The organism is Pseudomonas sp. NPDC087342, assembly GCF_044744265.1.
Taxonomy (GTDB): domain Bacteria; phylum Pseudomonadota; class Gammaproteobacteria; order Pseudomonadales; family Pseudomonadaceae; genus Aquipseudomonas; species Aquipseudomonas nunensis.
Genome location: NZ_JBIUXZ010000018.1, coordinates 1 through 56,912, shown reverse-complemented (window position 1 = coordinate 56,912; position 56,912 = coordinate 1). Strand labels below are relative to the sequence as shown.

Below are 56,912 nucleotides of genomic sequence, written 5' to 3'. Positions count from 1 at the left end.
CTCGGCAAAGATGTCGTCGCAGTCGAAGGCGATGTGATGCACCCCGGAGCCGCGATAACTCGACAGCGCGTGTGAGATCGCGGTGTTGCGGTTCTCGGAAATGTTCAGCGGCAAACGGATCGAACTGTCACGGCTGCGCAGCGCCCGGCTCTTCACCAGGCCGTAAGGATCGGGCAGCACCACCTCGTCGTCCGCCTCGAAATCCAGCAGGCTTTTATAGAACAGCACCCAACTGTCGAGACTGTCCGCCGGCAGCGCCATGGCCATGTGGTCGATGCGTTTCAAGCCGCCGCTGGCGGTCGCCGCCGGTTGCAGATTGAAATCGGTGCCGTAGACATCGGCATTCTGGTCCACCAGATAAATCAGGCTGCCGTCCGGTGCGCGCACCGCCGCCAGCTCCAGTTCGTTGGGGCCGACCAGTCCGCGATAAGGCTGGCCCTTGTAGGCCACGGCGCGTGCGAGTGCACTGGCGCTGTCGTTGACCCGAACGGCGGTGGCGCACAGCGACGGACCGTGGGCTTCGAAAAAGCTGTGGGCGAAAGAGTACGGTTCGGAGTTGAGGATCAGGTTGATATCGCCCTGGCGCAGCAGGCTGACGCTCTTCGAGCGATGCTGCCCGGCCTTGACGAAACCCAGCCGCTCCAGCCAATGCGAGAGCTTGGCACCGAGGCTTTCATCCACCGCGAACTCCAAAAACTCGATGCCGTTGTATTCACTGGCCTTGGGCGTTTCGAACAGGATGTCGACATTGGCCACAGGCTTGGCTTCCTGCGCCAGACGCTGGCGGGTTTTCTCCTCCAGGTACAGCAACGAGCGCAAACCGTCGGCGGCATTGGCCCGTGGCGGCGCGGCGCGGAAACCGTCGTTGAAGATCTCCAGCGACAGCGGCCCGGTGTAGCCACTCTTGATGATCGGCGCGAGGAAACCCGCCAGATCGAATTCGCCTTGGCCCGGGAAGCAGCGGAAATGCCGACTCCACTCCAGCACGTCCATAGCGAGGATCGGTGCGTCGGCCATTTGCACGAAGAAGATTTTGTCGCCGGGAATCTCGGCGATGGCGCTCGGATCGCCCTTCAGCGACAGCGTGTGAAAACTGTCCAGCAGCACACCGAGGCTCGGATGATCCGCCTGGCGCACGATGTTCCACACCTGTTGATAAGTATTGACGTGACGGCCCCAGGCCAGCGCTTCGTAACCGATACGCAAACCGCGAATGCTGGCGCGTTCGGCCAGCAGGTGCAGATCATCGATCAGGATTCGTTCATCACCGAGGGAATCGGCTGACGCGTTGCTGCACACCAGCACCAGGTCGGTGCCGAGCTCCTGCATCAAGTCGAACTTGCGCTCGGCCCGTTCCAGGTTACGCGGCAGACGATCGCGGCGGCAGCCTTCGAAATCGCGGAAGGGTTGAAACAGCGTGATGGCGATCCCGAGATCGGCGCACATCTGTCTAATTTCCCGGGGGCTGCCGTCGTAGTAGAGAAGGTCATTCTCGAAAATCTCCACCCCGTCAAACCCGGCGGCGGCGATGGCTTCGAGTTTTTCCGGCAGGGTACCGCTCAAGGAAACGGTGGCAATGGAACGTTGCATATCTCGACTCCCGGTGGTGGAGATCATCTTGTCAGGGGGCATTGCACACGTCCTTTGTAGGAGCGAGGCTTGCCCGCGATGGCGAATTTGAGGAAGCCATCGCGGGCAAGCCTTGCTCCTACAGGGATCGCATTTTCTTGGAGTAAATTATTGGCTCCAAGCTCCCACACAGCAATTCAAAGTGTACTAGCCAGTTAGTTTTATGTGCGATTATCGAACACAATGACCCTTGGCGAATTGACGATTTTTTGTCCACTGCCCAACATCCACTGCACATTGAGTCCGGTCATCAACCGCCGAGGCTCGGTTACCAAAGACCTAGAACACCACATAAAAATAATCGGGTGGCCTACATGACTCCTTCTCAAAGCTCTCCCATGGAGCGTTCCTCCATGACTCCTGCCTCCGGTGGCATCGGCGACAAAATCCGCGGCGCCATGGCCGTCGGCAAAACCCGTTGGGGCATGCTGGCACTGGTGTTTTTTGCCACCACCCTGAACTACATCGACCGCGCCGCACTCGGCGTCATGCAGCCCATCCTGGCCAAGGAAATGAGCTGGACGGCGATGGATTACGCCAACATCAACTTCTGGTTTCAGGTCGGCTACGCCATCGGCTTCGTGCTGCAAGGCCGGTTGATCGACCGGGTCGGCGTCAAGCGCGTGTTCTTTTGCGCGGTGCTGCTGTGGAGCCTGGCCACCGGCGCCCACGGCCTGGCGACGTCGGCTGCAGGCTTCATGGTCTGTCGATTTATTCTCGGTTTGACCGAAGCCGCGAACTACCCGGCCTGTGTGAAAACCACCCGGTTGTGGTTCCCGGCCGGCGAGCGGGCCGTGGCCACCGGCATTTTCAATGCCGGCACCAACGTCGGCGCGATGTTCACGCCAATGCTGTTGCCACTGATCCTCCACGCATGGGGCTGGCAGGCAGCGTTCCTGTGCATGTCGGCACTGGGCGGGATCTGGTTGCTGTTCTGGGCCTTGAAGTACTTCAACCCGGAAGACCATCCGAGCGTCAAACAATCGGAACTGGACTACATCCAGAAGGAAGTCGAGCCGGAACAATCCCGCGTATCGTTCTCCACCATCCTGCGCATGCGGGGCACCTGGGCATTCGCCCTCGCCTACTCAATGACCGCGCCGGTATTCTGGTTCTACCTTTATTGGCTGCCACCGTTCCTCAATCAGCAATACAACCTGGGCATCAACGTGACCCAGATGGGCATCCCGCTGATCATCATTTACCTGACGGCAGACTTCGGCAGTGTCGGCGGCGGGATCCTGTCCTCATTCCTGATCGGTCGCGGGATCAACCCGATCAAGGCGCGGCTGATGTCCATGTTCCTGTTCGCCTGCTGCATCATCGGCGTGATCATGGCGGCCGGATCGAGCAACCTGTGGGTCGCGGTGGCCGCCATTTCCCTGGCCATCGGTGCGCACCAGGCCTGGACCGCGAACATCTGGAGCCTGGTGATGGACTACACGCCTAAACACATGATGAGCACCGTGTTTGGTTTCGGTGGGATGTGTGCGGCGATTGGCGGGATGTTCATGACGCAGTTGGTCGGGCACATCCTGACGGCCACCAATAACAACTACACCGTGCTGTTCACCATGATCCCGGCGATGTACTTCATCGCGCTGATCTGGATGTACTTCATGGCACCGCGCAAGATTCCTACCGTCACTGACTAAAACACCACCCTCCCTGTGGGAGCGAGCCTGCTCGCGAAAGCTATCGATCAGTCAAAGTAAATGTCGACTGACACAACGCCTTCGCGAGCAGGCTCGCTCCCACAGTTCGTTCAGCGTCGGCTCTGCTGCCAAGCCGCCGCCAGCCCGCTGCAACAAATCACCGCAATCCCGACCACCGTGGTCAGCGTCGGCGTGTGGGAAAACAGCAACCAGCCGAGCAGCCCGGCAAACACAATCTGACAGTAACCAAACGGCGCCAGCAGCGCCGGGGCGGCGTAGCGGAAGGCCTGGGTCAGGAACAAATGCGCGGTCATCCCGCAGCTCCCCAACGCCAGCATCAACAACCCATGACCGAGAGTCGGCACCTGCCAGAAGAACGGCACCAGCGCGCTCATCACCAGGGTGTTGCACAACCCGGCGAAGAAGTTGCTGGTGGTCGGGCTGTCGATCTGGCTGAGCTTGCGGGTGAGCAACTGATAGAAACAGAAAAACATCGCCGAGCAGAACGGCAACAAAATCGCCGGGGTGAACAGTTCGCCGCCAGGGTGGACGATGATCAGCACGCCGATAAAACCGCAAATCACTGCGATCCATTGGCCACGAGTGACGTGTTCCTTGAGCAACGGTACCGACAACGCGGTGACCAACACCGGCGCAAGAAAGTTGACCGCCGTGGCTTCGGCCAAGGGGATGTACAACAAACCGGTGGTGAAAAACAGACTGGTGCCCAGCAGGCACAACGCCCGCGCCAACTGCAGCAAAGGTCGCTTGGTGCGTAGGACGCGCAACCCCGACTGCGGTAGAAAAATCCCGGCCATCAACAAGGTGTGCACCAGGTAACGGGCCCAGACCACCATGATGATCGGGTAGAAACCGGAGAGGTATTTGGACAGCGCGTCATGGCTGGAAAACAGGAACGTCGCGGCAACGATCAGCAATATCCCTTTGAAGGGTTTGTTTACACCGGAGAGGGGGGTGCTGATGGTCATGGAAATCCTTTGGAATTTTAATTCCAACAATTTAGAACCTGGTTCCAGATTCTTACACAGGCGAACGAAAAAAGTGTGCGAACAACGCCCTGCTTCCGTCTCTGGGACAAATACCCGGCGCCTGACGGAATTTGCCGCGCGATTGACGCTCAATACAACGCTGTAGTTTTCTGGTTAACGTTGAAATATGGACGACCGGACTGGCGCCGCACCTACACACCAACAACACTCATCACCACGTACACATCGAGGATTCCCACATGCTATGGAAAAAAGGCCGACGCAGCGACAACGTGGTCGATGCCCGAGGTGATGATGCCGGCGGTGGCGGCGGCGGGATGCGCTTCGGCGGCGGCAAGGGCCTGAGCCTGACGGCGATCCTGTTGATTGTCGGGATCGGCTGGATCACCGGCCAGGACCCGATGCAGATCCTCGGACAACTGACCGGGCAAATGACCGAGCAATCGGCACCGGCCACGAACCAGACCCGCAAGGCGCCACCGGCGAATGATCAGCAAGCCGAGTTCGTGCGCTCGATCCTCGGTGATACCGAGGACACCTGGGGCCAGATTTTCCAACAGGCCGGCAAGCAGTACAAAAACCCGACCCTGGTGCTGTTCAGCAACCGGGTGAACTCGGCGTGCGGCCTGGCCACTTCCGCGACCGGCCCGTTCTACTGCCCGGCCGACCAGAAGGTCTACCTGGACATGGCGTTCTTCCAGGAAATGTCGCAGCGTTTTTCCGCCGCCGGCGACTTCGCCCAGGCCTACGTGATCGCTCACGAAGTCGGACACCATGTTCAGACCTTGCTCGGCGTTTCCGCGAAAATTCAGACCGCTCGCCAGCAAGGTCGGCAGATGGAAGGCGATGGTGGTTTACTGGTGCGTCAGGAACTCCAGGCCGATTGCCTGGCCGGGGTCTGGGCCAACAATGCGCAGAAGCGTCTGAACTGGCTGGAACCCGGTGACATCGAGGAAGCCCTGAACGCCGCCAACGCGATTGGCGATGACCGTTTGCAGCAGCAAGGTCAGGGCCGCGTTGTACCGGACTCCTTTACCCATGGCACGTCAGCGCAAAGGGTGCGCTGGTTCAAAACCGGTTTCGCCCAGGGCCAGGTCGGCCAGTGCGATACCTTTGCGGCGAAAAATCTGTAAATGCATAAATGGTTGTTGGTGTTGTTGATCGCCTGCGCGAGTGCCCAGGCTGACGAGCACGGGGTTAAAGAGATCAGCCCCGGGCGCCTATTGTTGAAAGAAGGTGAGATGGCGGTGGGCATGGGCCCGGCGCCGGCGAAAATCGAGCGGGTGCTGATCATCATCCATGGGCGATTGCGCAACGCCGAGACCTACCGTCGCAGCGCCGAGAAGGCGGCTGAAGCGGCTGGGCAAAGCGCGAACACGCTGGTGATCGCCCCGCAGTTTCTCAATGAAACCGACATCACCCGCCATCCCGTGGCGGACAGTGTGTTGCGCTGGAAGGGGAATGACTGGATGGCCGGCGGGGTATCCACCGCGCCATTTGCCCTGAGTTCGTTCGCCGCCCTCGACCAAATCATCGACCGGCTCAGCGACCGCCGGCAATTTCCGGACGTGAAGCAAATCGTCATCGCCGGTCACTCCGGTGGCGGCCAGGTGGTGCAGCGCTACGCACTGCTGGCCCACGACCAACCGGCGCTCACGGCGGCCGGGGTGAAAATCCGCTATGTGGTGGCCAACCCGTCGTCCTACGCCTACTTCAACGAGCAGCGGCCGGTAGCGTTCGACCATGCGCGCTGCACCGGTTTCAATCGCTGGAAGTATGGTCTGACAGACCTGCCCATCTATGCCAGTGGGCAAACGGCGCCGCAGATTGAGAGCGTTTACATCAAGCGTGATGTGACTTATCTGCTGGGGCAGCAGGACACCGACCCGCAGCACCCGGCGCTGGACAAGGGTTGCGAAGCGGAAGCCCAAGGGGCGTATCGCCTGGCTCGCGGGCATAACTTTTTTGATTATTTGCTGCGGCGAAATCCACAAGGGGTGAATCAGCGCCTGATCGAAGTGCCTGGGGTCGGGCATAACGGGGATGGGATGTTTACGTCGCCTGAGGGGCAGAAGGTGTTGTTCAGTCAGTGAGTTTTTGTGTTGCCTGACAGGGCCTCTTCGCGGGCAAGCCTCGCTCCTACAATTGGAAATGCATTCCCCTGTAGGAGCGAGGCTTGCCCGCGAAGACAATTAACCAGACACCAAACCACTCAAGCGAAAAGCATCCGCCGCAACTCAACACAATCCGCCGCATGCCAATCCGCCAACTCCGGCCACGGGTTATCCGGCAAATTCACCAACACCGTCCGCGCCCCTGCCGCCCGACCGCAATCCAGGTCAAAGCGGTAATCACCGACCATCACCATCTCGCTCGCCGGCACATTCCAGGCTTCGGCCAATTTCAATAAACCACCGGGATGCGGCTTGGGCGGCGCTTCGTCACGACCCAACACATCCTCCACCGCAAAGCAGTCCGCCAGGCCGATGGCTTCCAGGGTCACATGCGCCAGTTCGCGAGCATTGCGCGTGAGGATGCCGAGGCGATAACCGCGCCCGGCCAGTTCGCGCACCAGCTCCACCGCACCGGGTGCCGGTTTCGAGCCCAGCGCCAGGTCCCGTTCATGCTCCAGCAACCACGCATGTTTGGCGGCGGCTTCTGCGGCAGGCAGCGCGGCGAGGTGGGTCAGGATGTCGTCTTCGGCCGGGATCGCCAGCGCCACGCGGATCGCCGCGAAGTCATGCACGGCCACCGTCAGGGTGCCGTCCATGTCGAACACCCAGTGCCGCACCTCGGCCAGGCTCATGCCCAATCCTTGCGATGGCGAATCAGGCCTTCCTGAGTGACCGACGCCACCAGTTGCCCGGCACGGTTAAACACACTGCCGCGAGAGAAACCACGAGAGTTACCGGCCCACGGACTGTCCATCGCATAGAGCAGCCAGTCATCGGCGCGCAGGTCGGAATGGAACCACAACGCGTGGTCGAGGCTGGCGACCTGCATGTCTTTCTGCCACACCGATTTGCCGTGAGGCAGCAACGAGGTAGTCAGCAGCCCGAAGTCCGAGGCGTAAGCCAACAGGTACTTGTGCAGCGCTGGCGAATCGGCCAAGGCACCGTCGGCACGAAACCAGACGTACTTGATCGGGTCAGCGGCTTGGGGGTTGTAGGGATCTTTCTCGGTCACCGGGCGGACTTCGATCGGTTTCGGGCAGAGCAATTTTTCGCGCATGTGCTCCGGGATCAAATGCGCGCGTTGTTGAGTCAGTTCCAATTCCGAAGGCAGGTTTTCCGGGCCGACCACTTGCGGCATTTCGGTCTGATGCTGGAAGCCTTCTTCGTCGTACTGGAAGGACGCGCTGCAGGTGAAAATCGGGTTGCCCTTCTGGATCGCCGTCACCCGGCGAGTGCTGAAACTGCCGCCATCGCGCACCCGGTCCACCTGATACACAACCGGCAACTTGGCATCGCCCGGGCGCAGGAAATAACCGTGCATCGAGTGCACATGGCGCGCCTCTTCAACGGTCTGACTGGCCGCCGACAGGGACTGACCGAGCACCTGGCCGCCGAACAACTGACGGAAACCCAGGTCCTGGCTGCGGCCACGGAACAGGTTTTCTTCAATCGGTTCCAGGGTCAGCAGGTCTACCAGATCTTCCAATACTTGGCTCATTCAGGCTCTCCTCACACAAAGCAATGCCGCGCAGTCTTGGCTGCGGCGGTCGATTCAGTTAATGGCCCAGGCCAACATGGCGACCATTGTAAACGTCCGCGCCGGCTTATCCATGCAAGGTTTGCAGCCATTGTTCACGGGTGATGCGGTACAGGACATGGTGACGCAGCGGATGCTCGGGTGCGAGCTTCGGGTGGTCGAAGTCATCGGCTGAATCATGCTGCATGCCGATGGCCTGCATGACTTTCTCCGACGGCAGATTGGCTTGCGCGGTGAACGCGACGACCTCTTTCAGCGCCAACCGGTCAAAGCCGCAGCGCAGAGCGGTCCACGCCGCTTCACTGGCGTAACCCAGGCCCCAGTGCTCGCGGGCCAGGCGCCAGCCGATTTCGGTGGCCGGGGTGAAAGGCGCGTCAAAACCGACCACACCCAATCCGGTAAAGCCGATAAAAGCGCCAGTGTCCTTGCGCTCCAATGCCCAGAGGCCAAAACCGTGCTCGGCAAAGTGCCCGCGAATGCGTCCGATCAGCGACGCACTTTCCAGTCGGCTCAAGGGCTCGGGGAAATAACGCATCACCTGCGGATCGGCACACATCGCCGCAAACTCCGGCAAATCCTCATCGGTCCATTGCCGCAACAGCAAGCGTGCGCTTTCAAGTTCCAGTATCGGCTCCATTGTGCCCCTCCAATTCCATACTCCGAGTCTACATCGCTGGTAGGATCCTTCACTCATCCCACCTGCATTCCTACACAAATCAGCCATGCCCCTGCCATTGATCTACCACGAAGACTACAGCCCCGATTTCCCGGCGGAGCATCGCTTCCCCATGGACAAGTTTCGCCTGCTGCGCGACCACCTGGTGGACAGCGGCCTGGTCCGGGACGCCGACCTGCTGCGCCCGGAACTGTGTCCGGCAGAGATTCTCGCCCTCGCACATGACCCTGCGTATATCGAACGCTATATGAGCGGCGAGTTGTCCCGCGAAGACCAGCGGCGCCTCGGCCTGCCGTGGAACGAAGCCCTGGCCCGGCGCACGGTGCGGGCGGTCGGCGGTTCATTGCTGGCGGCCGAGCAGGCGCTGGAACATGGTCTGGCCTGTCACCTGGCCGGCGGCACGCACCACGCGCACTACGACTATCCGGCCGGGTTCTGCATCTTCAATGACCTGGCGGTGATCAGCCATTACCTGCTGGAAAGCGGTCGTGTGAATCGGGTGCTGATCTTCGATTGCGACGTGCACCAGGGCGACGGGACTGCACGGATCCTGCACAACACCCCGGACGCGGTGACCGTTTCCCTGCATTGCGAAAAGAATTTTCCTGCACGCAAAGCCGAAAGCGACTGGGACATTCCGTTGCCCAAGGGCATGGGCGATGCGGATTATTTGAAGGTGGTGGACGACGCACTCAACTATTTGCTGCCGCTCTATCAACCGGACCTGGTGCTGTATGACGCGGGTGTCGATGTGCATAAGGATGACGCGCTGGGCTACCTGAAGCTGACCGACGAAGGCGTCGCCGCCCGGGACGAAAGCGTGATGCGCCACTGCCTGGGCCGCGATATTCCGGTAGTCGGCGTGATCGGCGGCGGCTACAGCAAGGACCGCCAGGCCCTGGCCCGCCGTCATGGCATCCTCCATCACAGCGCACAACGGGTGTGGCAGTCATCAGGTTGTCATTGAGGTATGAATCTTTACCCACAATGCCTGTGGAACTGCCTGTGGATAACCTGAGTGAAAGGGCCTGCAGCCCAGGCTGCATATAGCTTACAGAGCGCTGGCTGTTTTTTGATCACACTTTTCCAAACACCACAAACCCCCTGTGGGAGCGGGCTTGCTCGCGAATGCGGTGTATCAGGCAACATTAATATCGACTGACCCACCCTCTTCGCGAGCAAGCCCGCTCCCACAGGGAATGGTGCTGATAGAATGCGCCGCTAATCCAGCCATACCGCAGCGCATGCCATGACCCAGCCCTCGACTTCCCTCCCCCCGCACGTCGCCATCATCGGCGGCGGCCCTGCCGGCCTGATGGCCGCCGAGGTCCTGAGCCAGGCCGGAATCAAAGTCGATCTGTACGACGGCATGCCCTCCGTAGGGCGAAAATTCCTGCTGGCCGGCGTCGGCGGCATGAACATCACCCACTCCGAAGCCTACCCGGCGTTCCTCTCGCGCTACGCCGAACGGGCGCCGCAAATCGCCCCGCTGCTAAGGGCATTCGGCGCCGATGAATTGTGCCAGTGGATTCATGACCTGGGCATCGAAACCTTTGTCGGCAGCTCTGGCCGGGTTTTTCCTACGGACATGAAAGCCGCTCCCCTACTCCGTGCCTGGCTAAAACGCCTGCGCGATGCCGGTGTCGTTATCCACACCCGCCATCGCTGGCTCGGCTGGAATGAGCACGGTGATTTGCGTATCGCCAGTCCTGACGGTGAAATCACCGTCAAACCCGACGCCACCCTGCTCGCCCTCGGCGGCGGCAGTTGGTCGCGCCTTGGCTCGGACGGCGCGTGGATGCTGCCACTGGAACAGCGCGGCGTAGGACTAATGCCGCTGCAACCGAGCAATTGCGGCTTCGAGGTGCAGGCCTGGAGCGAATTGATGGTCAGCAAATTCGCTGGCGCGCCGCTGAAAAATATCGCGATTGGCCTGAATGACGACATCCCACGCCTTGGGGAATGTGTGATCACTGCCACGGGGATTGAAGGCAGTTTGATCTATGCACTGTCGGCGCCGATTCGCGAAGCCATCAATCAGCACGGTTCAGCGACCATTCATATCGACCTGTTGCCGGGCCGGCCTGTGGATAAAGTTGAGGTTGCGCTGAAGAAACCGCGCGGCTCGCGATCGATGTCCAAGCACCTGCACAGTCAGCTTGGAATCGATGGCGTGAAAGCGGCGTTGCTAAGAGAGTTGACGGCGTCCGAGTGCTTTTCCGATCCGGCGTTGCTGGCCAACGCGATCAAGGCGATGCCACTGACGCTGGTGAAAACCCGTCCACTGGATGAAGCCATCAGCAGCGCGGGTGGAGTGAAGTTTGAGTCGATGGATGAGCGTCTGATGCTCAAGCAACTGCCGGGCGTGTTCTGCGCGGGGGAAATGCTGGACTGGGAAGCGCCGACGGGGGGCTATTTGCTGACGGGGTGTTTTGCCAGCGGGCGTGCGGCGGGGTTCGGGATGGTGGAGTGGTTGAAGCGTAAGGCTTGAAGACTGCGGCGCGCCCTTCGCGAGCAGGCTCGCTCCCACACTGGATCTTCATATGACACAGATCAAATGTGGGAGTGAGCCTGCTCGCGAAGGCGTCTTAGCAGGCGCCGCGACTTATTGATCGTTCCTACGCTCCGCGTGGGAATGCAGCCCGGGCCGCTCCGCGTCCCAACAGCGGACGCAGAGCGTCCATTGAGGCATTCCCACGCAGAGCGTGGGAACGATCATCACTGGATCAAGGCTTCTTCTTACGCGGCCCAGTGTTAAACACCGGCACTTTGCGCACAGGTTTGATCGAAGGCTCCACCGCCGAAGCGTCCCCGCTCTCAACCCACTTACCCAAATTGCGCTTACCGCCACCGGAGGTCTTTGGCTTCTTCGGTTTCTTCGGCTTCTTCACCACCTGACCACTGGAATCGGTATCCGGCACCCGATGCTCAGGCTCGAAATCCTGTTCCGTCTGGCGGGTCAATGTCTGACGGGTCAACATCTCGATGGCCGACAGCTGATTCACTTCATCCGCGCACACCAGGGAAATTGCCTCACCGGTAGCACCCGCACGCCCGGTACGACCGATGCGGTGGATGTAGTCCTCGGCCACGATCGGCAAGTCGAAGTTGACCACCAACGGCAGATCTTCAATGTCCAGGCCACGGGCCGCAACGTCGGTGGCGACCAGAATCTGAATTTCACTGGCCTTGAACCGATCCAGCGCCCGCTGACGCGTAGCTTGAGGTTTGTCGCCGTGGATGCCGTCGGCATTGATGCCCAGGCCCTGGAGTTTTTCCACCAGCGCGTCGACGCCGTTGCGGGTCTTGGCGAACACCAGCACCTGTTTCCACTTGCCCTTGCGCAGCAAATGAATGAACAGCTCCGGCTTGCGCTTCTTGTCCACCACCACGACCCATTGCTTGACGGTGTTGGCGGCAACGTTGCGCGGGCTGACTTCGATGCTCAGCGGATCGTTGAGCATTTGCCCGGCCAGCAAGCGAATCGCGTCGGAGAAGGTCGCGGAGAACAGCAGCGTCTGACGTTGCTTCGGCAACACGCGGTAAATATTCCCCAGTTCCTCGGAGAAACCCAGATCGAGCATGCGATCGGCTTCGTCGAGAATCAGAGTTTGCAGTTGATTGAACTTGAGGGCCTTCTGGCGATACAGGTCGAGCAAACGACCCGGAGTCGCCACCAGCACGTCGACACCTTTGCGCAGCTTCATCATCTGCGGGTTGATGCTGACGCCGCCGTACACTGCGTAAGTGCTAAGCGGCAGGTTCTCGGCGTACTGACGCACGGCTTCGTGAACCTGTTCGGCCAGTTCGCGGGTCGGCACCAGGATCAGGGCGCGCACCGAGTTGGAGGCAACTTTCGGCCCTTCCATGGCCAGCAACTGCAGCAGCGGCAGCGCGAAACCGGCAGTTTTGCCGGTGCCGGTCTGGGCCGCAGCCATCAGGTCGCGACCGGCCAGCACCGCCGGAATGGCTTGCGCCTGGACCGGCGTAGGCGTCTGGTAGCCGAGCGTCTCAAGAGAGCGCAGCAAAGGTTCGATCAGGCCAAGGGAGGCGAAAGTCATGGGATTACCGTAGGAAAAATCAGAGCGGATAGGCGATGGCGCGCAGTTTACCCTAATTCACACGGGATTCTGTCGGCGCCACCGCCGCAGGTCGCACCGGAGCTCGTCGCCACTGTGGCAAACCGATCAAGACCACAGCACTGATGATCACCGCCATGGCAATCGCCTCTTCAATACCAATGGTCTCGCCGACAAACACAATGCCCAGCAACACCGCCACCGCCGGGTTGACGTAGGCATAACTGGTGGCCGCCGCCGGACGCACGTTTTTCAACAGGTACATGTAGGCGTTGAAGGCAATGATCGAACCGAAGCCGATCAGGTAAGCCAACGCGGCCCAGCCTTCCATCGGCGGCAGACTGTCCAGGTGTTCGCCGCTGACCGCGCTGCCGATCAGCAACACCACGCCGCCCACCAGCATTTCCACGGCACTCGCCATCGCGCCTTGGGGCAACGGCAAGTGTTTGCTCCACACCGAGCCGAAGGCCCAGGTCGCGGCGGCAAACACCAGCAACGCCGCGCCCAACGGGCTCGATTGCAGGTTGGAGCCGAGGTTGAGCATGGCGATGCCGATCAGCCCGAGCACAATCCCGGCCCATTCGAGACGGGTATTACGCGCACCCCAGAAATATCCGCACAGCAAGGTAAACAACGGCACCGTCGCCACCGCCAGTGCGGCAACGCCGGACGCCACCCCGGTGTGCTCGGCCACGCTGACCGCGCCGTTACCGAAACTGAGCAGCAAAATCCCGATGATCCCCGCCGCTTTCCACTGCGCCCAGGTCGGTGCCGGCGCCCCGCGCCAACGCAGGAACGCGTACATCAGCGTCCCGGCAATCACAAAGCGAATGCCGCCGAGCATCAACGGCGGCCAGTACTGCACGCCGATGCGAATGACCAGATAAGTCGAGCCCCAAATCACGTACAACGCGAAGAATGCGGCGATCAACGGCAAGGGAAAGCGACGTAAGCCAGGCATGGGGCAGCTCATAGGCAGGACAAGGAGATCGAATATTCTAGAAAGGCCAGGCGCTAAAAATAAGTTACAAAACCTGTTTATAGCGCCGGTACACTTTTCAAAGCACGGAGATCTGCGCGATAAACCGTGCTTTCGAAAGTCATGTCATTTTCAGGAATTTACGATGGACAAGTACGACCGCATGCTCCTCAGCGCCCTGTTGGAAAACGGTCGGGCGTCCTACGCCGAACTGGCGCGCAAAGTGAATCTCTCCGCCCCGGCCGTCGCCGAGCGCGTGGCCAAACTTGAGGCCTCCGGGGTGATTACCGGTTATCAGGCGACAGTCGACATGTCGAAAATCGGCCTGCCGATCCAGTGCGTGATCGAACTGCGCCTGAACCAGCACGGCAATCAAAAGGCCTACGACGACCTGATCAAAATCCCGCAATTGACTGAATGCCATCGGGTCACCGGTGATCCGTGCGTGATCATGCAAGCGGCGGTGGGGTCGATGCCGGAGCTGGAAGAGTTGATCAATCGGATTGCCAAGTTCGGGTTCAGCAAGACGTCGATTGTGCTGTCCAGCGCGATAGAAAAGCGCGTGCCGTTGGGGCAGTTGGAAGGGAAATAGTGAGGCGGATGACGCCTTCGCGGGCAAGCCTCGCTCCTACGGATTTATGTTGTTCTCGATATTCGGGTTCGCCTCGATCCTGTAGGAGCGAGGCTTGCCCGCGAAGCGATCTATCAAACGCCGCTATACCCGGCCGCCAACAAACACCGCATGTCTTTAAAACGAACCCCGGCTTGCTCGCGAAGGCGTCGGCACATCCAACATCAATGTGACAGACACACCGCTTTCGCGAGCAAGCCCGCTCCCACAGGGGATTTGTGTTGTGTCAGGGGATTGTTGGGGTATCAGTCAGAACCCGCGATGGCGCTTGAGGTGTTCATTGATCTTCGCCGCCGGCACTTTCTGCAAGCTGACCAGCAGATCATGCGACAGCTCGCGCAGCCCATGCTGCTGGCGCAGTTGCTCTGCCAAATGCGTCGTCAGGTTGGCGGCCATTTCCGCATCCGCCATGGCCCGGTGAGCCTTGCCGGTGTTGGGCAGACTGGCGAACGTGGTAAGGGTGCCGAGTTTGTGATTTGGCGCAGCCGGCATCAACCGACGGGCCAGCAACAGCGAACAGGCAAAGTTCTGCAACCGCGTACGTTTGATCCGGCCCAGTTCAAAATCCCAGAACTTCTGGTCGAACGCGGCGTTGTGCGCCAGCAATGGGGTGATGCCGACGAACTCGTTCACCTCGTTCATCACCTGCTCGGCCGACGGTGCGGTGCGCAGCATGGCGTTGCTGATGCCGGTGAGTTGTTCGATGAAGGCCGGTACGCGCACGCCAGCGTTCATCAGGCTTTGGTAACGCTCGACAATGCGTCCCTGTTCAAGGATCACCACGGCAATTTCCGTGGCCCGGCAGCTGCTGCTCGGGGAGATCCCGGTGGTTTCAAAGTCGATGACTGCTATGCGTTCCAAACCTGTTTCAACTCCGTATAAATCAATTCTTGAGCAGCAACGCGCCTTCGATCGGCACGTAGCGGCTGGCGGCGCGGATCAGCGAGTTGGCCGTCAGGCCCGGCACGCCATAGGCCACCGCTTGCACGCCGTGCTTGCTGATGATGCGCTCCAGCAGCATGTCGAAATCACCGTCGCCGGAGGCCAGCACCACTTCGTCGACGTGGTCGGCGGCGTCCATGATGTCGAGGGTGATGCCCACGTCCCAATCGCCTTTGGCCGAGCCGTCGCTGCGCTGGATGTAGGGCTTGAGCTTCACGATGAAGCCGAGGTTGCGCAGGATCTGCTGGAACTGTTGCTGCTTGCTGTCACCACGATCGATGGCGTATGCATACGCCTCGACGATCTCGCCCTGCTTGCTGATATCAGCCCACAGCGCGGCATAGTTGAAGTGGCAACCATAGGCCTGACGCACGGTGTAATAGAGGTTTTGAACGTCGGCGAACACTGCGATTTTCTTCATCGCATTTTCCCTCTTGGCGCACAGGCGCAGGCTTGAATCCGGCACGAGGCCCGAAAAGTCGCCCAGTATGCCAGCCCGAAGGATTGTTCCGCGAATAATCGGCCCGGGGCACGTGCGCGCCCCGGACGAGTGGTGGGTCAGACGAAGGAGTCGTCGTCATCGCCGCCGAAGAATGACGAGCTGTCATCGCTGTAGTCGGCGTCAGTGAAATTGCCCTGATCGTTGGAATCGTTGCCGGCCACATTCTGGTCGTTGTTCCAGTCGTTGCCGCTGTGGTCGTTGACCTGGGCTGGCTCTTCCTTGATGACTTCGACGATTTCCTGCGGTTGCTGGTTGCTGTGGAACAGGCTGCTGATGCCCTGTGCCAGCATCACGCCACCAGCCACGCCAGCAGCGGTTTTCAGTGCGCCACCGAGGAAGCCGCTACCGACCGGCGCTTGCTGTTGCGGCGCGTAGTTTTGCTGCGGGGCGCCGTAGTTCTGTTGTGGTGCACCGAGGTTCTGCTGTGGCGGCTGCGAGTTGAACGACGGCCGTGCCGGCTCACGCCAGCCGCCAGTGGATGGCGGAGCACTTTGCGTCGGCGCAGGCTGCGGATCGCGGGAGCCGCCACCGAAGATGCTCGACAGGAAACCGCCACTGCTCGGCGCCGGCGCGGAAGCCTTGGCCTGTTGCAATTCGGCCTGCAACTGCTGGATTTGCTGGGCTTGCTGCTTGTTCTGTTCGTCGAGGCTTTTGATCGCAGCCTCTTGCACCAGAATCGCCTGGGTCATGAAATAGCCCGCGGCGGGCTGGCGAGTCAGGTGCTCCTTGATCCGCGCCTCGGCCTGGGCGTCACGCGGGGCTGAATCCGTTTCGGCCTGTTGCAGCCGGGAAAACAGTCCATCGATCAGGGTTTGTTCTTCGCTGTTCATGGCGACCTCGTAGATTGCCGGGAATATCGTCGTCCTCATCCACGGTGGATAAGGTGCCTCTCAGTTATGGGGCTGATACAGGATGTTTCAATGCTCTTTACCGAACGTTTACGTTTGCGCCCCCCAGCGCTTCATCGGTTAAAGTGTGGGACTGCTTTTAACCTGCGATACCGACTGATGAATCCGTTCGATGTGCTGCGTGACTCCTTGTATTTCTTCAAGCGCAATCTGGGCCAGATCGTGCAACTGTGCCTGCCGCTGGTGATGTTCGAAGCGTTCTTGCAACAAATGGTCGACAATACCGCCGGCCCGGACGGTTTCCCCGGTTACAGCGTGATCGTCGGTTTGCTGGTGTATCCGCTGTACACCGCAGCGCTGATTCTGTTTCTCGACGCTCGCAGCCGTGGCGAATCGCCGCGCATCCGCGACCTGCTCGCCACTTCCGCCACCTTGTGGCCACGCTTCGCCCTGCTCACGGCGCTCAACACGCTGCTGATTCTGCTGGGCCTGTCGCTGTACTTCCTGCCGGGTATCTGGCTGATGGTGACCCTGGCTTTCGCCGAGTACCTGCTGGTGCTGCGCGGCATGGGTCCGTTGGCGGCGATGAAGGAAAGCCTGCGCCTGACTCGCGGCCATTTCCTGCGCATCCTGGTGTGCATCCTCGCGGTGATGGCGCCGTTGTGGCTGCTCAAGGGTGCCAGTCTGGAGATGTACCCGGAGCCACAAAATCCGGTGCTTGGCTTGCTGATCGACAGCGCCCACAGCTTCCTGCAACTGTTCACCAGCGTGGTGCTGTTCCGCCTGTTCATGTTGATCGGCGAAGTGCCTGACAAAACCGATAGACCCATCTGACCGCTCTACCCTTGGGCGCGGACGCCGCTCTCGGGTATGCTCGGGATCATCTTTGTAACGCTATAAGCCGAGCCAATGACCCGTCTACTGCGCTACACCCTGCTGGGCCTGCTGATTATCCTCGGTCTGGTGGGCCTGTTGATCTACAGCGTCACGTGGCGGCCCGAAGCCAGGGAAGTGTTGCCCGTCAGTTGCAATGCCAAGGCGCCCACCCTGGTGCCCGGGCAGGCCTTGAAAGTGATGACCTGGAACGTCCAGTACCTGGCGGGTAAACGCTATGTGTTCTGGAACGACTTGGCCCAGGGCGACGACGAAAAACCCACCCTCGAAGACATGGCCTTCAGCCTCGATGAAGTGGCGCGGGTGATTCGCGACGAGCAGCCGGACATGGTCCTGCTGCAAGAACTGGATGACGGCGCCAAGGCCAGCGATTATCAGAATCAGTTCAAACTGTTGCAGGAACGAGTCGCCGACCTATACCCCTGCAGCGCCCACGCCTTCGACTGGAAGGCTGACTTCGTCCCTGAGCCGCACATCTTCGGCAGCGTCGGCCGGCAACTGGCCACCCTGAGCCGTTACCAGATCGAACATGCCGAACGCCTGCAACTGCCAGTGGCGCCCGCCAACTTCATCAGCCGTCAGTTCAAACCGAAAAATGCCTTGCTCGTGACGTACCTGCCGTTGAGCGATGGCGGGCAGATCGCGGTGCTCAACACGCATCTGGACCGTGTCCGCCAACCCGATGACACCCTGCAAGCGCAGGTGACGGCGGTGGCCAAGGCCCTCGACAAATACGAGGGTCGCGGCACGCCTTGGTTGATCGGCGGTGACTTCAATCTCTTGCCATTGGGTCAGTACCGACGCCTGCCCGCCGAGCAGCGCACGCCCTACTCCGCCGACAGCGCCCTGCATGTGCTGTGGGACAAATACCCGATGATCCCCACCAACAATGAAGCCAGCGGCGTCGATCGGGCGCAGTGGCTCACGCATTACCCGAACGACCCTGGCTTGAATGGTCCGGACCGGACGGTTGATTACCTGTTTTACAGTCCACGGATCAAACGGGTCGAAGCAACGGTGCGGCAGGACGATACGTTGCGGATTTCAGATCATTTGCCGGTGATTGCACGGTTTTTGTTGCCGGCAGCGCCGTAGAACCCTTCGGCTGTTCCAGCCAAAAATGATGACCACCCGCGGCCCCCGACATCTGCACCTGCCTGTTGCAGGCTGGGGAACTGCGGCCATCTGCGGTCAACAATAGTGAATAAATATTCAATAATTACCCGCTAAAAAATAAATACGTGTCGGTATTTATGTGAAAAATCTCCGACAAATCTGCCTGGAGCCCAATAAAACCGGGCGATCATCGCCAAACACCCTCCTCGTACACATCTTGACATATTGAATGCTCAGTCATATGTTCATCGCCAGCTGGATCTATTGGATCCAATAAACTCTGGTCAGCGCGACCCACCCAGCGGCTGACTCGAGGAACATGGACGTGTATTCATTGGAAGCAGTCGGCATGACGACCCCAAGCTATTACGGAAAATGGCAGGAAGGCTGGTACCTGTGCGCCAGCCTGACGACGGTGGTATTGGCTGTCACCCTGGCAATCGGGGTCGCTCAGCCTGATGTGGTGGGAGTGCGCGCGGTGGCTGTATTCTCCGCACGTTTTGCACTGGTGCTGTTTTGCACGGCATTCGCAGCTTCCGCGCTGCACACACTATGGCCGGCACCTCGCACCCACTGGTTGAAACGTAACCGGCGCTACCTGGGGGTGGCCTTCGCTGCCGCGCACACCGTGCACATGGCAGCGGTCATCGCATTCGCCATCGCAGCACCCGCGCTGTTCGATACGGCTAAACCACCCTTCGCCTTCAGCATCCTCGGCGCCATCGGCTACCTGTTCATGTATGCGATGGTCGCCACGTCGTTCGATCGAACCGCTGCGTGGCTGGGGAAATCCGCCTGGAAATGGCTGCATCGGGTAGGAAGTTACTATCTCTGGTCGATGTTCATTTCTGCATTCACCATTTACACCCTACATCGACCTACCGTGGAACTTCACGTCGTCCTTTGCGTAAGTCTGTTAGTCATTGCAATCAGTTTGCGAAGTGTGGCGGCCTGGATCCGGCGCTCACAACTTAAGGTACAAGGCGCCGCTGCACGTTAAAGCGTTTTTCGCTGTCGGCAAGTTGTCATTCGTACATTCGATAAATGTCAATTCTCGTTAATCGATAATTGCAGGGAGCTTACCCGTGTCTCTTACGCACCGATCTAAAAATAATATAGCCCTGGCGGCTATTTGCCTCGCGTCCCTCATGTTTGGCCTGGAGATATCCAGCGTGCCGGTTATTCTGCCGGGACTGGAAACAGTCTTGCAGGCTGACTTTAAACAAATGCAATGGATCATGAATGCCTACACCATTGCCTGCACAACCATCATGATGGCCACCGGAACACTGGCCGACCGATTTGGCCGTCGGCGTGTGTTCATTATCAGTATCCTGGCGTTTGGCATCACTTCATTGATTTGCGGCATGGCCCAGAACGTGGCGGTGCTCATCGCCAGTCGTTTCCTCCAGGGACTGGCGGGTGGCGCGATGCTTATCGCCCAGGTCGCCATCCTCTCCCATCAATTCCAGGAAGGGCGCGAGCGCAGTAAAGCCTTCGGCGTCTGGGGCATCGTGTTTGGTGTCGGCCTTGGTTTCGGCCCGATCATTGGTGGCATGATCCTCGCCGTTTCCAACTGGCAGTGGGTATTTCTGGTTCACGTGCTGATCGCTGTGGTGACCCTGCTGCTGGTGTTCGTCGGTGTCACGGAATCCCGGGATCCACAGGCCAGGAAGCTGGACAGCATGGGGATTGTCACCTTGTCACTGGCAGTATTCGGCCTGGCGTACTTCATTACCCAAGGCCCGACCCTGGGCTTTGACAGCCCGCAGTCATTGGGTGTGCTGGCCGCGACGCTGATCAGTTTTGCGCTGTTTCTGTATGCCGAGAAGACCCATCCCCACCCGATGTTCGACTTCTCGGTGTTCAAGATTCGGAATTTTTCGGGTGCGCTGATGGGTTCGATCGGCATGAATTTCAGCTTCTGGCCGTTCATGATCTACCTGCCCATCTACTTCCAGAGCGGACTGGGCTACGACCCGGTCATGGCGGGTCTGGCCTTGCTCGCTTATACCTTGCCGACCCTGGTATTCCCGCCCGTCGGTGAGCGCCTGGCCCTGCGCTACCGCCCAGGCATTGTGATTCCTTGCGGGCTGTTCACCATCGGCCTGGGCTTTATGCTGATGAAGTTTGGCAGCAGCCTGGAACACGCCAGTTGGTTGACCATGCTGCCTGGCTGCCTGGTGGCCGGTATCGGCCTGGGCATCACCAACACACCGGTGACCAACTCCACCACCGGTTCCGTAGACAGCAGCCGTGCCGGCATGGCATCGGGCATCGATATGAGTGCCCGCATGATTTCACTGGCCATCAATATTGCATTGATGGGGCTTATTCTTTCCCAAGCTGTTTATACGCAGTTGAAACAACTGTTACCGGGCTCCGTCGACAGCACTCACTTGCGTGCGTTAGCGGAATCCGTTGCGGCCGGCAGTACGTTTATCAGCCCGACACTTAATGCCGTATTACCCTCGACAGCCATGCATGACGCATTAACTCATGGGTTTGGCATCCTGATGTTATATGGCGGTATTAGTGTGTGGTTACTGGCAGCCATCAGCGTCTTTATATTTGCACCCGCTAAACGCGTACTGGCAACAAACTAAGTTTTATATATACAAACACGCTATTTAAAAGATCGGCCTCCGTTGATTCAACGGAGGCTGTTCGTGTGCGCGTGTGCCGCGGTCATACACAATAAAAATACAGGGAGCACGGTATGTGTGGAGTCACAGGGTGGGTTTCGTACGGCCAGGACCTGCGTTTACAACGCAAGGTATTGCAGGACATGACCGATACCATGGCGTTGCGCGGGCCGGATGCTGAAGGCTTGTGGATCGATGGGCCAGTGGGCCTGGGTCATCGGCGCCTGTCGGTGATCGACCTTGAAGGAGGTCGTCAGCCAATGCTGGCCAAGGGCAAGACCGGCCAGAATGCTGCCGTCATCACCTACAGCGGCGAGGTGTACAACTTCCAGGAGTTGCGCGCTGAACTGCAATCTCGCGGCCACCGCTTCGAGACACGCAGTGATACGGAAGTCGTGCTGGTGGCTTATCTGGAATGGGGCGAAGCCTTTGTTGACCGGCTCAACGGCATCTATGCCTTTGCCATCTGGGACATTCGCACCCAACAGTTGCTGTTAGTGCGCGACCGCGCCGGCGTCAAGCCACTGTTTTATTACCTGACCCGTGACGGCCTGGTATTTGGCTCCGAACCCAAGGCATTGCTGGCCAATCCGCTGGTGCCGCGCCGGGTCAAGGCCGATGGCTTGCGTGAAATCCTCGAGATGGTCAAAACCCCGGGCCGTGCAATCTTCGAAGGCATGCGTGAAGTACTGCCCGGCGAGTGGGTGCGGGTCACCCGCAATGGACTTGTCCGGCAGCGCTATTGGCAATTGCAGGCCCGTGAGCACGAGCACAGTCTCAGCCAGACCATCAGCCACACCCGCGACTTGCTCGAAGACATCGTCGGGCGCCAAGTGGTGGCGGATGTGCCGTTGTGCAGCCTGCTCTCGGGCGGCCTGGACTCCTCGATCATCACCGCGCTGGCTTCCAAAAAGCTTCTGCAAAACGGCAAAGACAATATTCGCTCGTACTCCCTGGAGTTCCGCGACCACGGCCAGGACTTTGTCGCCAACAACTTCAACCTCACGCCGGATGCGCCTTTCGTCCAGGCGCTGGTGGAGATGATTCATTCGACCCACGAAGAAGTGATTCTCGACAGCGCGCTGATGGCTGACCCGCAATTGCACCTTCAAGTCGTGCGCGCGCTGGATCTGCCGCCCGCGTTCTGGGGCGACATGTGGCCTTCGCTCTATCGGCTTTTCGAGGAAGTGCGCAAACACTCCACCGTCGCGCTGTCAGGCGAAGCGGCAGACGAATTGTTTGGCGGCTACCGCTGGTTTCACGATCCCCAGGCCATTGCCGAGAACACCTTTGGCTGGATGACGTCAGCCACTGGCAAATATTTCGATGGCAAGGCCCTCCTCGATCCAGGCCTGGTCAAGCAGCTTGATATTCCGACGTTCCTGAAGGACAGCTACGCCCAGGCCGTCAATGAAGTCCCGGTATTGGCCGCAGAAAGCGCGGTTAACCGGCGTATGCGCCAGGAAACCTACGTTCACCTGACGCGCTGCATGCAGATCATGCTGGACCGCAAGGACCGCATGAGCATGGCGGTAGGCCTGGAGGTCAGGGTGCCGTTTTGCGACCACCGACTGGTCGATTACGCCTTCAACATTCCGTGGGAAATGAAAGCCTTCGATGGCCGGGAGAAAAGCATCCTGCGCGCCGCCGTGAAGGATCTGTTGCCGGCGTCGATTCTTGACCGCGTCAAGAATCCCTACCCGGCAACCCAGGATCCGGCCTACGAGCGCCAGTTGCGCGCCTCGATGAGCCAGATTGCCAACGACCCCAATGCACCGGCCCGGCCACTGCTGGACAGCCAACGTATCCAGCAGGTGCTGAGCACCGAGGTCGGCGCTTCTTCGGCGCGTCAGAACCGGATTGGCATGGAAATGGCCATTGGCCTGAATACCTGGCTGGGTGAGTACGACGTCACGCTGGATCTTTAAACCCTGCGGCATTTTCACCCCCGAGGACTGTCGGCACCTGCCGGCCTTTAGTTTTGATTTCCATCCTTCAGGAGAGGGCTCATGGAAGATAACCAAGTGTGGACGTTCAAACCCTATACCCGGCAAACCATCAGCAAGGCGCCGCAGTGGGCATTCTTCACGGAGGAGCAGCGGGAGGTGATCAGCGTCGTTTCCCTGGTGCTGCCGTTTCGGGTCAACAACTACGTGCTCGACGAATTGATCGACTGGGACAACATCCCTGATGATCCGATCTATCGGCTGACTTTCCCCCATCGCGACATGCTGCGTGAGCACGAATACGTGGCCTTGCGTGATCTCCTGGCGACCGGTGCACCGCAGGCGGCCATTGATGCGCAGGTGAGTATTATTCGCCAGCGCATGAACCCGCACCCCGCTGGCCAGATGACCCATAACGTGCCGCTCCTGCACGGCAAACCGGTGGCGGGCATCCAGCACAAATACCGCGAGACCGTGCTGTTTTTCCCCAGCGCCGGGCAAACCTGCCACGCCTACTGCACCTTCTGTTTCCGCTGGCCGCAGTTCGTTGGCATGGAAGACCTGAAGTTCAATGCCAAATGCTCGCAGAATCTGGTCGAGTACTTGAAGTTGCACCCCGAAGTCACCGACGTCCTGATTACCGGCGGCGACCCGCTGGTCATGAGCGCCCGGGCGCTGCGGGCCTATATCGAGCCGTTGCTCACGGACGAACTGGCGCATGTGCAGAACATTCGTATAGGCACCAAGTCAGTGGCCTACTGGCCCCAGCGATTCATCAGCGACAAAGATTCGCACGACCTGCTGGACCTGTTCGAGAGCGTCGTCACCGCCGGACGAAGCCTGGCGATCATGGGTCATTACAACCACCCGCGTGAACTCAAGCACCCCATCGCACAGGCAGCGGTGCGCAACATCATTGCCACCGGCGCGACCATCCGCGTCCAGGCGCCGCTGATCCGGCACGTCAACGAAGCGCCGGAGGACTGGGCAGAGCTGTGGACCACCGCGGTTCGCCTGGGGGCCATTCCTTATTACATGTTCGTGGAACGCGACACCGGCCCCAGCGAGTACTTCAACCTGCCGCTGGCTCGCGCCTATGAAATCTTTACCCAGGCTTACCGCATCGTCTCGGGCCTGGCGCGCACGGTCAGAGGCCCTTCGATGAGCGCGTTCCCGGGCAAGGTCATGATTGACGGGATCACCGAAATCGCCGGGGAAAAGGTCTTCGTCCTGCAGTTTCTGCAGGCGCGTAATCCGTTGTGGGTGCGCCGTCCGTTCTTCGCCAAGTTCGACCCCGAAGCCACCTGGCTTGACGATCTTGTGCCGGCCTTTGGCGAAAAACATTTCTTCTTCGAACAACACTTTGCCGCCAACGACGACGTAATCCTGGTCGAGTTGCTCGATGACGACGAACCCCTGCTGGAAGTCATGGAATGAATGCTCCTGCGTCTGACGCGCCGCTCCCCCAATACGAAGTCTTTGCCCTGCGCTATGCCACCCATGGCGAACGACGCAGTGCCGAAAACTATATGGGCGACGACCCCCACGATGATATTTCGATGCCGCTGGACTTCTATGTCTGGGTCATCCGGGACAGCCAGCGCACTCTGCTGGTCGATACCGGTTTCAGCGCCGAAATGGCCGCACGTCGCAAGCGCACGTACCTGCAATCGCCGGTTCAATTGCTGGAGCGCCTGGACATTGATGCGGGTGCGGTACAAGACATCATCATTACCCACATGCACTACGACCATGCAGGGAACATCGATGCGTTCCCCAACGCGCGCCTGCATTTGCAGGAAGCCGAGATGGCCTATTGCACCGGCCGATGCATGTGCCATGTGCCGCTGCGCAAACCCTTCGAAGCGCGGGACGTCGCCTCGGCGATCGAGCGTCTGTATGCCGGCCGGGTGGAGTTCGCCGACGGCGACAAAACCATTGCGCCTGGCATAAGCGTGCATTTGCTCGGCGGCCATACCGCGGGCCTGCAAGTGGTCAGGGTGCATACCGCTCGCGGCTTCGTAGTGCTGGCCAGCGATGCCGCGCATTACTGGGACAACCTGCGCTCGCGCCGGCCATTCCCGATCGTGCTCGACGTGGCCGACATGCTGGATGGTCACCAGCGCATCGAACATCTGGCCGATGGGCCGCAACACATTATTCCTGGTCACGACCCGGCGGTTCGCCTGCGCTTTCCGACCTGGCAGGGCGACCCGGACATCGTCGCCTTGCACGAGCAGCCGGTTTCCACCCTGGCACTGGATGCGGCCCCTTGGGCGAATGAATGAAGGGCTCACACCGGGCTGGCGCAGAGCATGGAGGTTCGAACAATGCAGCTGATTAAAGTGGCAATTATCGGCATGGGGCCAAGAGGCCTGACTGTGCTGGAAAGAATGCTGGAACACGCACGCACGCTGCCGGCCGGCAAGCGGCTACAGGTTGATATTTTCGACCGCCGGCCACTTGGGGAAGGGGTCCACGATTCACAGCAACCGGACCACCTGTTGATCAATACGGTGTCGTCCCAGGTCACGATGTTCGCACCGTCGAGCATCGCGGGCGCCGCCGGGCAGGGTTTGTCCCTTGTGCAATGGGCGCGCCTGGAGGGTTACCGCCGCATCGGCGGACTGTTTTGCCGTACCTGCGTCGACAGCAGTGAACCGATCACTGACGCAGACCACCTGCCGCGCAGCCTGCTGGGTGAATACCTCGCCTGGTTCTATAACCATCTTGCGCAGCAGTTGCCTTCGACCATCACGCTCAACCCGAGGCCCCACAACGTCATCGACCTGATCCCCCGGCACGAAGGCTACGACGTGGTCCTGGATAACGGTGAAGTCAGTCAGGTGGACTATGCCGTGATCACCACGGGCCACGGCAACCGCGAGCCGACGGCTCAAGACCTGGCGTTTTCGACATTTGCCGTACAGCAGGCCCCCAGAAATCCGCACCTGGGCTATTTCCCCACGCCTTACCCCGTGCAAGACCTGAACACGATTGCGCCCCAGGCAACCGTGGCCATCCAGGGTTTCGGCCTGACCGCCCACGATGTTATTTCGGCACTGACGCTGGGCCGTGGCGGGCGTTACGTCGAGCAGCAAGGGCGACTGAAGTATCTGCCGTCTGGCGAGGAACCCGGCTTGCTGCTGTTCTCTCGCAACTGCCTGCCTTTTGCCTCCCGCGGCATCAATCAGAAAGGTTTGACCGGCAAGCACGTGGCGCAGTTTTTCACCCCGGCCGCCATGCTGGCACAGCGCGAACGGGTGCTGGCTCGCACCGGCAGTGCGCAACTGGATTTTCGCCAAGACGTGTTGCCGTTGGTTATCAAGGAAATGGCGTACGCCTATCGAGTGGCCGCCACCGGCCAACCGGTTGCCCCAGAAAGCTTCGAGCCGAGTGCCGAAGAACGGGCGGCGATCAACCGGATTCTGTGGCCGCTCGACGGTCAGGCATTCGCCAGCCAGGAGGATTTCGGACGATTTTTTGAAGCCCTGGTCCGCGACGATCTGGATCAAGCGCTCAAGGGCAATATCGGCAGCCCGGTGAAAGCCGCCACCGACGTGCTTCGAGACACTCGCGAAGCGTTGCGGGTGGCCGTCGAATACAGCGGCCTGACGCCTGACTCCCATCGATTCTTCGTGGAGCAGTTCAACGCCATCACCAACCGTGTCTCATTCGGGCCGCCCAGGCAGCGCAACTTCGAGTACCTGGCATTGCGCGAGGCCGGCCTGATCGATATCGCCGGAGGCCCGGGTGCGCAATTGAGCATGGACGCCGAGCGCGGCCAATTCAGGATCGACACCCACTACCCGCAACACACTGAGCAACGTTATGCCGATGCGTTGGTCATTGCGCGGCTGGACGCTTATTCGCCCTTGAGCGATGGCGCTGCGTTGACCAAGAACCTGTTGTCTCGCGGGCTGATTCAGCCCTACCGCAACGGCGACTACCACCCAGGCGGGATCGACATCGACGCCGATCTGCATCCCCTGAGTGCACAGGGCAAGCCAGAAAAGCGTCTATGGGCGATCGGTTACCCCGTCGAAGGCCAGCATTTCTACACCCATGCCCTGCCTCGTCCGGGCATCGCCTCGCGCCAGACCCTCGATGCCCAACGGTGTGTCCTGGGCCTGTGGGACTCGATCAGCAGTCACTCTCACCTTTCCTTTCCGGCATCGGCCAATGATGAATCCAGCCGCTCGGCGGCGGCGCTTTCAAGGAGCAGCTCTTGATCAGATTGCATGGCTTCTATCGCTCATCGGCGACCTATCGGGTGCGCATTGCCTTGAACCTCAAGGCGCTGGATTACATCTCGATGGAGCACGACCTGACCCGGGGCGAGCATCGCCAGGCACCCTACTTGCGCGTCAACCCGCAAGGCCTGGTGCCAGCCCTTGAACTGCATGGTCTGGTACTGACGCAGTCGCAGGCCATCATCGAGTATCTGGATGAGGTCTATCCGCAGGTGCCGCTGCTGCCGCCGGACCCACCCGGCCGGGCACGGGTGCGGGCGCTGTACCAGTTGATCGCCGCCGACACCCACCACGTCACCACCCTGCGCGTCGGCCATTACCTGCGAACGCAGCACGGTGCCGACGAGCATCAGGTTCGCCAGTGGCAGCACCACTGGCTCAAGGAAAGTTTCACGGCGATCGAGACGCTGCTGGACCGCAGCGCCACGACCGGGCGCTTCGCCCATGGCGACCATTTGACCCTCGCCGACATCGCGCTGGCGCCTCAGGTCTATGCGGCCCAGCGCCTGGAACTGCCCATCGACCCATGGCCGAACCTGGCCCGGGTTGTCGGCAACAGCATGGTCGAACCCGCGTTTATCCGCGCACACCCCAACAACCAGGCCGTACCGGCTCAGCGCCTGAACGCGCTGAACTGACGGACCCCGACCGTTCACATTGGCTGCACTGGCTACACCTCGTTCATACCTAAACAAAAACCAGCAAGGAGAGTTGAAGATGGGCCTGAATACTTACTTTGATCGCAAGCACCTGGAAGCGCATTACGCAACGACAGAAGACTACAAGCAGCGGTCAGACTCATGGGAAACACTGGCTAAGAACTCCATCAGCCAATGGTATGCCGAAGAACTCAAAGAGCTGAAGTTCACCGAAGTGCTGGATGCGGGTGCTGGCCTGGGCCGCTTCAGCGATGCGGTGGCGCGCTCGAAAGACGTCAACATCACGGCGATCGATATTTCCCCCGAAATGGTGCAAGCCACCCGTGAACGCGTGGAAGCCTTGCCGGGCAACCACCGCTTCATTCAATCGTCTATCGAGGACGCACCGTTTGAACCAGGGAGTTTCGATCTGATCCTGGCCAACCTGGTGCTGCACCATGTGCCGGACATCAAAGTGGCGTTCGAAAAACTGGCGACCCTGGTCAAGCCCGGTGGACACATCGCCCTGCTGACCGCCGACTTCGACTGGATGCGTGAATTGAATCGGCTGCAGGACCACGCCCTGCTCACACTCGGGTTCCCGTTCGATGGCCCGGCCTTGACTGCCCCAGGCACCAACAGCTTCTGCGAAGCCAACATCATGAGGTTCGTGCCGCAATCACTGACACTGGTTAAAAAACCCTGGTTCGACGGCACCATGGTGTTCCCGGACGCGGACGCCGTGCTGAACTTTTACACGCGCACCCTGCGCTACAAGAACATCGCCCAACAGGTCGGCGATGATTCCTTGAAGCACGCGGCCAGTGAGCTCATCGAGAAATATTGCCGGCAGGATGGCGAGCTGAAGGTCTCCAGCAGCGTTTATCAATATGTATTCAAGAAAGTCTGATGAGCTAGAACGCGCATGAAGTTGCACCGATGGCCGCCCCAATCAGGCGGCCATCGGTGTATTCGGCGCAGCGAATGCAGGTCATCGACGTGCGATGGACGCCATGGACATGTCCACGATGGCCGTCAATCGCGACTCCTCGTGCACCATTTTGCCGAACACCCGCAACCCCTGGATCATGCACAGCAGATAATCCCCCACGGTCTTTTCATCCAGCGCCGCGTTGAACACCCCTTCAGACTGACCACGAATGACCGTCGCCGTCAGCAAGGTCAGGGTCCGGCTCATGAAGGATTCGATGCGCGCATACAGGGCGGTGTCTTCCGGCATCATTTCCAGGGTGGTGTTGACGATGAAACAACCATCCAACTCTTCCAGCGCCGAAGCCGAGCGCGTGTAATGCATCAACGCGGCCCTCAACGATTGATCGGCAGGCTCGATGGTGTTCAGTCGCGCCGCCAACTGGGCGATAGAACCGTTGCTGTAATGCTCGATCGCCGCCAGCAACATCCCATGCTTGTCACCAAAAGCACCGTACAGGCTGCCCCTCATCAACCCCGTCGCCTTGCAGATTTCATCCAATGACGTGCCGCGATAGCCACGCGCCCAAAAGACCTGTGCAACGACCTCGCAAACGCTATCGACGTCGAACTCTCGTGGACGTCCACGTCCCGGTGGGCTGGCAGGTTTTTTGGCGATTTCGATATTGGGCATGATTAAGAAATGACAGTCAGGCTCGTTTTGCATGATGGGTCCCGTGACTACGCGCGTCAACCACGCCACCGGGCAGCGGGCATCAGGGCTTGCGCGGCTTGATCCGCGCCGTCGCCTCAGCCACCAACGGATCATCCGGCCAGTAATGCTTGGGATAGCGCCCCTTCAAATCCTTCTTCACTTCGGCGTAGGTACTGCGCCAGAAGTTCGCCAAATCCTGAGTCACCTGCACTGGCCGCCGCGCCGGGGACAGCAGGTGCAGCTTGACCACTTGCCGGCCGCCGGCAATGCGCGGGGTTTCGGCCAAGCCAAACAGCTCTTGCAAACGCACCGCCAGAATCGGCGGTTGCTCGCTGTAGTCCAACCGAATCGATGAGCCCGACGGCACGCTCAAATGATGCGGCGCCAGTTCATCGAGGCGTTGCGGCAATGGCCACGGCAACTGGTTATGCACGATGCTCGACAGGTCCAGATTGGCGAAGTGGCTGAGTCGCGAGACTTTGCCCAGATACGGCATCAACCAGTGTTCGAGTTTTTCAAGCAGCGCGGCGTCGCTGACGTCCGGCCATTCACTTTCACCTTTGGCGCCCAAGTCCAACTGGCGCAACAACGCCACCCGCGCTTGCCACTGACGCAATTCCGGAGTCCATGGCAGCAGCTCCAGGCCTTTGCGCCGCACCAGATTCACCAGCGCCTGGCTGCGTGCGGTTTCGTCGAGCCCGGTCAAGGGTTCGCGGCTGAGGATCAGCTCACCGACCTTGCGTTGCCGCTCGGCCCGCAACACGCCTTCGCGCTCGTCCCAATCCAGTTGATCGACGTTGCGCACCTGCTCGGCCAAGACTGAATCGAACAGCGCCGGATCGAAATCCGCCGCCAGGTAAATCCGTTCTTCACGCTGGCCCTGACGACTGCCGAGATCGGCGATCACCAGCCAGGGTTGTTTCATCAAACTGTCGGCCTCGGTAAACAATGCCGCACGCCCGTTGGCCAAGCGATATTCCGCACCGCCGGCCCGGCGCTGTTGCGCGACTCGATCCGGATAGGCCAACGCCAGCAGAGCGCCGAGCCAGCGCGGATGATCGGGATCGCTGACCGGCTCCGAGGTTTTGCCGCGCAAGTGGCCGCGAAACTGCCGCGCCAATTGACGCGCTCGCTGCACGCCGCCCTGGGCGCCGCGAGCAGCGCGTTCTTCGCCGGACAACAGGACCAATCGAGTGTGCAGATCGGCGCCGGCGCCGCGCAAAATGTCTCGCTCGCCAAGCAGTGCCGCGACGTCGCACGCCATGTCCGCCAGACCTAACGCCTGCCCGCGCAACAGCAAATGCGCGATGCGCGGATGCACCGGCAGCTGGGCCATGGCCTGACCATGACGAGTCAGTGCCTCGCCATCCAGTGCGCCCAAGCGTTCGAGCAGATCCTGTGCCTGTGCATACGCGGCGGCCGGAGGCACATCGAGCCAGGCCAATTGCCCGGGCGTCACGCCCCAGCGGCCGAGTTGCAAGGCCAGTCCGGCGAGGTCGGCGCAGAGTATTTCCGGGCTGGCGTAGGCGGCCAGTTGCTCGTGCTGATCCTGCGACCATAAGCGGTAACAGGCACCCGGCTCCAGCCGTCCGGCCCGGCCCGCGCGCTGGGTGGCGCTGGCCTTGGAAATGCGCTGCGTATCGAGGCGGGTCATGCCGCTGCGCGGATCGAAATACGGCACGCGTTCCAGCCCCGCATCGATGACCACGCGCACGCCTTCGATGGTCAGGCTGGTCTCGGCAATGTTGGTGGCCAGCACCACTTTGCGTTTACCGGCTGGTGCCGGATCAATCGCGGCGCGTTGCGCAGCCAGGTCGAGTTCACCGTGCAATGGGCAGAGCAGCACCTGCGGGTTTTCACCGAGCGCCTCGATCAGTTGTTGATGGACGCGGCGGATTTCCATCTGCCCCGGAAGGAACACCAGGATGCTGCCGCTTTGCTCATCGATTGCATCCAGACAGGCCTGGACCACTCGCGGCTCGACTGGCTCACCGGGCCGAAATGGCCGCCCCCAAATCGTCGATACGGGGTACATCCGGCCTTCGCTGGTGATCACCGGAGCGTCGTCGAGCAATCGTGAAATGCGATCGCCTTCCAATGTTGCTGACATCACCAGCACTTTCAGGGGCAACTCGTCGCGCAGCAATTCACGGCCATTAAGCGTGAGCGCCAACGCGAGATCCGCATCCAGGTTGCGTGAGTGGAACTCGTCAAAAATCACCAGCCCAACACCTTCCAGCGCGGGGTCTTCTTGAAGTCGACGCGCCAAAATGCCTTCGGTCACGACCTCGATGCGAGTCTTTGGACCCACGCGGCTTTCCAGGCGAATTCGATAGCCTACCGTCTCGCCGACCTTCTCCCCCAACTCACTCGCCAACCTTTCCGCAGCAGCCCGCGCTGCCAGCCGACGGGGTTCCAGCATCAGGATGGTCTGCCCACCCAGCCACGTTTCATGCAGCACGGCCAATGGAACGCGGGTGGTCTTACCGGCACCGGGCGGTGCTTGCAAGACCACCTCGTTGCGATCGGTCAAGGCTTGGAGAAGGGCCGGCAGAGCGGCATCGATGGGCAAAGAATTCATGGTGGCTCCCGGGCAGACGGAGCAGTATAACGGCGCGAGCACATTACTGACTGGAATAGGCCGGGAAGTCCGTGTAACCCACTTCACCCTGCCGGGTGTAATACGTTGATCGGTCCGCTTCGGCTAACGGCCAGTCGTACTTGAGACGCTCGGCCAGATCCGGGTTGGCGATATAGGGTCTGCCGAAGGCAATCAGATCGACCAATCCGGTGTCGAGCGCTTCCTCGGCGCCCTGGCGATCAGTGAAGCCACCACACCAGATGATCGTGCCAGGAAACGCCGCCCGGACCTTGGCCAGCAGCGCGTGGTCGAGGTGGTGGGATTTGAACTCGGCAACTTCCATGTTCGCCTCAGGCATCAGCTCGTAGACCAGATGCAGATAGGCGACGCCGAGACGGCCCAATTGTCCGGCCACGTACAGCAAGGTTTCCTCGGTCAGAGGGTCCGCCGGAATACCGTTGAACCTGCCGAACGGCGACAGGCGCACGCCAACGCGGCCCGGGCCCAACTCACGCACCGCCGCTTCAACGACTTCCAACAGGAAGCGTGTACGGTTTTCCACGCTGGCGCCGCCGTAGCAATCGGTGCGGGTATTGAGCACCGAGTTCATGAACTGCTCGAACAGATAACCGTTGGCGCCATGGATTTCGACACCGTCAAATCCAGCCTCGCGGGCGTGGGCGCTGTCTTTGGAAAAAGTGTCAACCAACCTCATCACTTCCTCCGTCCTCAGGCGCCTTGGCGTGCCGGCGGGGATATGGCCCAACTTGCCATCCGGGCCGTGGGCAAACACCTGCGACTCCGCCCGCTCCGCGGTTACGCCCCAAGGTGCCTCGCCGTTCGGCATGAGCGAGGGGTGGGCCATCCGGCCGACGTGCCATAACTGCAAAAATATCGTGCCGCCCTTGCGGTGAACCTCATCTGTCACCAACCGCCAGCCCCGCCGTTGGGCTGGCGTGTAGATGCCTGGGGTCAACGCGTAGCCGTTGCTGGATGGAGCAACGTCGGTGGCCTCGGCCACGATTAGGCCCGCACTGGCCCGCTGCCCGTAATAAGTGGCCATCAGCTCATTCGGGATGTCACCTTCAGAGGTCCGCGTGCGCGTCATGGGCGCCATGACAATCCGGTTCTTCAGCAGAACGGTGCCGCCAAGCAGTTGTGATTCGAACAGGTTTATCATAGGTTTCCTTCGGTCGAATGGATCGGAAGGAAAGCCTACTTTTCGCCCATCATCCCCATCTACACACCGTTTAGTCAGTGGTTGCATATGAAGACAATCAATAGACTTCCGGGCCTGCCCATCGAGCGCGCGCTGGGCGTCCTCTCGGGGCGCTGGAAAGCGGTCATCCTGCATGTGCTGCTGGATGGCCCGCAACGCACTTGTGACCTGGAAAACCGGATTGCCGGCATCTCACAGAAAGTCCTGATCGAGCAACTGCGGGCGCTTGAGGAACACGGCATGCTGAGTCGGCAACCCAGCTCCCAAGATCGCCAGGGCATCGAATACCTGCTCACCCCGCTGGGCGAAAGCCTGCGGCCGATTCTAGAGTCGTTGATCGAATGGGGAACCCATCACGCCAGGGAGCTCGACGAGTCCCACAGGCTACTGCCGTGTGAGGCTGTCGTGCGCGCTCGCACTGACGCGTATTGAGATCGGAGGATAAGCAACATCATGGCCATCAACACCCGTGTCGACATCAGCATTCCCGACAGCCCATTAGCGCACGAAGCGACGCAGCTCATTCGCGACACTGAAAGCGAGTTACTGTTTTCCCACTCGACCCGTGTGTATTGCTGGGGCGCCCTGATCGGTCGGCAAAGGGAATTGGTTTTCGACCACGAGCTGCTTTACGTGGCCTCGATGTTCCATGACATCGGCCTGACCTCGGCGTACGGGCAGAGTCAACTTCGCTTCGAAGTGGACGGCGCGAATGCCGCGCGTGATTTTCTGCGCAATCATGGCATTGGCGAGCGGGATATAGAAAAAGTCTGGAACGCCGTCGCCCTGCATACGACGCCAGGCATTCCGCAACACATGCATCCAGAGATCGCCCTGCTGCAGGCCGGCGCCGGGATGGACGTGGCGGGGCGTGGTTTTGAGCAGTTCACCGACGAACAACGGCAATCGGTGATTAGCGCCTATCCGCGTGAAACCGATTTTGCACACAAGATGATCGACGAGTTTTATCACGGGATGAAGCACCGGCCGGGCAGCACTTTCGGCACGTTCAACGACGATTTCCTCGCATTCAAGGACCCGAGCTTTGAGCGAACGAATCTGTGCAGCGTCATCTTGTGCTCGCATTGGGAGCGATAAACTTCACGCTGCTCCCGCAGGACTGAGACACGGCGCTAATTTACGGTGGGCACGCCCTGCCGGGCCGAGTATAACGGCGAACTGTCTGGCGTTAATCACAGTCCTAATTCATATAGACGCCCATTCGTTTTCAAATGACCCAGGAGATTTCCTATGCGTGTTCCCTTTCGCCTGATTGGCGGTGTTCTGGTCGCCACCCTGCTGACCCAGGTGACCGCCTGTGGTTCGATTTTCTACCCGGATCGTCGCGGTCAGATCGACGGCAAGATCGACCCGGCCATTGCCGTGCTCGATGCCGTGGGCCTGTTGTTCTACATCGTCCCTGGCCTGATCGCGTTTGCCGTCGACTTCGCCACCGGCGCGATTTATTTCGAGCCAGGCAAGACTGCCCAGGTCGCGCCGGAAAAACTCAAGGAAGCGATCGGCCCGGACGGCCAGGTCGATAACCGCAAGTTGCAGACTATTCTGGAAACCGAACTGGGCCGCAGCTTCCCGCTGGATGACCCACGCCTGATCCAGCACAAGGGCAGCAGCCAGCAACTGGCCATGTTCGGCCTGCAACCTGCCGCGTAACTCCGTGCACTCAAAGGAACTGCCGCACCTATGACCACCAGCCTCGAACACGCTCGCCTGCTGAAGCTGGCGACCCGCGCCTCCGTGGCGGTGGCCTGCACGTTGATCGTCGCCAAAGCCATCGCCTGGTGGCTGAGCGGTTCGGTGAGCATGCTCGCCGGCTTGACCGACTCGGCCCTCGACGGCATCACCTCATTGCTCAACTTGCTGGCGGTGCATTACGCCTTGCGCCCGGCCGATGACGATCATCGTTACGGCCACGGCAAAGCGGAATCGCTGTCGGGCATGGCCCAGGCGTTGTTCATTGGTGGCAGTGCGGTGCTGATTGCCTTTCAGGCGTTTGATCGGTTGAAGCATCCGGAACCGGTGGGCGCGCCTTGGATCAGCATCGGGGTGATCATTTTCTCCCTCGCGCTGACCCTGGCGTTGCTGATGCTGCAACATCGGGTGATCAAGGCAACCGGCTCCAATGCGGTGCGCGCCGACTCCCTGCATTACCGCTCCGACATGATGCTCAACGGCAGCATTCTGGTGGCGCTGATACTGGCCGGGTTCGGCTGGCATTCACTGGATGCCTGGTTTGGTCTGGGAATTGCGGCGTACATCCTCTGGAGCGCGGTGCAGATCGCCCGGGAAAGTTTTGCGGTGCTGATGGATGAAGAGCTGCCGCCTGACGTGAGCCAGCACATGCTGGAACTGGCGTGCGGTGTGCCGGGAGTGTTGGGCGCGCATGATTTGCGCACACGGATTTCCGGCAACCATTGGTTTGTGCAGTTGCACCTGGAATTGCCGGGGGAGCTGACCCTGTCAGTCGCCCATGGCATCAGCGATCAAGCCGCCGATGCGATTCACGCCGCTTACCCGCGAGCCGAAGTGCTGGTGCACGCCGACCCGCAGGAAGTGGTGTTAGCGGCGAAGGCTCAGAACGTCACCTGATAACCGCGACTGCTCAGGCAGTTGCCCTGGGCCTGACGGTAGGCTTGCACGACTGACGGATCTGGCTGGTACGTCGCGGTTTGCGGATTGAAGCCGCTCTGTTGCACCGCGTATTGCGAGCACTCGTAACCGTCCTGGGCGACTTGCTGCGGCGACTGGCCGTTGGCCGGATACGCCGTCACGTCAATGCCGTTGCTGGTCGGTTGCGGTTGCGGAGCGCCGACTGGCGGCTCGACCACCACATAATCCTGAGTGCTTTCTTCGTAGGCGTAGTAAGAGCCGGCCGCGAGAAACAGCAGCGCCCCGCCGATCCACACTTCACGCGCGTAATCGGGCATGTAGTGCACGCGAATCCCGCGCGGTGGCTGCACCACTACGTAGCGCGGACCTTGCGGGCGATACCAGTAGCCGCCGGAGTAGAAGTAATCCTGACCTCGATACGGCACGCGAAAGTTACGGTCCGGAAAGCGATCGACCATTTGCCCGGGACGGTACTGCGGACCGGGACCCCAGCCGTTGCCATGCCCGTTCGGGCGACCTTCCCAGCGATGGTCATCGGGACGCGGGCCCTGGTTGTTGCCCTGCCAGTGCTGGTTGTTATCGTTGCGTCGCGGGATGTCCTGATAATTGCCGTACCGAGGTTGCTGGGTCTGGCGCACGGTGTCGGGCCGGCCCTGGATCGGCAGACTGTTGGCAGGCAGTTGCGGGGGTGGCGGCGCAGGACGAACCTGGGTGTTGGCATCGTGAGGCTGACGGTTCTGCCACTGGCCATTCTGATTCTGGCCGTTGTGCTCGAACTGGCGACTGTTATCGCCACGAATGATTTCGTTGTTCTGCTGGCGCGGCTGATTTTGCTGCGGATTGTTCTGCGGCCGCGGCTGATTATTCTGTTGAGGGTTATTCTGCGGGCGTGGCTGGTTGTTGCCGCCATGGCCCTGATCATTGCGTTCATGATCGCGCCCGTGCGGTACACCTTCGGGCCCTCGGTTCTGCGGCTCATCGGCCAGCGATTGCGCAGTGACACTTACACACAGCAAACCAACACCGGCCAAACGCCAGATGCGCGACTTCATGCTTTTCCTCACTGCGGGTTAGGGCCTGTACGTAAGACTGGAAAAGCACAGGCCGGTTCTGCAACAGGTTATCAGTCACGCAACTTATTTCGCAGGCAATAAAAAAGGGAGACCCGTCGGCCTCCCTTTGAGAACTTCGTCCGTGCTCGACGCTTATGACGTCGGCTCACCTCACGCCGTCTTCTGGACAGTGTGTAGCTCGGGGGCCGGCACATCCCCGATGGGGGTGGCGGCCGCGACTGGCCTGATTGGGCGAGTCGCTGTGGACTGTTTGTCCGAGCAGTGATTCTGGTAATAAGAATAGGCCTGAGGCGTCGGCAGAGGATTGCGAAGATTGCTGAAATAAACATCACTTGCGCAATTTTTAACCCTGGATAGATAATCCGCCGCAATAGTTACGACAAAGGACTGATTGATGAGCAAACTCGACCGTTACGACCTGAGCATTTTGGCGGAATTGCAGCGCGACGCGCGCATCTCCAACCAGGAGCTGGCCGAACGCATCGGCCTGTCACCTTCACCTTGTTCGCGCCGCGTCAAACAGCTGGAAGACGACGGCTACATCTCGCGTCAGGTGGCTTTGCTGGATCGCAAGATGCTTGGCCTGAGCCTCACGGCCTATGTATTGATCGGCATGGACCGCCACACGCCCGAGCGTTTCGAAAACTTCGAAGCGGCGATCCGTACCTTGCCGCAGGTGCTGGAATGCAGCCTGGTGACGGGGATGGATGCGGATTATCAACTCAAGGTGGTGGTGCCGGACATGGATCACTACCAGAAACTGCTGCTGGGGCATTTGACCCGAATTGAGGGCGTTACCAGTGTGCGGTCGAGTTTTGTGTTGAATCAGGTGTTGAACAGTACTGAGTTGCCGTTGACGCATCTGCGTGGCTGAGGACGCCTTCGCGGGCAAGCCTCGCTCCTACAGGGTTTGATGTCGTTCATGAAATCGTGACTCGACGACAACCCGTAGGAGCGAGGCTTGCCCGCGAAGAGGCCGGCACAGGCGACGAATGACCGCGACACACTGCCGCAGGTCAATGCCCGGTCATTCCCCATAGGCGTATACTCGCCCCGCCCTTTTAGCCCCGCCCGCGCTGGAGATGTTCGATGGATCCTGCAGTTTTTGAAGAGTGGATGATGACTGGCCTGGTCAGCATCCTGATCATTTTCATGGGTTTCATCGTCTGGGATCTGGCGAAAAAATCCAAGGCTGGCAAGTTCGGCACCATGATCCTGTTCTTCGTGCTGGGCCTGGGGATCTTCGCGTTCATCATCAAAAGCGTGGTCATCGCGTACATCGAAAACCATTCATAACCGCGCCGGCACTTCCTTCCACTGACCCTGATCGAGCCCTTCGATCGTCCAGTCGCCAATCCGCACCCGCACCAGACGCAAGGTCGGCAAGCCGACTGCCGCCGTCATGCGCCGCACCTGACGGTTGCGACCTTCGCGAATCACCAGTTCCAGCCAAGTGGTCGGCACACTTTTGCGAAAGCGCACCGGCGGGTTGCGCGGCCACAGTTCGGGCTCTTCAAGCTGCCGCGCCTCGGCGGGCAAGGTCATGCCGTCGTTCAGCTCGACGCCATCGCGCAAGCGCTGCAATTGCTCGGCGCTCGGCTCGCCTTCCACTTGCACCCAATAGGTCTTGGCCAGTTTGTGTTTCGGGTCGGCGATCCGTGCTTGCAGTTGTCCGTCGTTGGTCAGCAGCAGCAAACCTTCGCTGTCGCGGTCCAGGCGTCCGGCCGGGTAGATCCCGGGGATCTCGATGTAATCCTTGAGCGTCGCCCGCCCTTCGCCGTCGCTGAATTGCGTCAGCACATCGAACGGCTTGTTGAACAGAATCAGTTTCGGCTCGGCCGGTGGCGCTTTGGCGACACGGCGCGGGGCTGATGAGGATGGCGCAGGTTTCGCGCCAGGGCGGCGGGAAACGGGACGTTGGGGACGAGACATGAGGAAAGAGAACATCTAACGGTCAGGGCTGCTAATGCTAGTGCCCTGACCGCTAAATGACCATGACTGTTAGCGGAACGGCGGCTCGTCGAAGCTGCGCAGTTTGCGCGAGTGCAACGAATTGAGTTCGGTGCGCAACAGGTCCACCGCCTCGATACCGATCTTCAAGTGCTGGCTGACCGCACGCTCATAGAAGGCGTTGGCCGAACCCGGCAGCTTGATTTCGCTGTGCAGCGGTTTGTCCGAAACACACAACAACGTGCCATACGGCACCCGCAAGCGATAACCCTGGGCAGCGATGGTGCCGCTTTCCATGTCCACCGCCACGGCGCGGGACAGGTTGATCAGCGGTCGTTCCTGGGCCCAGCGCAATTCCCAGTTACGATCGTCGTAAGTCAGCACGGTGCCGGTGCGCAGGCGTTTCTTCAGCTCGTCGCCCTTCTCGCCGGTGATGTTGGCCGCCGCTTGCTGCAACGCCATCTGCACTTCGGCCAGGGCCGGGATCGGAATGTTCGGCGGCACCACCCGGTCGAGAATCCCGTCACGGCGCATATAAGCGTGAGCCAATACGTAGTCGCCAATGGTCTGGGACTGACGCAGGCCGCCGCAGTGACCGATCATCAGCCAGCAATGCGGACGCAGCACGGCCAGGTGGTCGGTGATGTTCTTGGCGTTGGACGGGCCGACGCCGATGTTTACCAGGGTCACGCCGTGGCCATCGCTGGCGATCAGGTGATAGGCCGGCATCTGGTAACGGTGCCAGACCACGCCAGCGGCAATCGCCGAAGCTTCGCCGTGATCCATGCTCTTTTCGATGATCACGTTGCCCGGCAAGACCATGCGCACGAAGCGCGGATCGCTGCGCAACTGCTCCAGGCCATGCACGATGAACTGGTCGACATAACGGTGGTAGTTGGTCAGCAGGATCCACGGCTGCACATGCCGCCAGTCGCTGCCGGTGTAATGCACCAATCGACGCAGAGAGAAATCCACCCGCGCCGCATCGAACAGGGCCAAGGGCAGCGGATCGGTGTTTTCCCAGTCGTACAAGCCATCGGCAATCCCATCGGTGGCCGCGGACAGGTCGGTGCTCGGGAACACCCGCGCCAGCGTGGCGGCGGTCACACCGGAGCCGGCCAGTTCATCGCCCTGCTCGACCACGTACGGATACGGAATGTTCTGCTTGCTCACACCGACTTCCACCGTGACGGTGAAGTCGTGCATCAATGGCACCAGCTGTTCCAGCAAATATTTACGAAAGGCTGCCGGGTGGGTGACGGTGACGCTGTAGGTCCCCGGCAACTGCACTTTGGCGTAGGCACGGGTGGTCTGTGGGACTTCGCCCTGGCAGAGGTAGGTCAAGCGCAATTCGGGATAACGAAACATCGCACGCTGCTCGGCGTCCGGTTCGATACGATCCTTGAGGTAACGCTTGAGCGCCTGATTCAGCGCAGAAGTAGCCTGCTCATGCAGGGCGGCGAGCCGGTCTACGGCTTGTTCGGCGGTTTGAACAACAATAAACGCTTCGGTCACGATCAGCTTCCTGTGTTCTGACTTGCAGACCTTCATCTTGCCTGCATCGTCGTCGGACGGGAACAGTGGAATGCTGACCCTGATGCCATGATTACCACAGATCCCTTGTGGGAGCGGGCTTGCTCGCGAAGGCGGTGGGTCAGCCACATTGATGTCGACTGACACACCCTATTCGCGAGCAAGCCCGCTCCCACAGGGGCTTGGTGGTGATCACAGATGCGGAGTTGAACGAGCGACGATCGCCTCAACATCCAGCCCTCGTGGCAACGCGCCATACACCCGCCCCGCCGAGCCGAGGCGGCTGGCAATGAATGCATCACTGACCGCTGAGTTGCCAGCCTCCAGCAATAACTTGGCCTGAAGCCCCAGCGCAATATCCTCGGTCAACTGCCGCGCGCGGTATTGAATGTCGCTAGTGTCCTTGAATGCCGCCTGCAATTGCGTGATGTGCGCTGCCAGACGCTTGTCGCCATGCCCATCGCCCAGCTCGCTGAACAGCACATCCAGCACGCCCGGTTCTTTCGACAAGGCCCGCAGCACGTCGAGGCATTGCACGTTGCCGGAACCTTCCCACGTCGAATTCACCGGGGCTTCGCGGTACAGGCGCGGCAGGATGCTTTCTTCGACATAACCGGCGCCGCCCATGCATTCGGCGGCTTCGTTGATCATTCCCGGCGCGCGTTTGCAGATCCAGTACTTGCCCACCGCCGTCACCAGCCGGGCGAATTTGGCTTCGTGGCTGTCATCCAGATGATCCAGCGCCTTGCCCATGCGCAGGCTCAGCGCCAGGGCGGCTTCGCTTTCCAGGGCCAGGTCGGCGAGGACGTTCTGCATCAATGGTTGTTCGCTGAGCAACTTGCCGCCCACCGTGCGGTGAGCGCAGTGATGACTGGCCTGGGTCAGGGCCTGGCGCATCAGCGAACTGGAACCGACCATGCAATCGAAGCGGGTCATGGCAACCATCTCGATGATAGTCGGCACGCCCCGGCCTTCTTCGCCGATCATCCACGCCAGCGCGCCACGAAACTCCACTTCACTGGAGGCGTTGGAGCAATTGCCGAGTTTGTTTTTCAGGCGCTGGATGTAGAACTGATTGCGCGTGTCGTCCGGGCGATGGCGCGGCAACAGGAAACAGGTCAGGCCCTTGTCGGTCTGGGCCAGGGTCAGGAACGCATCGCACATCGGCGCCGAACAGAACCACTTGTGCCCCACCAGTTCATACGCCTGGCCCGGCCCGCTGGCGCCGACCGGATACGCCTTGGTGGTGTTGACCCGCACGTCGGTGCCGCCCTGTTTCTCGGTCATGGCCATGCCGATGGTGACACCGGCCTTGTGGGCCATGCCGACATTGCGCGGGTCGTATTCGGTGGCGAGGATTTTCGGCAGCCATTGCTCGGCCAGATTCGGTTGCAGGCGCATTGCCGGGACGCTGGCGAAGGTCATGGTCAACGGGCAACCGCTGCCGGCCTCGGCCTGGCTGTGCAAGTAAGTCATGGAGGCCCGGGCGACATGCGCGCCGGATTGCGGATGCGCCCAAGGCAATGAGGTCAACCCGTGTTCGACCGCAGTGCGCATCAGTTCGTGATAAGCCGGATGAAATTCCACCAGATCGATGCGATGCCCATAACGGTCATGGCTGACGAATACCGGTTTATTCTGATTGGCCAGGAACCCGGCCTCCATCAGCGGCCCGCCGGCCAGAGCGCCGTAAGCGTCGATCCGCGACTCGGCCCAACCGGCACCAAAACGTCGCGACCACTCCTGTAATGGTAGGTCGATACGGTAAAGATTGGTGCCGTCCAGCGACGGAGGCTGGTTGGTGACTTCGTGGGTTTCGGCGAACTGATGCAGGTTCATGACGGGGCTCCTTTGGTCAGCCAGGAACTCAGTTAAGCACCGGCCCTTGGCTGAACAAAGTGTCATACCTGCCTAAATGTCGGCGCTTTCACCTTGTTTCGGACAAAGCACCCGACGATAAAGCGCCGCCTGCAAATCCTCGAATTTAACCGGTTTGCTCAGGTAATCGATCAGCGCCCCCGTCGGGCAATGTTCCCGATCAATACTCTGCGCGACCATGAATACGGGTACCTCGGCACAGCCCGGCAAGCCACGGATCTGGCAGCACAGGGACGCGCCGTCCTGAGCCGGCAACTGACAATCGAGCACCACCGCATCGAAGACGTTACGCTGCAAATGGTCAAGTGCGGCCGCGCCACTGTCGGCTGTGCGCACCCGGAATCCGAGTTTGAGTAACATCCCGCGCATCACCAATTGGTTGATGCTGTTGTCATCGACCAGCAGCACGGTGCAGTCCTGAGGCAGACGCAGACGCGAGGTGTCGCGGGTCATCGAGGACGCAGGCACTGCTTCCACCACCGGCAAATCAACCTCGACATCCAGTTGAAAACGACTGCCACGCCCCGGTTCGGAGCGGTGGGTCAGGCGTCCGCCGAGCAATTCCACCAGTTGCCGACAAATCGCCAGGCCAACGCCCAGACCGCCGTATTCGCGGGTCATCGAGCCGTCGAGCTGGAAGAAGCGCTGATACATCGTCGCCTCCCCCAAGTCGGTAAAACCAATACCGGTGTCGATCACCGCAAAGGACAGGGCCAGTCGCCCCTCTTCCACAGTCTTGCCGGTCACCCGCAGCGCCACGCCGCCAACCCGGGTGAATTTGATCGCATTGTCCAGCAGGCATTCCAGGCATTGCGCCAGTTTGCTGCTGTCACCCAGCAGGCGATCCGGCAATCCCGGCGTGACTTCAACCTTGAGGTCCAGGGACTTGCTCGACGCATTGCCCTCGAACTGCACGCGCAACGCCTCGACCACGCCGCGCAGGCTGAAGGTGTCCGGGTAGGCCTTGAGCTTGCCGGCCTGCAATTCGGTCAGGGTGAGGATGCCGTTGACCATGCGCATCATGTCCCGCGCCGAGCCGGCGGCGGTTTGCTGGTATTGCTCCAGTTCCGGGTCCATCTCGACGGTCTGCATCAATTCCAGCGAACCGATCACCCCATTCATCGGCGTGCGCAGTTCGTGGGTCAGGGTCGCGAGGAACTCGTCCTTGAGCTTGTTACTGCGGGCCAGTTGCTGGTTCAACACTTCAAGCTTCTGACCGGCATCGAACAGGGTTTGCGCCTGCTGCTCACGCATGGCGTTGATGCGATCGGCCAGCGCCAGGGACAGCAGCGCCACTTCGATCGCCGAGCCGATCTGGCTGGCGTACATGGTCAGGAACACGTTCGGCAAGTAACCCAGCACCATCAGCGTATTGACGACGCCGCCGAGCAAAAATGCCGACCAGGCGATGATGAAATAGCGCGCCACGCGTAAGCCGCGTGCCCAGGCGAAGATCCCGGCAGCAAAAATCACCACGGTGAAGATCAACGCCAGCGTGGTTGCCAGGCGCAGGGCCAGGGCGTAACTGGTCATCAGCGACAACCCGACCACCACCGCGCCAAACGCGATCAGCGCCAACAGCACGCGATCGAGCCAGCGACTGTGTTGCGCGGTTTGCAGGAAGCTGCGGGCGAACTGACTGCCGAACAGCCCGGCGCAACCAATGAAGAATGGCGTCGCGGCGTTGGCCCACCAAGGGTTGTCCGGCCAGAAATACTCCACCGCCGCGCCGTTCACCGACAGCTGATACAGGCCGAACGAGGCGATATAGAAGATGTAATAGAGGTAACTGGTGTCGCGCACGCTGAGGTAGATGAACAGGTTGTAGACCACCATCCCCAGCAACACGCCGTAGATCAGGCCCAGTACATAAAGACGCACGGGCTGTTCTTCGAGGTAAGCGGTGCTTGACCACAAGGTCACCGGCGCCTGGATCGAGCCCTGGCTTTGCAGGCGCAAGTAAACGGTTCGCGCCTGATCGGGCTTGAAGTCCAGATTGAACAGGTAGTTGTTCTGGCGAAATTCGCGGCTGGCAAACGGCAGGGCATCACCGGTGCGGCGGATCAGTTGATAGTCGCCGCCAGCATCCGGCAGATACAGATCGAGGTGATCGAGGGGCGGATAGGCCAGTTCCAGCAACCAGGTCCGCTGCGCCTGCGGATTGGTCGGGCGGTAGTGCAGGTCGATTTTCAGCCAGAACACCGAACGCGAATAACCGGCGTTGAGGGTGGCTTTATCGTGAGTCTTGAAGTTTCCGGCGACGGCTTGCGCACGCACATCGGCGATGCTCGCCTGACCGCCCGCGTCTTCGTACACCTGCATGGTTCGACCCATGGGAAGGCTCTGGGTGAATTCGTCAAATTCAACGGCGCTCGCCAGGAGGGGCAAGCACAACAGCAACATCAGCAAATAGCGCATTTAAGCCCCAGCGTGGCCTGTCCGGTTTAGTCAGGAAGCCCCCCCTTTCCTTTTGAGTAGACGTAAAACCGGTATTACCTGTTATTGGTTTGGATCCACTCTAGCATAGCCGTTGATGGCCATTGAGCACCATTGAAATTTTTCCTACAGAGGCTCTAGAACGGGCGTTCCAGCGCCACACCCTGAGATAGAGCTGTTTGCTCGTAGCAGCTGCCGAGCCCGCGAGGCTGCGTTCGGCGGCGAAGCCGTCGTGAAATCAGGCGACGCGGTGTTTCAGCAAGACCGAGTGATCAGGTTTGACGACGGCTTCGCCGCCGAACGCCGCCTCGCGCTGCTCGGCAGCTGCTACGGGGATCGGCGTCACGTTCAGCAGCAGGTACGAGGCCGGGCGTCAGCTTCGGCAGCTGCTACGTGGGCCGTCATGACTCGCTGGTCGACTGGTGGTAAGCTCGCGCACCATGAATATCTACAGCTCTCGCCCCGTTGTCCTCTGTCTCTCCGGCCACGACCCAAGTGGTGGCGCCGGCTTGCAGGCAGATATCGAAGCCCTGCTCGCTCAGGGTTGTCATGCGGCCCCGGCCGTCACTGCCCTGACTGTGCAAGACACGGTCAACGTCACTGACTTCCGCGTCCTCGATCGTGAGTGGGTGTTGGCCCAGGCCAATGCCGTGCTCAACGACTCCGAAGTCGCGGCCGTCAAACTGGGCATGCTCGGTTCCCTGGAGATGGTCGACACGGTTGTCGAACTGCTCTCGGCGCACCCGCATTTGCCGGTGGTCTGCGACCCGGTGTTGCGTGCCGGTGGCGGCGGACGCCTGGGCAAGGATGAAGTCGGCTACGCCATGCGCGAACGCCTGCTGCCGCTGTCGATCATTGCCACCCCTAATCTTCCCGAAGCGCGCATCCTCGCCGAACTGCCTGACGGCACCGCGGACGAGTGCGCGGAAAAACTCCTGCCCTTCGTCAAACACCTGCTGATCACCGGCGGCCATGGCGACGAACACGAAATCCATAATCGCCTGTACAGCCGCGACGGTCGCCGCGAAACCTTCACCTGCCAGCGATTGCCCGGCAGTTATCACGGTTCCGGTTGCACACTGGCCAGCGCCTTGGCCGGTCGTCTGGCCCAGGGTGAAAACCTCGCCAGCGCCGTGCAGACCGCGCTTAACTACACGTGGCGCACCCTGCGGGATGCCGAGCAGTTGGGCAAAGGCCAATTCGTGCCGCGCCGCCTGCCGCTGGATTTTTGTTCGTAACTCTTGATGCGTAATGCGCAGAGGCTTGCCCGATGAAACTACGTGGCCTGTATGCCATTACCGATAGCCAGTTACTGGCCGGTAAATTTCTTTCGTACGTGGAGGCGGCGCTGGAAGGCGGCGTCACGCTGCTGCAATACCGCGACAAGAGCAGCGACGAGGCCCGGCGTTTGCGCGAGGCCGAAGCCCTGCGCGATTTGTGTGACCGCTACAAGACTCAGCTGATCATCAACGACGACGCCGAACTGGCCGCGCGCCTGAACGTCGGCGTGCATCTGGGCCAGACCGACGGCCCGTTGACCCCGGCCCGCGCGCTGCTGGGTCGCCAGGCGATCATCGGTTCGACTTGCCACGCGCAACTCGAACTCGCCGAACAAGCCGCCAAGGAAGGCGCCAGTTACGTCGCCTTCGGCCGCTTCTTCAACTCCAACACCAAACCCGGCGCCCCGACGTGCAGCCTCGACCTGCTCGATCAGGCCCGCAGCAAACTGCACCTGCCGATCTGCGCGATTGGCGGCATCACGTTGGAAAACGCCGCGCCGCTGGTGGCCCATGGGGTCGATCTGCTGGCTGTCGTGCATGGCCTGTTTGGCGCCGAGAGCACGGCTGAAGTGACCCGCCGCGCCCGCGCCTTCAACGAACTGCTTTCTATTAAGTAGCTTAAAATCCGATTTGAGAGCCCGATCATGTCTCGTTCCGAAACCCTGTTTGCCGATGCCCAAAAACACATCCCCGGTGGCGTGAACTCGCCGGTTCGCGCGTTCAAGAGCGTTGGCGGCACGCCGCTGTTCTTCAAACACGCCGAAGGCGCCTACGTCACCGACGAAGACGACAAGCGTTATGTCGATTACGTCGGTTCCTGGGGCCCGATGATCCTCGGCCACAGCCACCCGGACGTGCTGGACGCAGTGCGTAAACAGCTGGAACACGGCTTGTCCTACGGCGCCCCGACCGCGATGGAAACCGAGATGGCCGACCTGGTCTGCTCGATCGTGCCATCGATGGAAATGGTGCGCATGGTCAGCTCCGGCACCGAAGCGACCATGAGTGCGATTCGCCTGGCCCGTGGTTTCACCGGCCGCGATGCGATCATCAAGTTCGAAGGCTGCTACCACGGTCACTCCGACAGCCTGCTGGTCAAGGCCGGTTCCGGCCTGTTGACCCAAGGCGTACCGAGTTCGGCAGGCGTACCGGCTGACTTCGCCAAACACACCCTGACCCTGCCGTTCAACGACATCGACGCGGTGGAAACCATGCTCGGCGAAGTCGGCCAGGATGTGGCGTGCATCATCGTCGAGCCGGTGGCCGGCAACATGAACTGCGTACCGCCAGCACCGGGTTTCCTCGAAGGCCTGCGCACGCTGTGTGACAAGCACGGCGTGGTGCTGATCTTCGACGAAGTGATGACCGGTTTCCGCGTGGCACTCGGCGGCGCCCAGGCGCATTTCGGCGTGACGCCAGACTTGAGCACCTTCGGCAAAATCATCGGTGGCGGTATGCCGGTGGGTTGCTTCGGCGGCAAGCGCGAAATCATGTCGCACATCGCGCCATTGGGTCCGGTGTACCAGGCAGGCACCTTGTCCGGTAACCCGTTGGCCATGGCCGCTGGCCTGACTACCCTGCGCCTGATCAGCCGTCCGGGCTTCCACGCCGAGTTGAGCGACTACACCAGCCGCCTGCTCGACGGCCTGCAACAACGCGCCGATGCGGCGGGCATTCCATTCGTGACCACTCAGGCAGGCGGCATGTTCGGCCTGTACTTCAGTGGCGCCGACGACATCGTGACCTTCGATGACGTGATGTCCAGCGACGCCAATCTGTTCAAGCGCTTCTTCCACCTGATGCTGGAAGGTGGCGTGTACCTGGCGCCGAGCGCATTCGAAGCCGGGTTCACCTCGATCGCCCACGGCGAAACCGAGTTGAAACTGACCCTGGATGCCGCTGAACGCGCTTTCGCCGCACTGAAATAATGCTGTGCCGCTGACGTTGGCGATTGCCAGCGTCAGCTTTTACCTACATTCCTGTGTCTTTTCCCACCCTTGTGCCAATAATCTCCCGCAAAGTGGGCGATATATTCCCCGCGCAGCAGAAAAACGAGTAAAGACTTTGTAAGGTTGGCCCTGCTTATTTCATAATGCGCGCTTATTGGATCCCTCGATGGGTCCGCGCGCCCTTCAGAGGTAAGTCGATTCCCATGAACCGCACCGGCCGCACCCTTGCATTGGGCTGCCTGTTGCTCCTTCAGCCCCTGCTCGCGCACGCACAAGCAGGCGGCAACTCGTTGTTGATCCCAGCGATGGGTCGCTGCACCCTCAATACTCAGCCGCAAGATCTGACGCAAGCGCTTGCCGCCTGCCAGAAAGCGTCGGATGAGGGGGATGCGCAAGCGCAATACGAGTTGGGTGAGTTCTACTACGACGGCAAAAACACGCCGCGTGACCTCAATAAAGCCCTGGCGTTCTTCGAAAAAGCCTCTCTGCAAGGCCACGCCCAGGCGCAATTCAAACTCGGCACCATGTTCTTCCACGGCGAAGGCGTGCCGGCCAATAACGTTCAGGCGTATATCGTGCTGAAAATGGCCGCGGTCAACGGCGCAGAAGATGCGTTGGACACCGCCGACGAAGTCGCCGAGAAAATGCCCCGCGAAGATCTGGAAGTTGCTACCCAAGTGCTGGGGCAAATCTTCCGTAAATACCTGATGGAATTACAAAGCGCGGATGGGCGTACGCCGTTTTCGCCGCTGCCTTAAGTTCAGCTTCGATCTTTCTGACCTCTTCGCGGGCAAGCCTCGCTTCTACAGGTTTGATGCAAGCCGTGAAAACAACGCATACCTGTAGGAGCGAGGCTTGCCCGCGAAGGGAGCGACTCGGTCTTACTTATCAGGCATCGGCATCGGAAACGGCATCACATTGCCGACCGCGCCACGGGCTTCGCTGATTTTCGGCGTGCCCAGGCGCTCGACTTCGTCGATGCGCACAATCGAATGCATCGGCACAAAACTGCGCACCACGCCCTCGAACTGAGCCTTGAGTTTCTCTTCGCTCGGATCGACGACCACTTGCGTGCGCTCGCCAAAGACGAATTCTTCCACTTCCAGGAAGCCCCACAGATCACTTTGATAGATCTGCTTGGCATACATTTCGTACACCTGGCCCTGGTTGAGGAAAATCACCTTGTAGATTGGGGCTTCACGTTTGGTCATGGTGGGCGGGCAACACATTGGGGATAAAAATGAGGGCGCGAACTATAGCATAGCCGCCGGACGCACAACGGTAGGAACCTTGGGACATGTTCCCTATAATGCGCGGTTCTTTGAATCACGTGATGACTCTGTCCATGGCCAAGAAGCTTTACATCGAAACCCACGGTTGCCAGATGAACGAGTACGACAGCTCGCGCATGGTCGATCTGCTGGGTGAACACCAGGCCCTGGAAGTCACCGCTCGCGCTGAAGATGCCGACGTGATCCTGCTCAACACCTGCTCCATCCGCGAACGCGCCCAGGACCGGGTGTATTCCCAGCTCGGCCGCTGGCGCGAATTGAAACTCGCCAATCCGGACATGGTGATTGCCGTTGGCGGTTGCGTGGCCAGCCAGGAAGGCGCCGCCATCCGCGATCGCGCACCGTATGTGGACGTGGTGTTCGGCCCGCAGACCCTGCACCGCTTGCCGGAAATGATCGACGCCGCCCGCGCCACCAAGCTGCCGCAAGTGGACGTCTCGTTCCCGGAAATCGAAAAGTTCGACCACTTGCCCGAGCCGCGCATCGACGGGCCGAGCGCCTATGTGTCAGTGATGGAAGGCTGCAGCAAGTACTGCACCTTCTGCGTGGTGCCCTACACCCGCGGTGAAGAAGTCAGCCGGCCGTTTGATGACGTACTCGCCGAGATCATTCACCTCGCCGAAAACGGCGTGCGTGAAGTGACCCTTCTGGGGCAGAACGTCAATGGCTATCGCGGCACCACTCACGACGGGCGCCTGGCGGACCTCGCCGAGCTGATCCGTGTGGTCGCCGCCGTCGATGGCATCGACCGGATTCGCTACACCACGTCGCACCCGCTGGAATTTTCCGACAGCCTGATCCAGGCCCACGCCGAAGTGCCAGAGCTGGTGAAACACCTGCACTTGCCGGTGCAATCGGGTTCGGACCGCATTCTGTCAGCGATGAAGCGCAACCACACCGCGCTGGAATACAAATCCAAACTGCGCAAGCTGCGCGCCGCCGTGCCGGGGATCTGCATCAGCTCAGACTTCATTGTCGGCTTCCCGGGCGAGACCGAGAAAGACTTCGAGCAGACCATGAAGCTGATCGAAGACGTCGGTTTCGACTTCTCATACTCGTTCGTTTATAGCCAACGCCCGGGGACTCCGGCGGCAGACCTGGCCGACGAGACGCCGGAAGAGCTGAAGAAAGAACGCCTGAACGCGCTGCAACATCGCTTGAATCAGCAGGGTTTCGAGATCAGCCGACAAATGGTCGGTTCGACCCAGCGTATTTTGGTTACCGATTATTCGAAAAAGGACCCTGGCGAGCTGCAAGGCCGGACCGAGAATAATCGTATCGTCAACTTCCGCTGCGACAATCCAACCCTGATTGGCCAGTTCGCCGACGTGCACATCGATGCCGCACAGCCGCACTCGCTGCGGGGCTCGCTGATCCAATAACACCGCCCCCCCTGTGGATGTCGGGCTTTTGTGGCGAGGGGGCTTGCCCCCGTTGGATCGCGAAGCGGTCCCAAGTATTTTGCGACTGCTTCGCAGCCGAACGGGGGCAAGCCCCCTCGCCACAGGTTAAGCACCAAAGTCCGGCATCTTATTTAAGAGCTTTCGCACCCAGCCCTCTGGCGTTATCCTTGATTTCATCTTAATTGCCCCAGGGCGGCTAAATACGACCTTGAACGCACCCATCGAACCACATCGCTTCATCCTCGAGCCCTTTGAGGCTCGCCGCTTCGCCAATCTGTGCGGGCAATTCGACGAGCATCTGCGCTTGATCGAACAGCGCCTGACCATCGAGATCCGCAATCGCGGAAACCAGTTCGAACTGATCGGCGAACCCAAGCACACCACTTCCGCGGAAAATCTGATTCGCCGTCTGTACCGGGAAACCAAAGGTACGGAGCTGTCGCCGGATACGGTTCATCTGTTCCTGCAGGAATCGGCCGTCGAAGAGCTGGACAACGTCTCCCCCGCCGAACCCTCCGTCGCACTGCGCACCAAGAAAGGCATGATTCGCCCTCGCGGCTTGAATCAGTTGCGCTACGTGAAGGAAATCCTCGGTAACGACATCAATTTCGGCATCGGCCCGGCCGGTACCGGCAAGACCTATCTGGCTGTTGCCTGCGCGGTAGACGCGCTGGAACGCGAGCAGATTCGTCGCATCCTGCTGGTGCGCCCGGCGGTTGAAGCGGGCGAAAAGCTCGGTTTCCTGCCCGGCGACCTGTCGCAAAAGATCGACCCGTACCTGCGCCCGCTGTATGACGCGCTCTACGAAATGCTCGGCTTCGAATACGTGGCCAAGCTGATCGAACGCCAGGTCATCGAGGTCGCGCCGCTGGCCTACATGCGCGGTCGCACGCTGAACAACAGCTTCATCATCCTCGACGAAAGCCAGAACACCACCGTCGAGCAGATGAAGATGTTCCTGACACGGATCGGCTTTGGCTCCACTGCCGTGATCACCGGTGACATCACCCAGGTCGACCTGCCGAAAGGCACGAAATCCGGGCTGCACCATGTGATCGAAGTCCTGAAGGACGTGCCGGGCATCAGCTTCACGCATTTCATGCCCAAGGACGTCGTGCGCCATCCTCTGGTGCAACGCATTGTCGAAGCCTACGAGCGCTTCGAGAATCGCGTTGCCGATGAAGCGCCCAAGGATAAACGCCACGATGCTTGAGCTTGATCTGCAACTGGCCACTGAAGCACCTGCGCCAAGCGAAGCCGAGTTCCGCCAATGGTGCGAACTGGCCCTGCGCCAGCGCACCGCTGATTCCGAAATGACCATTCGCTTGGTCGACGAAGAAGAAGCCCGCGAACTGAACTTCACCTGGCGGCAGAAAGACTACGCCACCAATGTTTTGTCGTTCCCGGCCGATGTTCCCGATGAGTTTCTCGATATTCCATTGCTGGGCGATCTGGTGATCTGCGTGGCGGTGGTCGAGCGCGAAGCCGCGGAACAAGGAAAGGAACTAAAGGCCCACTGGGCGCATCTGGTCATTCACGGCTGCTTGCATCTGCTTGGTTACGACCATATAGATGACGAGGAAGCCGAGGAAATGGAAGCACTGGAACGAACGTTGCTTGCCGAGTTGGGCTATCCCGACCCTTATGCGGACGACGAAACCGAAACATCCCCTATCGTTACAACAAAGGATTCAGAGTAATCGCTATGAGCGAAGATCGATCGAGCAACGGGCAGAAGTCATGGCTGGGTAAGCTCACCCAGGCTTTTGCCCACGAGCCGAAGAACCGCCAGGAGCTGCTGGAGCTGCTGCGCGACGCACACCAAAACAAACTGCTGGACAGCGAAGCGCTGGCCATCGTCGAAGGCGCCATCCAGGTTGCCGACCTGCAAGTACGGGACATCATGGTCCCGCGCTCGCAAATGGTCAGCATCAAGGCGACCCAGACACCTCGCGAGTTCCTGCCCGCCGTGGTCGACTCGGCCCACTCCCGCTACCCGGTGATCGGCGAAAGCCACGATGACGTGATGGGCGTGTTGCTGGCCAAGGACTTGCTGCCGTTGATCCTCAAGGAGAACGGCGACAGCTTCAACATCAAGGACCTGCTGCGCCCGGCCACCTTCGTGCCGGAGTCCAAGCGCCTGAATGTGCTGCTGCGTGAGTTCCGCGCCAACCACAACCACATGGCCATCGTCATCGACGAATACGGCGGCGTGGCCGGTCTGGTGACCATCGAAGACGTACTGGAACAAATCGTCGGCGACATCGAAGACGAGCATGACGTCGAAGAAGACAGCTACATCAAGCCACTGCCCAGCGGTGACTTCCTGATCAAGGCGCTGACGCCGATCGAGAACTTCAACGAGTTCTTCGACAGCGAGTTCTCCGATGATGAGTTCGACACGGTGGGCGGCCTGGTGATGAGCGCGTTCGGGCACTTGCCAAAACGCAACGAAATCACTGAAATCGGCCCGTATCGTTTCCGCATCCTGAACGCCGACAGCCGTCGGATTCATTTGCTGCGCCTGACTCCAATTGCCCGGTAATTCCTAAGGATTGAAATGCACCGTCTGACCCGTCCCGGCTGGCCCGGTAATCTGCTGGCCGTGGTGGCCGGTGCAATCACCACCTTGGCGTTGGCGCCGTACGATATCTGGCCGCTGGCATTGCTGGCGGTCGGTTTCTTCTATGCCGGTCTGCGTGAACTGAGTCCTCGTCAGGCCTTGGGCCGTGGCTGGTGTTTCGGTTTCGGCCTGTTCGGCGCCGGCACCAGTTGGATCTACTACAGCATTCACAACTTCGGCGGCGCTTCGGTGCTGCTGGCCGGTTTCCTGATGCTGATCTTCACCGCCGCGATTGCCTGGTTCTTCGCCCTGCCCGCCTGGATCTGGGCGCGCTGGTTGCGTCGTAACGAAGCGCCGCTGGCCGATGCCTTGGCGTTTGCCGCGCTGTGGGTGGGTCAGGAAGCGTTTCGTGGTTGGTTTCTTACCGGTTTCCCTTGGCTCTATTCCGGTTACAGCCAGCTCAACGGCCCATTGGCCGGGCTCGCACCGGTTGGCGGGATGTGGCTGATTTCCTTCGTCCTGGCCTTGACGGCAGCGCTGATCTGGAACGCTCCACGGCTGATTCGCACAGACCGCAAAGGCTTTATTGCGGCTGGTGTTGTATTGCTGGCCGGTCCATGGGTGGCGGGCATCGCGCTCAAGCAACATGCCTGGACCAGCCCTGCCGGCCCGGCGCTGAGCGTCGCCGCTATCCAGGGCAACATCGAACAAAGCATGAAGTGGGACCCGGCGCAGCTCAACGCGCAGTTGGCGCTGTACCGCGACATGAGCTTCAGCTCCAAGCGCGTCGACCTGCTGATCTGGCCGGAAACCGCAGTACCGGTGCTCAAGGAGTCCGCCGAGGGCTACCTGAGCATGATGGGAAACTTCGCCGCAGAACGTAAGACCGCGCTGATTACCGGCGTGCCGATTCGCCAGGAAGTGCGGCACGAGCGCCGTTTCTTCAACGGCATCACCGTGGTCGGTGAAGGCGACGGCACTTACCTCAAGCAGAAACTGGTGCCGTTCGGCGAGTACGTTCCGTTGCAGGATGTGTTGCGCGGGCTGATCGCGTTCTTCGATCTGCCGATGTCGGACTTTGCTCGCGGACCGGCCGATCAGGCCATGCTGCAAGCCAAGGGTTATCAGATCGCACCATTCATTTGCTATGAAGTGGTCTACCCGGAATTCGCCGCCAGCCTGGCCGCCCGCAGCGATCTGCTGCTGACCATCAGCAACGACACCTGGTTCGGCAAATCCATCGGCCCGCTGCAACATTTGCAAATGGCGCAGATGCGCGCGCTGGAGGCTGGCCGCTGGATGATCCGCGCCACCAACAATGGCGTGACCGGTCTGATCAACCCGTTCGGGCAGATCACAGCGCAGATTCCGCAGTTCGAACAAGGGATTCTGTATGGCGAAGTGGTGCCGATGCACAACCTGACGCCGTACCTTGAATGGCGTTCGTGGCCGCTGATCATTGTGTGTGTGCTGTTGTTTGGCTGGGCGTTGATTGCCAGCCGGATGGCGAAAACCGTTTAATCGCGGCGCCTGCAAAAGATCGCAGCCTCGTTTCACTCGACAGCTGCTACAGGGGAGTGCGTGCTCTGTAGCAGCTGTCGAGTGAAACGAGGCTGCGATCTTTTGATCTTCAGCGGTAAAACACCGAATACCCCACCTGCCCCACCGCCTCATTCAGCAACTGCCCGCTCTGCCAGATCGACTTGAACTCCGGCATCCAGCCGCCCAGCGGCCGGGCATTGTCCACGCCCAGAAACCCCACCGGCGCGGGCACCACTTCAAATCCCGCCTGCCTGAAACTCCAGACCGCACGCGGCATATGCCAGGCTTGCGTCACCACCACTACGCGTTTAATCCCTTCCGGCAACAACACCTGGGCACTGAACTGCGCATTCTCCCAAGTCGTGCGGCTGCGCCCTTCCTGCCAACGCACGGTCACGCCGAAATCATCGAGCAATGAATCTGCCATCAACTTGGCTTCCGTCGGCGGTGTGTCGTAGTGCAGGCCGCCGCTGGTGAGGATCGGCAGGCCAGACGCCTTGGCCAATCGCGCGGCATAGCGCTGACGTTCCAGGCCTACGCCCGTCGGCTGGTCCGCACCCCACGCCGAATCGCCCCGCTCGCGGCCCGATCCCAGCACCACGATCGCATCCGCGCGCTGGCCCAGGGTTGCCCACTCATCCAGCGCCAGCGCTGGCTCACGTTCCAAAGCCTTGGCGCTCCATTGCACCGCCACCGGCAAACTCATCAGCCAGAAGCCGCCAAACCCCAATGCAAAGCACAATCCGGCCAGTCGCGGCCGGGAGCGGCGCAACCACCAGGCAAGCGCCAGCAGCAGCAAAAGAATGCCAGGGGGCAATAGAAGTTGTTTCACGAAATAACGAAAAGGCATCGAGCATCTCCAGAGATGCCCGAAGCCTAAGTGGGTTGACGCAATGCGACAACTAATACGGAAGGACTATGCTTCAAAAAACCATGTGGCATGGCTTCAAGTGCCCTTACTTGAATTGCAGAGACCGGACCTTTACCGCGTCCCTGCCGGGTGTTTTGTCCTTGAGCCAGATGATCTTGGCCGAACGTGGTGCGTCGAGTTGCTTCACTGCTTCAGACAAGCATCCGTGGGTTTCACGTTCACTGCGATCCAGATACGCCTTGACCAATGCAAACTCTGCGGGGCTCAAACCACGCAACTCCAGCTCCAGGGGACGTTCATCACGCAACCGATCAGCGGTTTTTGCCGCATCCAGGGCCATCCCCAGACGATCGATCAGTCGCTCATACAGCTCCGGTTTTGTAACTTTGCGTTGTGACTCAACCATCCCTCACCTCATTGAAGATAAGACTCACTCCCCATTTAGGAGCTTAGCTTCCATGAACAAACCGGCTGAACCCTGCGACCAACGGCCCTCGCGGCAGGTTTGAAGGGGTCTTGTGCCTGTAATCAGGGTTTCCCTCGATAGAGTGCGGTCATGTATGCTACGGCGCTTCCTGTAACTCCACTTCCAGCTCGCCTGGACACCGAACCGCCGATTTGGCGTGATCACCGTCCGGCGTTGCATTGAAGAGGATTAGGCCACCCCTATTCAGTTCAAAAGTAGCCATGCACGAACAATATCAGCCCCGTGAAATCGAAGCCGCCGCCCAGTCGTTCTGGGACGAGCAAAAGTCCTTTGAAGTCAGTGAACAGCCAGGCAAGGAGACTTTCTACTGCCTGTCGATGTTCCCTTACCCCAGCGGCAAGCTACACATGGGGCACGTGCGCAACTACACCATCGGCGACGTCATTTCTCGCTACCAGCGCATGCTGGGCAAGAACGTCCTGCAACCC

General features: G+C 60.2%; 53 protein-coding genes (1 of these 53 running past the window's edge). 32 read left to right on the top strand and 21 right to left on the bottom strand.

The genetic code is table 11. The features are described from left to right. Positions 1 to 1,590, bottom strand: the 5' portion of a protein-coding gene (gene quiC / locus ACIOYV_RS25200; RefSeq protein ID WP_401327994.1) for a 3-dehydroshikimate dehydratase QuiC. The gene continues 312 nt to the left of window position 1, outside the view; only the first 1,590 of its 1,902 coding nucleotides appear in the window; its start codon is at positions 1,588 to 1,590; the stop codon falls past the left edge of the window. 377 nt (positions 1,591 to 1,967) lie between these two features. Here quiC and ACIOYV_RS25195 point away from each other — a divergent pair, with 377 nt between their 5' ends. Then, positions 1,968 to 3,284, top strand: coding sequence for an MFS transporter (locus ACIOYV_RS25195; RefSeq protein ID WP_401328089.1), 1,317 nt, complete (start codon positions 1,968 to 1,970; stop codon positions 3,282 to 3,284). A 110-nt stretch (positions 3,285 to 3,394) separates the two neighbouring features. Here ACIOYV_RS25195 and ACIOYV_RS25190 read toward each other — a convergent pair whose 3' ends face one another. Next, complete coding sequence (locus tag ACIOYV_RS25190) at positions 3,395 to 4,273, bottom strand: DMT family transporter (protein WP_054052650.1); 879 nt, start codon at positions 4,271 to 4,273, stop codon at positions 3,395 to 3,397. A 260-nt stretch (positions 4,274 to 4,533) separates the two neighbouring features. On the opposite strand from ACIOYV_RS25190, the gene ACIOYV_RS25185 reads away from it, so the two are divergent. Then, entirely contained in the window at positions 4,534 to 5,427 is an 894-nt protein-coding gene (locus ACIOYV_RS25185) for a neutral zinc metallopeptidase (RefSeq protein WP_163911594.1), read from the top strand. Continuing rightward, positions 5,428 to 6,387 carry an alpha/beta hydrolase gene (locus ACIOYV_RS25180; protein WP_401327990.1) on the top strand — a complete coding sequence of 320 codons (960 nt, stop codon included), beginning with the start codon at positions 5,428 to 5,430 and terminating at the stop codon, positions 6,385 to 6,387. A gap of 119 nt (positions 6,388 to 6,506) precedes the next feature. Here ACIOYV_RS25180 and ACIOYV_RS25175 read toward each other — a convergent pair whose 3' ends face one another. From ACIOYV_RS25175 to ACIOYV_RS25165, 3 genes are all read right to left on the bottom strand, one after another. Beyond that, positions 6,507 to 7,100: an HAD family hydrolase gene (locus ACIOYV_RS25175; RefSeq protein ID WP_401327987.1), complete on the bottom strand. Its 594-nt coding sequence runs from the start codon at positions 7,098 to 7,100 to the stop codon at positions 6,507 to 6,509. Beyond that, positions 7,097 to 7,966: an acyl-CoA thioesterase II gene (gene tesB / locus ACIOYV_RS25170; RefSeq protein ID WP_054052641.1), complete on the bottom strand. Its 870-nt coding sequence runs from the start codon at positions 7,964 to 7,966 to the stop codon at positions 7,097 to 7,099. The genes ACIOYV_RS25175 and tesB overlap by 4 nt, the downstream gene beginning before the upstream one ends. A gap of 106 nt (positions 7,967 to 8,072) precedes the next feature. Then, entirely contained in the window at positions 8,073 to 8,642 is a 570-nt protein-coding gene (locus ACIOYV_RS25165; protein ID WP_401327984.1) for a GNAT family N-acetyltransferase, read from the bottom strand. Between the two features lie 85 nt (positions 8,643 to 8,727). Here ACIOYV_RS25165 and ACIOYV_RS25160 point away from each other — a divergent pair, with 85 nt between their 5' ends. Together ACIOYV_RS25160 and ACIOYV_RS25155 are read left to right on the top strand one after the other, a co-directional pair. Beyond that, positions 8,728 to 9,648 (top strand): histone deacetylase, encoded by a 921-nt coding sequence (locus ACIOYV_RS25160; RefSeq protein WP_401327981.1) that lies wholly within the window; start codon positions 8,728 to 8,730, stop codon positions 9,646 to 9,648. Positions 9,649 to 9,930: 282 nt separating this feature from the next. Then, positions 9,931 to 11,172, top strand: coding sequence for a TIGR03862 family flavoprotein (locus ACIOYV_RS25155; protein ID WP_401327978.1), 1,242 nt, complete (start codon positions 9,931 to 9,933; stop codon positions 11,170 to 11,172). A gap of 235 nt (positions 11,173 to 11,407) precedes the next feature. Here ACIOYV_RS25155 and ACIOYV_RS25150 read toward each other — a convergent pair whose 3' ends face one another. Together ACIOYV_RS25150 and yedA are read right to left on the bottom strand one after the other, a co-directional pair. Next, positions 11,408 to 12,742, bottom strand: a complete 1,335-nt coding sequence (locus ACIOYV_RS25150; RefSeq protein ID WP_123404696.1) for a DEAD/DEAH box helicase — start codon at positions 12,740 to 12,742, stop codon at positions 11,408 to 11,410. A gap of 52 nt (positions 12,743 to 12,794) precedes the next feature. Beyond that, positions 12,795 to 13,721: a drug/metabolite exporter YedA gene (yedA, locus tag ACIOYV_RS25145; protein WP_401327975.1), complete on the bottom strand. Its 927-nt coding sequence runs from the start codon at positions 13,719 to 13,721 to the stop codon at positions 12,795 to 12,797. A gap of 163 nt (positions 13,722 to 13,884) precedes the next feature. Here yedA and ACIOYV_RS25140 point away from each other — a divergent pair, with 163 nt between their 5' ends. After that, entirely contained in the window at positions 13,885 to 14,331 is a 447-nt protein-coding gene (locus ACIOYV_RS25140; RefSeq protein ID WP_401327972.1) for an Lrp/AsnC family transcriptional regulator, read from the top strand. A gap of 288 nt (positions 14,332 to 14,619) precedes the next feature. Here the strand turns inward: ACIOYV_RS25140 and ACIOYV_RS25135 are convergent, their stop codons facing one another. The 3 genes from ACIOYV_RS25135 to ACIOYV_RS25125 all read right to left on the bottom strand — a co-directional run bounded on the left by ACIOYV_RS25135 (position 14,620) and on the right by ACIOYV_RS25125 (position 16,644). Beyond that, the gene (locus ACIOYV_RS25135) at positions 14,620 to 15,231 is read right to left on the bottom strand and encodes a PolC-type DNA polymerase III (protein ID WP_054052626.1); all 612 of its coding nucleotides are present in this window, start codon (positions 15,229 to 15,231) and stop codon (positions 14,620 to 14,622) included. Positions 15,232 to 15,253: 22 nt separating this feature from the next. Continuing rightward, on the bottom strand, positions 15,254 to 15,733 hold the full coding sequence (locus tag ACIOYV_RS25130) for an NYN domain-containing protein (RefSeq protein WP_054052625.1): 480 nt from the start codon (positions 15,731 to 15,733) through the stop codon (positions 15,254 to 15,256). 137 nt (positions 15,734 to 15,870) lie between these two features. Further along, entirely contained in the window at positions 15,871 to 16,644 is a 774-nt protein-coding gene (locus ACIOYV_RS25125) for a DUF2076 domain-containing protein (protein ID WP_401327968.1), read from the bottom strand. Positions 16,645 to 16,821: 177 nt separating this feature from the next. Here ACIOYV_RS25125 and ACIOYV_RS25120 point away from each other — a divergent pair, with 177 nt between their 5' ends. From ACIOYV_RS25120 to ACIOYV_RS25075, 10 genes are all read left to right on the top strand, one after another. Beyond that, positions 16,822 to 17,496, top strand: a complete 675-nt coding sequence (locus ACIOYV_RS25120) for a YciC family protein (RefSeq protein WP_401327965.1) — start codon at positions 16,822 to 16,824, stop codon at positions 17,494 to 17,496. Between the two features lie 75 nt (positions 17,497 to 17,571). Next, complete coding sequence (locus ACIOYV_RS25115; protein WP_401327962.1) at positions 17,572 to 18,651, top strand: endonuclease/exonuclease/phosphatase family protein; 1,080 nt, start codon at positions 17,572 to 17,574, stop codon at positions 18,649 to 18,651. Positions 18,652 to 18,997: 346 nt separating this feature from the next. Continuing rightward, complete coding sequence (locus ACIOYV_RS25110; RefSeq protein ID WP_401327960.1) at positions 18,998 to 19,672, top strand: hypothetical protein; 675 nt, start codon at positions 18,998 to 19,000, stop codon at positions 19,670 to 19,672. 148 nt (positions 19,673 to 19,820) lie between these two features. After that, positions 19,821 to 21,278 (top strand): MFS transporter, encoded by a 1,458-nt coding sequence (locus tag ACIOYV_RS25105; protein ID WP_401327957.1) that lies wholly within the window; start codon positions 19,821 to 19,823, stop codon positions 21,276 to 21,278. 113 nt (positions 21,279 to 21,391) lie between these two features. Beyond that, positions 21,392 to 23,245: an asparagine synthase (glutamine-hydrolyzing) gene (gene asnB, locus ACIOYV_RS25100; protein ID WP_401327954.1), complete on the top strand. Its 1,854-nt coding sequence runs from the start codon at positions 21,392 to 21,394 to the stop codon at positions 23,243 to 23,245. An 81-nt stretch (positions 23,246 to 23,326) separates the two neighbouring features. After that, the gene (locus ACIOYV_RS25095; RefSeq protein WP_401327951.1) at positions 23,327 to 24,700 is read left to right on the top strand and encodes a KamA family radical SAM protein; all 1,374 of its coding nucleotides are present in this window, start codon (positions 23,327 to 23,329) and stop codon (positions 24,698 to 24,700) included. Then, entirely contained in the window at positions 24,697 to 25,551 is an 855-nt protein-coding gene (locus ACIOYV_RS25090) for an N-acyl homoserine lactonase family protein (RefSeq protein ID WP_401327948.1), read from the top strand. Before ACIOYV_RS25095 ends, ACIOYV_RS25090 begins: the two co-directional genes overlap by 4 nt. A gap of 42 nt (positions 25,552 to 25,593) precedes the next feature. Continuing rightward, the gene (locus ACIOYV_RS25085; protein ID WP_401327945.1) at positions 25,594 to 27,495 is read left to right on the top strand and encodes an FAD/NAD(P)-binding protein; all 1,902 of its coding nucleotides are present in this window, start codon (positions 25,594 to 25,596) and stop codon (positions 27,493 to 27,495) included. Next, positions 27,492 to 28,154: a maleylacetoacetate isomerase gene (gene maiA / locus ACIOYV_RS25080; protein WP_401327943.1), complete on the top strand. Its 663-nt coding sequence runs from the start codon at positions 27,492 to 27,494 to the stop codon at positions 28,152 to 28,154. Before ACIOYV_RS25085 ends, maiA begins: the two co-directional genes overlap by 4 nt. A gap of 79 nt (positions 28,155 to 28,233) precedes the next feature. Further along, positions 28,234 to 29,064 carry a class I SAM-dependent methyltransferase gene (locus ACIOYV_RS25075; RefSeq protein ID WP_054616709.1) on the top strand — a complete coding sequence of 277 codons (831 nt, stop codon included), beginning with the start codon at positions 28,234 to 28,236 and terminating at the stop codon, positions 29,062 to 29,064. An 81-nt stretch (positions 29,065 to 29,145) separates the two neighbouring features. Here the strand turns inward: ACIOYV_RS25075 and ACIOYV_RS25070 are convergent, their stop codons facing one another. The 3 genes from ACIOYV_RS25070 to ACIOYV_RS25060 form a co-directional block, all read right to left on the bottom strand. After that, positions 29,146 to 29,778, bottom strand: a complete 633-nt coding sequence (locus tag ACIOYV_RS25070) for a TetR/AcrR family transcriptional regulator (RefSeq protein WP_054052600.1) — start codon at positions 29,776 to 29,778, stop codon at positions 29,146 to 29,148. 82 nt (positions 29,779 to 29,860) lie between these two features. Next, the gene (hrpB, locus tag ACIOYV_RS25065) at positions 29,861 to 32,380 is read right to left on the bottom strand and encodes an ATP-dependent helicase HrpB (RefSeq protein ID WP_401327939.1); all 2,520 of its coding nucleotides are present in this window, start codon (positions 32,378 to 32,380) and stop codon (positions 29,861 to 29,863) included. A gap of 43 nt (positions 32,381 to 32,423) precedes the next feature. Continuing rightward, positions 32,424 to 33,560 (bottom strand): alkene reductase, encoded by a 1,137-nt coding sequence (locus tag ACIOYV_RS25060; RefSeq protein ID WP_401327937.1) that lies wholly within the window; start codon positions 33,558 to 33,560, stop codon positions 32,424 to 32,426. 87 nt (positions 33,561 to 33,647) lie between these two features. Between ACIOYV_RS25060 and ACIOYV_RS25055 the strand changes: the two genes are divergently transcribed. The 4 genes from ACIOYV_RS25055 (at position 33,648) to ACIOYV_RS25040 (ending at position 36,206) form a co-directional block, all read left to right on the top strand. Then, complete coding sequence (locus ACIOYV_RS25055; protein ID WP_401327935.1) at positions 33,648 to 34,031, top strand: winged helix-turn-helix transcriptional regulator; 384 nt, start codon at positions 33,648 to 33,650, stop codon at positions 34,029 to 34,031. Positions 34,032 to 34,052: 21 nt separating this feature from the next. After that, the gene (locus tag ACIOYV_RS25050; protein ID WP_401327932.1) at positions 34,053 to 34,697 is read left to right on the top strand and encodes an HD domain-containing protein; all 645 of its coding nucleotides are present in this window, start codon (positions 34,053 to 34,055) and stop codon (positions 34,695 to 34,697) included. 153 nt (positions 34,698 to 34,850) lie between these two features. Then, a complete protein-coding gene (locus tag ACIOYV_RS25045) occupies positions 34,851 to 35,270 on the top strand; it encodes a polyribonucleotide nucleotidyltransferase (protein WP_163911555.1) in 420 nt (139 codons plus the stop codon). A 30-nt stretch (positions 35,271 to 35,300) separates the two neighbouring features. Next, a complete protein-coding gene (locus ACIOYV_RS25040) occupies positions 35,301 to 36,206 on the top strand; it encodes a cation diffusion facilitator family transporter (RefSeq protein ID WP_163911553.1) in 906 nt (301 codons plus the stop codon). Here ACIOYV_RS25040 and ACIOYV_RS25035 read toward each other — a convergent pair. Next, entirely contained in the window at positions 36,191 to 37,279 is a 1,089-nt protein-coding gene (locus ACIOYV_RS25035; protein WP_054052472.1) for a DUF6515 family protein, read from the bottom strand. The genes ACIOYV_RS25040 and ACIOYV_RS25035 overlap by 16 nt on opposite strands. A gap of 415 nt (positions 37,280 to 37,694) precedes the next feature. Between ACIOYV_RS25035 and ACIOYV_RS25030 the strand changes: the two genes are divergently transcribed. Next, on the top strand, positions 37,695 to 38,174 hold the full coding sequence (locus tag ACIOYV_RS25030; RefSeq protein WP_054052470.1) for an Lrp/AsnC family transcriptional regulator: 480 nt from the start codon (positions 37,695 to 37,697) through the stop codon (positions 38,172 to 38,174). A gap of 215 nt (positions 38,175 to 38,389) precedes the next feature. After that, positions 38,390 to 38,596 (top strand): DUF2788 domain-containing protein, encoded by a 207-nt coding sequence (locus ACIOYV_RS25025; protein ID WP_054052468.1) that lies wholly within the window; start codon positions 38,390 to 38,392, stop codon positions 38,594 to 38,596. Here the strand turns inward: ACIOYV_RS25025 and ACIOYV_RS25020 are convergent. The 4 genes from ACIOYV_RS25020 to ACIOYV_RS25005 form a co-directional block, all read right to left on the bottom strand. After that, on the bottom strand, positions 38,591 to 39,232 hold the full coding sequence (locus ACIOYV_RS25020; RefSeq protein WP_054052655.1) for a pseudouridine synthase: 642 nt from the start codon (positions 39,230 to 39,232) through the stop codon (positions 38,591 to 38,593). The two genes, ACIOYV_RS25025 and ACIOYV_RS25020, sit on opposite strands and share 6 nt — an antisense overlap. A 69-nt stretch (positions 39,233 to 39,301) precedes the next feature. Beyond that, on the bottom strand, positions 39,302 to 40,930 hold the full coding sequence (gene amn, locus ACIOYV_RS25015; protein ID WP_401327926.1) for an AMP nucleosidase: 1,629 nt from the start codon (positions 40,928 to 40,930) through the stop codon (positions 39,302 to 39,304). Between the two features lie 45 nt (positions 40,931 to 40,975). Continuing rightward, positions 40,976 to 42,622: an acyl-CoA dehydrogenase family protein gene (locus ACIOYV_RS25010; protein ID WP_401327923.1), complete on the bottom strand. Its 1,647-nt coding sequence runs from the start codon at positions 42,620 to 42,622 to the stop codon at positions 40,976 to 40,978. Between the two features lie 72 nt (positions 42,623 to 42,694). After that, entirely contained in the window at positions 42,695 to 45,079 is a 2,385-nt protein-coding gene (locus tag ACIOYV_RS25005) for a 7TM diverse intracellular signaling domain-containing protein (RefSeq protein WP_401327920.1), read from the bottom strand. Positions 45,080 to 45,537: 458 nt separating this feature from the next. On the opposite strand from ACIOYV_RS25005, the gene ACIOYV_RS25000 reads away from it, so the two are divergent. The 4 genes from ACIOYV_RS25000 (at position 45,538) to ACIOYV_RS24985 (ending at position 49,084) form a co-directional block, all read left to right on the top strand. Beyond that, positions 45,538 to 46,335 carry a hydroxymethylpyrimidine/phosphomethylpyrimidine kinase gene (locus ACIOYV_RS25000; RefSeq protein WP_054052463.1) on the top strand — a complete coding sequence of 266 codons (798 nt, stop codon included), beginning with the start codon at positions 45,538 to 45,540 and terminating at the stop codon, positions 46,333 to 46,335. Between the two features lie 32 nt (positions 46,336 to 46,367). Then, positions 46,368 to 46,994 carry a thiamine phosphate synthase gene (gene thiE, locus ACIOYV_RS24995; RefSeq protein WP_054052461.1) on the top strand — a complete coding sequence of 209 codons (627 nt, stop codon included), beginning with the start codon at positions 46,368 to 46,370 and terminating at the stop codon, positions 46,992 to 46,994. A 27-nt stretch (positions 46,995 to 47,021) separates the two neighbouring features. Further along, complete coding sequence (gene hemL, locus ACIOYV_RS24990) at positions 47,022 to 48,305, top strand: glutamate-1-semialdehyde 2,1-aminomutase (RefSeq protein WP_054616718.1); 1,284 nt, start codon at positions 47,022 to 47,024, stop codon at positions 48,303 to 48,305. Between the two features lie 224 nt (positions 48,306 to 48,529). Next, positions 48,530 to 49,084: a tetratricopeptide repeat protein gene (locus tag ACIOYV_RS24985; RefSeq protein ID WP_054052457.1), complete on the top strand. Its 555-nt coding sequence runs from the start codon at positions 48,530 to 48,532 to the stop codon at positions 49,082 to 49,084. A gap of 123 nt (positions 49,085 to 49,207) precedes the next feature. Here the strand turns inward: ACIOYV_RS24985 and ACIOYV_RS24980 are convergent, their stop codons facing one another. Beyond that, complete coding sequence (locus tag ACIOYV_RS24980) at positions 49,208 to 49,537, bottom strand: DUF1820 family protein (RefSeq protein WP_045062075.1); 330 nt, start codon at positions 49,535 to 49,537, stop codon at positions 49,208 to 49,210. Between the two features lie 134 nt (positions 49,538 to 49,671). On the opposite strand from ACIOYV_RS24980, the gene miaB reads away from it, so the two are divergent. From miaB to lnt, 5 genes are all read left to right on the top strand, one after another. Then, positions 49,672 to 51,000: a tRNA (N6-isopentenyl adenosine(37)-C2)-methylthiotransferase MiaB gene (gene miaB, locus ACIOYV_RS24975; RefSeq protein ID WP_161807683.1), complete on the top strand. Its 1,329-nt coding sequence runs from the start codon at positions 49,672 to 49,674 to the stop codon at positions 50,998 to 51,000. Positions 51,001 to 51,229: 229 nt separating this feature from the next. Next, positions 51,230 to 52,234: a PhoH family protein gene (locus tag ACIOYV_RS24970; protein ID WP_054052453.1), complete on the top strand. Its 1,005-nt coding sequence runs from the start codon at positions 51,230 to 51,232 to the stop codon at positions 52,232 to 52,234. Next, complete coding sequence (gene ybeY / locus ACIOYV_RS24965; protein ID WP_123509875.1) at positions 52,227 to 52,721, top strand: rRNA maturation RNase YbeY; 495 nt, start codon at positions 52,227 to 52,229, stop codon at positions 52,719 to 52,721. Before ACIOYV_RS24970 ends, ybeY begins: the two co-directional genes overlap by 8 nt. Before the next feature lie 5 nt (positions 52,722 to 52,726). Continuing rightward, positions 52,727 to 53,566 carry an HlyC/CorC family transporter gene (locus ACIOYV_RS24960; RefSeq protein ID WP_027924283.1) on the top strand — a complete coding sequence of 280 codons (840 nt, stop codon included), beginning with the start codon at positions 52,727 to 52,729 and terminating at the stop codon, positions 53,564 to 53,566. 15 nt (positions 53,567 to 53,581) lie between these two features. After that, entirely contained in the window at positions 53,582 to 55,105 is a 1,524-nt protein-coding gene (lnt, locus tag ACIOYV_RS24955) for an apolipoprotein N-acyltransferase (protein ID WP_401327910.1), read from the top strand. Between the two features lie 109 nt (positions 55,106 to 55,214). Here lnt and ACIOYV_RS24950 read toward each other — a convergent pair whose 3' ends face one another. Together ACIOYV_RS24950 and ACIOYV_RS24945 are read right to left on the bottom strand one after the other, a co-directional pair. Further along, entirely contained in the window at positions 55,215 to 55,976 is a 762-nt protein-coding gene (locus ACIOYV_RS24950) for a YdcF family protein (RefSeq protein ID WP_401327907.1), read from the bottom strand. 106 nt (positions 55,977 to 56,082) lie between these two features. Further along, positions 56,083 to 56,403, bottom strand: a complete 321-nt coding sequence (locus ACIOYV_RS24945) for a hypothetical protein (RefSeq protein ID WP_054052445.1) — start codon at positions 56,401 to 56,403, stop codon at positions 56,083 to 56,085. Between the two features lie 281 nt (positions 56,404 to 56,684). On the opposite strand from ACIOYV_RS24945, the gene ACIOYV_RS24940 reads away from it, so the two are divergent. Then, positions 56,685 to 56,912, top strand: a 228-nt coding sequence (locus tag ACIOYV_RS24940; RefSeq protein ID WP_401327904.1) for a class I tRNA ligase family protein, incomplete at its 3' end; no start/stop codon positions are given.

Bases quoted from the DNA above. Each gene is read 5' to 3' on its own strand.
- ACIOYV_RS25075 (WP_054616709.1), top strand. From the start codon at position 28,234: ATGGGCCTGAATACTTACTTTGATCGCAAGCACCTGGAAGCGCATTAC.
- ACIOYV_RS25150 (WP_123404696.1), bottom strand. From the start codon at position 12,742: ATGACTTTCGCCTCCCTTGGCCTGATCGAACCTTTGCTGCGCTCTCTT.
- ACIOYV_RS25195 (WP_401328089.1), top strand. From the start codon at position 1,968: ATGGAGCGTTCCTCCATGACTCCTGCCTCCGGTGGCATCGGCGACAAA.
- ACIOYV_RS24950 (WP_401327907.1), bottom strand. From the start codon at position 55,976: ATGCCTTTTCGTTATTTCGTGAAACAACTTCTATTGCCCCCTGGCATT.
- ACIOYV_RS25130 (WP_054052625.1), bottom strand. From the start codon at position 15,733: ATGAAGAAAATCGCAGTGTTCGCCGACGTTCAAAACCTCTATTACACC.
- ACIOYV_RS24945 (WP_054052445.1), bottom strand. From the start codon at position 56,403: ATGGTTGAGTCACAACGCAAAGTTACAAAACCGGAGCTGTATGAGCGA.
- ACIOYV_RS25055 (WP_401327935.1), top strand. From the start codon at position 33,648: ATGAAGACAATCAATAGACTTCCGGGCCTGCCCATCGAGCGCGCGCTG.
- ACIOYV_RS25125 (WP_401327968.1), bottom strand. From the start codon at position 16,644: ATGAACAGCGAAGAACAAACCCTGATCGATGGACTGTTTTCCCGGCTG.
- ACIOYV_RS25035 (WP_054052472.1), bottom strand. From the start codon at position 37,279: ATGAAGTCGCGCATCTGGCGTTTGGCCGGTGTTGGTTTGCTGTGTGTA.
- ACIOYV_RS24980 (WP_045062075.1), bottom strand. From the start codon at position 49,537: ATGACCAAACGTGAAGCCCCAATCTACAAGGTGATTTTCCTCAACCAG.
- ACIOYV_RS25165 (WP_401327984.1), bottom strand. From the start codon at position 8,642: ATGGAGCCGATACTGGAACTTGAAAGCGCACGCTTGCTGTTGCGGCAA.
- ACIOYV_RS25050 (WP_401327932.1), top strand. From the start codon at position 34,053: ATGGCCATCAACACCCGTGTCGACATCAGCATTCCCGACAGCCCATTA.
- ACIOYV_RS25070 (WP_054052600.1), bottom strand. From the start codon at position 29,778: ATGCCCAATATCGAAATCGCCAAAAAACCTGCCAGCCCACCGGGACGT.
- ACIOYV_RS25115 (WP_401327962.1), top strand. From the start codon at position 17,572: ATGACCCGTCTACTGCGCTACACCCTGCTGGGCCTGCTGATTATCCTC.
- ACIOYV_RS25105 (WP_401327957.1), top strand. From the start codon at position 19,821: ATGTTTGGCCTGGAGATATCCAGCGTGCCGGTTATTCTGCCGGGACTG.
- hrpB (WP_401327939.1), bottom strand. From the start codon at position 32,380: ATGAATTCTTTGCCCATCGATGCCGCTCTGCCGGCCCTTCTCCAAGCC.
- ACIOYV_RS25000 (WP_054052463.1), top strand. From the start codon at position 45,538: ATGAATATCTACAGCTCTCGCCCCGTTGTCCTCTGTCTCTCCGGCCAC.
- ACIOYV_RS25030 (WP_054052470.1), top strand. From the start codon at position 37,695: ATGAGCAAACTCGACCGTTACGACCTGAGCATTTTGGCGGAATTGCAG.
- miaB (WP_161807683.1), top strand. From the start codon at position 49,672: ATGGCCAAGAAGCTTTACATCGAAACCCACGGTTGCCAGATGAACGAG.
- ACIOYV_RS25140 (WP_401327972.1), top strand. From the start codon at position 13,885: ATGGACAAGTACGACCGCATGCTCCTCAGCGCCCTGTTGGAAAACGGT.
- ACIOYV_RS25185 (WP_163911594.1), top strand. From the start codon at position 4,534: ATGCTATGGAAAAAAGGCCGACGCAGCGACAACGTGGTCGATGCCCGA.
- tesB (WP_054052641.1), bottom strand. From the start codon at position 7,966: ATGAGCCAAGTATTGGAAGATCTGGTAGACCTGCTGACCCTGGAACCG.
- ACIOYV_RS25120 (WP_401327965.1), top strand. From the start codon at position 16,822: ATGAATCCGTTCGATGTGCTGCGTGACTCCTTGTATTTCTTCAAGCGC.
- ACIOYV_RS24960 (WP_027924283.1), top strand. From the start codon at position 52,727: ATGAGCGAAGATCGATCGAGCAACGGGCAGAAGTCATGGCTGGGTAAG.
- ACIOYV_RS25045 (WP_163911555.1), top strand. From the start codon at position 34,851: ATGCGTGTTCCCTTTCGCCTGATTGGCGGTGTTCTGGTCGCCACCCTG.
- ACIOYV_RS25005 (WP_401327920.1), bottom strand. From the start codon at position 45,079: ATGCGCTATTTGCTGATGTTGCTGTTGTGCTTGCCCCTCCTGGCGAGC.
- ACIOYV_RS25040 (WP_163911553.1), top strand. From the start codon at position 35,301: ATGACCACCAGCCTCGAACACGCTCGCCTGCTGAAGCTGGCGACCCGC.
- ACIOYV_RS25010 (WP_401327923.1), bottom strand. From the start codon at position 42,622: ATGAACCTGCATCAGTTCGCCGAAACCCACGAAGTCACCAACCAGCCT.
- ACIOYV_RS25155 (WP_401327978.1), top strand. From the start codon at position 9,931: ATGACCCAGCCCTCGACTTCCCTCCCCCCGCACGTCGCCATCATCGGC.
- ACIOYV_RS25090 (WP_401327948.1), top strand. From the start codon at position 24,697: ATGAATGCTCCTGCGTCTGACGCGCCGCTCCCCCAATACGAAGTCTTT.
- ACIOYV_RS25060 (WP_401327937.1), bottom strand. From the start codon at position 33,560: ATGATAAACCTGTTCGAATCACAACTGCTTGGCGGCACCGTTCTGCTG.
- ACIOYV_RS25085 (WP_401327945.1), top strand. From the start codon at position 25,594: ATGCAGCTGATTAAAGTGGCAATTATCGGCATGGGGCCAAGAGGCCTG.
- asnB (WP_401327954.1), top strand. From the start codon at position 21,392: ATGTGTGGAGTCACAGGGTGGGTTTCGTACGGCCAGGACCTGCGTTTA.
- yedA (WP_401327975.1), bottom strand. From the start codon at position 13,721: ATGCCTGGCTTACGTCGCTTTCCCTTGCCGTTGATCGCCGCATTCTTC.
- ACIOYV_RS25160 (WP_401327981.1), top strand. From the start codon at position 8,728: ATGCCCCTGCCATTGATCTACCACGAAGACTACAGCCCCGATTTCCCG.
- ACIOYV_RS25025 (WP_054052468.1), top strand. From the start codon at position 38,390: ATGGATCCTGCAGTTTTTGAAGAGTGGATGATGACTGGCCTGGTCAGC.
- hemL (WP_054616718.1), top strand. From the start codon at position 47,022: ATGTCTCGTTCCGAAACCCTGTTTGCCGATGCCCAAAAACACATCCCC.
- ACIOYV_RS24985 (WP_054052457.1), top strand. From the start codon at position 48,530: ATGAACCGCACCGGCCGCACCCTTGCATTGGGCTGCCTGTTGCTCCTT.
- lnt (WP_401327910.1), top strand. From the start codon at position 53,582: ATGCACCGTCTGACCCGTCCCGGCTGGCCCGGTAATCTGCTGGCCGTG.
- thiE (WP_054052461.1), top strand. From the start codon at position 46,368: ATGAAACTACGTGGCCTGTATGCCATTACCGATAGCCAGTTACTGGCC.
- ACIOYV_RS25180 (WP_401327990.1), top strand. From the start codon at position 5,428: ATGCATAAATGGTTGTTGGTGTTGTTGATCGCCTGCGCGAGTGCCCAG.
- ACIOYV_RS25190 (WP_054052650.1), bottom strand. From the start codon at position 4,273: ATGACCATCAGCACCCCCCTCTCCGGTGTAAACAAACCCTTCAAAGGG.
- ACIOYV_RS25020 (WP_054052655.1), bottom strand. From the start codon at position 39,232: ATGTCTCGTCCCCAACGTCCCGTTTCCCGCCGCCCTGGCGCGAAACCT.
- ACIOYV_RS25095 (WP_401327951.1), top strand. From the start codon at position 23,327: ATGGAAGATAACCAAGTGTGGACGTTCAAACCCTATACCCGGCAAACC.
- ybeY (WP_123509875.1), top strand. From the start codon at position 52,227: ATGCTTGAGCTTGATCTGCAACTGGCCACTGAAGCACCTGCGCCAAGC.
- ACIOYV_RS25175 (WP_401327987.1), bottom strand. From the start codon at position 7,100: ATGAGCCTGGCCGAGGTGCGGCACTGGGTGTTCGACATGGACGGCACC.